This is a genomic window from Halanaerobium salsuginis, assembly GCF_900114545.1.
GTDB classification, from domain to species: Bacteria; Bacillota; Halanaerobiia; order Halanaerobiales; family Halanaerobiaceae; genus Halanaerobium; species Halanaerobium salsuginis.
This window is the reverse complement of the sequence record NZ_FOTI01000008.1, coordinates 1-57,671: the sequence shown is the minus strand read 5'-3', so window position 1 is coordinate 57,671 and position 57,671 is coordinate 1. Positions and strand designations below refer to the sequence as shown.

Sequence of the window (57,671 nt, the reverse complement as noted above, 5' to 3'; positions counted from 1 at the left end):
CTTCTACTCCAAGCTCTTTAGCTCTTTGAATGTATTCATCTTCTTTTCCACCCAACTTACCAACAAATAAAACTTTAAAATTTTGATGCTCCTCTATAATTTCAGGCAGAGCCTCAATTAAATATTGTTGAGCTTTTTGACGACAGAGTCTACCAATATTTACTAATATTAATTCATTATCTTTTATACTGTATTCTTTTCTTATATCTGATTTGATCTCGGGATTTAAAAAATTGTCTTTCTTAACACCTTTATATACTAACTTTTGTTTGCTCTCATCTAAAACACCTTCTGGAATATCTTTCAAATTCATATCTCTAGTAATTTTAGATATCGACATAAAATCCGTAATAAAGTATTTTAAAAACAATCTATTGTAGAACTTATTTTTTATAGGCTTAGCAATTGCTCTGCGATAAATAATCTTTTTTGTTCCTGCCAATTTACCTGAAATTGAACCATATTTAAAATGAGAAGATTGAGCTAAAAATATAGCATCAATATTATTTTTTTTTAGATAATTAACTAAAAAACAAATCCTAAATGGATTTAAAAATGTTCCATCTCCAATATGATCAATTCCGGTAACATTAAATCCTTTTTCAATAGATTTATTATAAAATTTAGAATCATTTTGAGCTAAAATAAATACACGATAATTTCGCTGCTGTAAAGCAGCAGAGGTTTTATAAAACCAGGCTTCTAGCCCCCCCCAACCGCTTCCTGTATTTATAAATAAAATATTTTTTATCATAATAACATCCACCTTAAATTATATTATATATAAAATATGTTTTTTAAAATTAAAGATAATTTATACTTAATAATATTTTTATCTATCTATATCCCGATAAATATCTAACATTTTTTGATAATTTTTCTCTTTACTATAATCTAACATTGTACATCTAGATTTTTTAGAGAATTCATTAAGAATTTTATTATCAATTAGAAATTTAATGTATTTTTTAATATCATGAGTATCATCTGCACTATCTAGAATATATCCATTTTTACCATGATTTATAACATCTGACGCTCCATTACTCTCTGAAGTAATAACCGGTAATCCAGAAGCCATAGCTTCTAGAGTCACATTAGCACAGGGATCATAAATAGAAGGAAAAACAAAAATATCTGCTGCTGCATAATAAGCTTCAACATTTTTTATAGGACCAACAAAAACTGTTCTATCTAGTACTGAAAATTCCGCAGCCAATTTTCTATATCTTTTGATATTACCTCTGCCAACAACCATTAATTTAATCTTTGGTATATCAGGTAATGCTTTAATTATATATTTTAAACCTTTTCTTTTAAAGCCAGTCCCTAAAAACAATATCATAAAATCATCATTAGCAATCTCATGTTTTTTTCTAATTTCTCTGCGATATTCCTCTCGATTACCCGGGTTGAATTTTCCAATATCTACTCCATTATGATTAACAATTATATCTGCTGGTGGAACATGATAATTAGCTATAATTTCATTTTTTACCATCTGTGAAACAGCAACTATTTTTTTATAATTACCCTTCTTAAAATCTTGGGCTTCATAATATCTAGTAAAATAATCTTGTAAAGAAAGTTTATATTCAATTTTCTTTTTTAATTTATAAAGTGGATTTTCTAAACTATTAAAATATTTATCCAGAAAAATTTGGTGACATCCTCCACCAATTCGAATTACATCACCAAAACCAACTCGAGAAAAAGTTTGAATAATATCAAAATCATATTTTTTTAATTCTTTTTTCACATTCTTAGAAAAAGTATATTTATCAATGCCAAGATGCTTACCCCAGGCAGAAACTTGATGAAAGTTGATCTTTTCATCTCTACATTCTGGATCAATACTTGCTGTAAAAACATGAACTTGATGATTGTTTTTAACTAAAAACTTGGATAAACCAACTAAATAACGTTCTGTACCTCCATGAGTAGTATATTTTTTATGTACAAGCGCTACTTTCATTTTTTATTCTCCTAACTAAATAATGTCAATCAATTTGAAACAGATTCAATAAAATCAATAAATTTTTTTCCTCGATTTTTAAAATATAAATTTTTAGCTATTTCCATAATATTATCAGAACAATTGTAAAATAGCTCCTTAGAATCCAATAATTTATTTATTTTTTTAGTTAAATCATCAATATTACCATCTTTATAAAATAAACCACATTTATCTGTTACTACTTCCTTAACCGTTGGTAAATCACTACCAACAACTGGAATACCATGAGAAAAATAATTGAATATTTTAGTGGGACAGGTAAGATATCTACCATGAAAAGTATCTCTGACTGGAACTACTCCTATTTTCACTTTTTTTAAATAATCATCAACTTTACCTCTATCAACCCAACCTGTAATTTCAACCCTATCTTCAATATTAAGATTACGAGCTAAGTTCTCAAATCTTGCTATTCGCTTATCTCTGCCACCAATAATTAATAGCTTTAAGCCTGGATATTCTATCTTTTTAAAAGCTTTAAAAAGATCTTCTACACCTTTATTTTCATAAAGTGATCCTACATAGCCAATATATTGATTTTCCCAAATATCATTAACCCTCTCTAAAGTTCTAATACCATAAGTTATAGTAGCATAATTACTTTCTGGAATATATTTCTGGTATAAATTTTTTATCTGACTTTGATGACATATAATACCATCAAAACTAGGCAAAAATAGCTTCTGATAAATATATTCTTTTTTACGATCATATTCTTGCTTCAAATCTGGATCAAGATAAAAACTATGTGCCTCAAAAAAAATATTTAAGCCATATAATTTTTTTAATAAGAACAAAAATGGCAAAAATTTTACAGTTCTAGTAATTATAGCATCAATTTTTTTATTCTTATTTAACTCTATTATTTTTTTTAAAGCTTGAAAATAAAATTTTGTTGTTTCACTAAAAAAAGTACTATTATCTAATAAATTAATATTAAAATTAGAAATTGGATCTAACGAAAAATAATCACTTAAAACTTCCTCTGGGTCTTTTTTAGTATTTTTAGCAAATATCATCTCTATGTTATTTTTTTTATCACTCTCTGCTATACCATAGCCAGTATAGGTAGAAAAACTTATGCCAGCTTTTTCACCCGGCCAGTCTCGTCCATAAACATATACAATATTCAAAGTGATCTTCTCCTTTAAATTATATTAGATCTCCTTTATCCCAATCAGATAATATCTTAAAAGTCTTATTTTTAATATCAGAAAGCAATATACCACTCTTATTATAACAAGCTAAAAATTCATTATAAAAAAGCTTTCGATCCTGATGAGACAATCTTGCTTTTCCTAGCCCAGCAAGTCCTGAATAACTATGGGCATTAAATTTAGCCAAATTGTTAGTTATGGCCTTTTTAGTTAAGTAGGGAAAATGTCTTATATTATCTACACCAACCAGACAAAGCTTAAATTCAGTAGTAAATTTTAATAAAACACCTGGCAAGTTAGGATCACCATTAATAAAATTATTATTATATAAATCAGCCCATAATTTTGCAACCTGCTTTATTACTTTACTTTTAGTCTTTAAATCATAATTTCCCTGGGCAATAAAGCTCTGCAGATCAGACCCCATAAAATCTTCTGTTATGAATAAACTATCTAGAGTGAAAAAATCATGTCGGTAAGTAACTGCTAAAGCTGGTTTAACAACAGTTATTTTTTTGTCTAATAATTTATTAGTCATTTTAAATGCTCGGCAAGCAGAAGACTTCCGGAAAATATTTTTGACTCTTTTTTTTAATTTGCGATATTTATACTGCTTTAAAAAATAACTCTTCCCATTAATTAAAGCTTTATAAACCTTGCGTTCAGGCTCTGCTTTGACTAATTCAAATCTTTTATCAGGAACTACATCATTTTTTAATAAGGAAATTGCCATTCGTAATAGTTCTTGATCAAAATGGTTATTATAACAATAATTTATTTTATTATTGTAGTAACTAATATTCATCTTAGTTAACTCCTAATTACTGGGGGATTTCTTCTTGCTTTTCACTTAGTTTAACTAAAACAACAGCTAAAGCAACTAAGAACCAGATTGTCCGCCCCACAACAGATTTAGAAAAGTTAGATTCAGTCATCCCTTGAATTAAAAAGGTTCCAATAAATGATGAAAAGGTTCCTAAAATAAATAGCTTAGAAAACTTATCTTCTACATATTTATATCCTGAATAAAGAAATCTTAAAACACTATAAAATAAGTACAATAAAGAACCTAGCCCAATCGCCCCTGTTTCAGCTAAAAAATTTAAAAATGTACTATGTGCATGAGAAAAAGGATGGTCTACATTGGACTGTTCATAGCCAGATTTATAAGCTTGCCTAAAATTATTAATTCCAACCCCATTAATTGGGTTATCTCTAAAAATCATTAAGGAACTTTTCCAGAGACCTAATCTTGTATAATTACTCTTATTGTTTTTTAAATCTGTAATACTCATTATTCTATCATGAATAGCTGCTGGGGCAAATAACATTACAACAAGTAAAACAATCAAAAAAATTGGTATCAGTTTCTTTTTATGTAACCAAAAAGTTATTACAGAACCTCCAACAAACCCCAACCAAGAACCTCGAGATTTATTTAAAGCTAATGTAACTAAAAGTAGTATTAAAGCAAAGCCAGATAAGAAATCACTTTTTAGCCCATTTTCATTAAAAAATAAAAATATCATAATAAAAATACAATATATTAAAAGTAAAGCACCAAAATCTAGTGCCATAAATGTTGAATCAACTCTAGATATTCCTAAGTAAAAATGTTGATAAAAAGTAGCATATATAGATGAAATAATTATTGAAACTATTCCCAGAGCAAACATCTTCTTTATAGTTTTAACAGTCTTTACATTATTAACAACTAAATAAAAAAGTATAATAACTATTAAAATATCTTCTAAGCCCGCTAGACTCATATCAAAATCAAGTGTGCCGATAAAAGACACTAAAATCCCCGAAAAAAGAATTAAAATAGCTTTATTAAAAGGAACTTTAACAAATGAAATCTTCTCTCCTTTAAATTTAACTAAAATTAACTTTATAATCCAGGCTAAAAAAGCTAATCCCATCCCAATACTAGAACCTGCAATTGAAATAGCTGAACTAAACATCATAAACATCAAACTACCAACTATAAAATTATCAATAAAATTAATTTTAACTGAAATAAAAATCTCCCCCTAATTATTATTCCAAAAGCTTTTTTACTTCTTCAATCATTATCTTAAAGGAAAATTTATTTTTAACTAATAATTTTTCCTGTTTACTAAAATACTCTTTTTTTTGACTAAAAATCATTTTTTCAATCTTATCTGCTATATCAACATAATTTTTATTCTCAGCTAAAAATCCAGTTTTATTGTCAATCATTACTTCTTTAACTGAATCAATATTAACAGCAACAATTGGTAGCCCAACTCCCATTGCTTCTAAAATAGTATTAGGACATCCTTCCCAGAGAGCAGTATGAACCAAAAAGTCACTCTGTTCTAAAATATTATAAATATCATCTCTAAAACCGGTTAAGATAAATTTATCATTTAAATCATAATTACTTATTTCTTGTTCTATTGATTCTAACAAAGGACCTGTACCAATAATTAAAACTTTAAAATTATTAGCTTTTTTAGCAAGTAAATCAACTGCTTTTATTAAATATGTATGGCCTTTTTGCTCTGTTAAACGACCCACATTAGCTATAATCGTTGTCTCAGCATTCAAATTAAATTCTTCACGAATATTACTTTGTCGGTTTTCAATTGCTAAATTAACTTTCTTAAAATTAATTCCATTATAAATTATAGTTATTTTATCTTCTTTTAACCATTGTTCAGTATATTTTAAAAGAGAATTCTTTACTGCTAAAGAATTAGCAATTATATCAGTTAAACAATTTTTGAATAAATATTTATTATAAAATCTATTCTTAATAGGAACTGCTAATCCCCGTCGATAAATAACCTTATCTAAATTGGCCAATTTACCAGTTATACCACCAAATTTTAAATCCTGAGACATATTTAAAAACATAATATCAATCTGCTTAGTCTGTAAAAATTTAACAAAACGATATGTTTTAACAAAATTAAGAACTGTAATTCCACTTTTAATGTTTACAGGTTGAACTTCAAGTCCAGCTGCAGCTGATCGCCGGGCCAGCTCAGTATCTCGACCAGTAGCAATATATACATTATATTCAGGATCTTCGGCTAGAGCTTTTGCTGTAGTAAAAGTCCATTTTTCACCACCACCCCAGACAGGGCAGCTATTTAAAAAAACAATATTTTTCATCATTTTTCATCCTTAAGATTATTTAATTCCCATAATTTAGCAGCTTTTAAAAATTGATAGTAAGCAGATAAAACAGACAGAATAAGGCCTTGACTCCCCAATAGAAAACCTTTTTTAAGAATAAATTTTTTAATAAATTCAAGTATAGGTCTGATGAGCAGATATAAAGGGCCAATTTTTTTATTCCGCGCAAACTTCTTAGCAGCATCTAAAGTGGTATACTGATTTATTTTAGCTAAATAACTTGCCAGATCAGAATAAGTATAATGAATAAAATCATTCTGTAAAGCCAAAATAGGTTCCTTAATAATAGGTGACTCATGAACAAGCCCTTGATAGTGATAGCTGCTCTTAAATAAACGAATAGAATAATCAGGATACCAACCACAATATTTAATCCATTTACCAAGAAAATAATTTTTACGAGGTATTTTATAAGCTGGAGCAGCTGGAGATTTAAGTGTTTTAGTTATTTCTAACTGTAAAGCTTCTGTCACTCTTTCATCTGCATCAACCACTAAAACCCAGTCAGTTTTCAGTTTTTTAAGACCAAAATTTCTCTGTTCAGCAAAATTATTAAATTCATGCTGATAAAACTGCACATTATTATAACTAAGGCAGATTTCTTTAGTCTGATCAGTACTAAAAGAATCTATTATAATTATGTTTTTAACCCAGTCAAGACTAGATAAACAGCCAGCAATATTTTTTTCCTCATTATAAGTTAAAACTAAAGCTGTCAAATCAGCCATTAGATCAGCCCCCTGGCTTTTAAACTATCAATTACTAACTCTGAAGTTAACTCTCGCAGACATTTAAAGTGGCCTAAAGGACATTCGTGTTCACCGCAAGGACGACAGTTAAGACCCGTATTTTTTATCACAATATTATCTGCTCTACCCCGGGGGGCATATTTTTTTTCATCAGATGGTCCAAACAAAGTTACAGTTGGTATTCCAACTGCTGCTGCTACATGAACTGGACCTGTATCACCACTAACTATCAACTCAGCCTGTTTTAAAACTGCTGTCAACTCCACTAGAGAAGTCTGTCCAGTTAGATTAAAAAGATATTCTGAATCAGGCAGCTGAGCTAAGATTTGAGCAACTCGCTCCTGATCTCCCGGGCCACCAATAAACAATACTGGCCAGGAATTTTCAATTAGCCAGGCAGCTAGCTCTGTAAAATGTTCTACTGGCCAGCGCTTAGTAGGCCAGCTACCACCTGTATTTAAAGCTATAAATTTTTGCTCCTGATTTAAACCTATCATCTTTAATTTAGCTATTCCAGACTGTAAATATTCTGCTGAAATTTCTAATTGAGGTATATCTGTAATTTGACTGCTAGAATAAACCTGCTCATCACTAAAATGATCAGCTAATTGTTCATTCTGAGTAAGTTTATTTAAAAAGTCAAGATAAGAATCAATCATATGACCATCAATAGTCTGATTAACCTCTTGCTCCAGAAAAATCCCTCTTCCCTGACCACCATAACCAATATTATAATTAGCTGCAATGACTTTTAACAATAATGCAGTCCGCCAGTTACCATGAATATTTAAGCCAAGCTGATAATTATTCATTTTTAATTTCTTAGCAAACTTATAAGAACGTCCTGTATTCCAAGTTTTATTATAACTATAAACATGATCAAGGTTGGGATTAATTCGCATCAATTCAGCGAAATTACTATTTGCCACCAGATCAATCCTGGCTGCCGGAAAAAGCTTCCTTAAACCTGATAAAAATGGATGAGCAAATAATAAGTCCCCTAGATACAAAAGATCAACTACTATTATCCTTTTTACTGCTTCCATATTAACCATTCCTCATTCAGAGTCTGAGCTTCAAATTCAAGTTTGCTTTCATAAAGAATTAAGCTAACTCAAAGTTGCTGCTAAAAAATTCAATTTATTCATTTAGTTTCTTTTTAGCTATTCTGAGCACCTGTTCTACACTAATTGACTTCATACACTGCATATTACGACTGCAGTGATGATCCCAACAACGAATACACTCTAGACTATTATCCTGAATAACAGTGTGCCCTTTACCATAAGGCCCGTGTGTCTCAGGGTCAGTAGGCCCCATTAAAGCGACCACTGGCAGACCAACTGCTGCTGCTAGATGAGTAGGTCCAGTATCTCCTCCAATATAAAGTTGGGCTTTTTCATATAGAGCTGCTAACTCAGGTAAATCAGTTTTGCCAGCTAGATTTGTATAAGCAGACTGATCAGCAGTAAATTTTTTTAAAGCTGTCCGATCAGACCTTGAACCGGTAAAAATGATATAATAACCTGCTGCAATTAACTGCTCTGCTAATCTAAAATAACGATCTAGATACCAATTTTTTGATTCCCAGGTCGTAAAAGGATTAATAATTACTATTTTTTTCTCACTGCTAATTTTTTCACTTTTAAATAATCTGTTTAGTCTACTTTTAATAACAGGAGTTATTTTCAAACCATAATTAACTTCATTTAGGTCAGCTCCCAGAGCAGCTGCCAGATGAAGATTTCTTTCTACCTGATGTAATTTTTTATCAGGTAGAGCAATTTTAGCCTGATAAAATAAAGTGCTCAATTCCCTTCCATCAGCTGGTCCAATTCGTAAAGATGACCTGGAAAGAAAACCACTTAATGCACTTTTAAAAAGCCCATGTAAGTCAAGGTTCAAATCATAATTATTAGATTTCAAATCAGAAAAAAAGCCAAAAAAAGATCTGGCAGTTTTAATAAAGCCCCGCTCTTTTAAATTTTCTCGCCAATATTTGCGCGGCAAGATAATTACCTGATCTAAATATGGATTTAAATTAACAAGTGGATAAGCTTTATCTTCAACCAACCAGTCGATCCTGGCATTAGGAAATTTACAGCGCAGAGCATAAGCTACTGGTAAAGCATGAACAACATCACCAATTGCACTTAACCTTGTCACTAAGATTCTTTCTGGGTTATCATTCAGCATTATCATCTACTCCCTGATCTAATAAGACCTCAATTAATTTTAGATGCCTGGCAACAGAACCGCGATTTTTTGCAATAACTTTTTTAGCTAGCTCTGCCGTTTGCTGACGATAATTATCATCAGCTAACAAATTAAAAGCTGTCTGATAAAAATCAGCCTGATTACTAACTTCAAAAGCAGCTTTTTCTGCTAATAAAAAGTCCCGTTCTTCTTTAAAATTATACATGCTGTTACCAAATAATACAACCCTGCCTAGAGCTGCTGCTTCAATTATATTATGACCGCCCCGTTTAATTAATGACCCACCAACAAAAACAAGTTCCGCATAATAATAAAGTCGGGCCAATTCACCCATAGTATCAATAATTATTACCTGATTTGACTGTCTCTGATCAGTAGGAATAGCTTTTTTCTTTAGTTTAGAGTAAAGTTCTGCTCGCAATCCATAATCTGAGCACAACTGCAGTAGTTCTTCTCTCCTCTCTACATAGCGAGGAGCTAATAATAATTTAAGCTGACTAAACTCAGCAGCTAATTTTTTATAAACAGCTAAAATTATTTCTTCTTCTCCCTGATGAGTACTGCCTGCTACAATTAATTGACTTGCTGCTTTTAAGCCAAGTCTTTTGAACTCAACGGCTATTTCAGCTGTGGTAGGCGAATTTAAACCAAGATCATATTTAAGATTACCATTAATACAAATATGAGATAGCGGTGCACCCAGTTCTGCAATACGACCAGCTGTTTCTTGATTTTGCATGCTAAACACATCAACTTTGGTCAGAGTTTTAGCTACTAAAGGAGCAAGCAATTTATAATTATCAAAAGAATCATCACTAATTCTACCACTAGCCAAAATCAACTTACAATCATTAGCTGCTAAATTTTTAATTAAATTAGGCCAGAGTTCAGTTTCAATCATTATAAATAGATCAGGTTGAAACAGTTTAACTGCTCTTCTTACAATAAAATCGAGATCAAAGGGCAGATAAATAATTAAATCAGCAGTTGAAATTTTTTTTTCTGCCAGACTTTTCCCACTAGCAGTTAATGTAGAAAAAATTATTTTAGCAGCTGGATATTGATCCCTAATTGCAGCTGTCAGCTGTTCTGCAGCAAGAGTTTCCCCCGCTGAAGCAGCCTGAATCCAGATTACTTGCTCGGCGGGAAATAGATCTTTTTGCTGCTCAGTATAAAAAGCAAATCGTTCTTTAATTCCTAAATTATCACCTGAGCTTAAATTTTTAAAATAATAATAGGGTAATAAAATAATCAACAGAAAAAGCAACAATAAATTATATATCAAATACATACTTTACTCCCTCAGATTTCTTGATTAAAATTCAATTTTTAATAAATAAATAGCTTAATTTAATTAAGATATTTTAACTATTTAAACATTTACAGCTGAATTAGTTAAAAGTTTTCCAGCGCCTATGCAGCCACATCCAATTAGCTGGCCGGTCTTTAATTTCAGCTTCAGAAATAGTTAATAAATCCTGCAGTTCTTGTTTTAAATCAGCCTCAGAAAGATTACTTAAACTGTGAGCAGGATAGAATTTAAATTGATGTTCCAGCCAGCCTAATCTTCTTAAAAAGGCAGGTACAATCGGACTACCTGTTTTATTCGCAAATTGAACTGCCCCACTATAAGTTGAAGCTGGTCTGGAAAAAAAATCTAGTTTCCAGCCGCTCTGACGAGCATCTTGATCACCTAAAATAACAACAATTTCATTTTTCTTTAAGGCTTTAAAAACTTGCCTTACTGCGAGTCCTTTTGGAATGATTTTGAGACTGCTATTCTGCCTAATTTGATTAATTTCCCGATCAAAAAAAGAATTATTTTGTTTTCTAGCTATTGCATTAACTTGATAACCCCGGGCAGTTAAAGCAGCTCCTAATAGTTCCCAATTCCCAAAATGAGCGGTATAAATAATAACCCCTTTGCCAGCTGCCAAAGCTTGATCAAGATATTCAGTATCTACAAAAGAAATCAGCTCAAGCAGCTGCTGCTGGCTCAATTTATCCTGCTGTAAAAATTCCATAAAATTATAGCTCAAATTCTGATAAACATCTTTTAATATTTGCTTAGCTGATTTTTCATCTAAATTAAGTGCTCTTTTTAAATTAGCTAAAGCTATTTTTTTGCGTTTTTTTGTCAATAAATAAGCAAGTTTAGCTATTAATTTAGCAAGAAGTTTTATCAAAAAATTAGGCAAGATATTAACTATATATTTAAAAAACTTATAAGCAAAAACACTTAAATAATCCTTAAATTTATTTTTTCCCATTTTTACCCTCTTTTAATAAGTCACTTCAATTAAATTTAATTAATCTTAAGCAATTGATTTATTTATGATCAAAATACTTTGGCACGCAATAAATCTTGAAAATTAAGCATCGCCACAGGCTCGCCAGCTGCTACAACTGGTAAATCATTAATTTCTTTAGCTTCCATTATCTGCAGAGCCTGCGCTGCCAGTTTATCAGCAGTGATAGTTGTCGGATTAACTGTCATATATTTCTTGACTGGCTGATCAATAAAATCAGCTGATTCTTCTAACAGTCTTCTAATATCACCATCTGTAATAATTCCAACTAATTTACCAGCCTGATCAACGACTGAAGTTGAACCCATTCTGCTTTTTGTCATTTCGAAAAGTGCTTCCCTGACTGTAGCAGTGGCAGAATTTACAACTGGATTTTGCTCTCTAATTTTGATTACATCTTTTACCTTAGTTAAAAGCTTTCTGCCCAGAGATCCCCCGGGATGATAAAGAGCAAAGTCTTCTGGGGTAAAACCATAATATGTCGAAAGTGCTATTGCTAGAGCATCGCCCAGAGCAATAGCAGCAGTAGTACTTGCCGTAGGTGCCAAATTATTAGGACATGCTTCAGCTGCTACAGAAGCTTCCAGAATTAAATCAGCCTGTTTAGCTAGTGTAGAATTATTGTCACCAGTTAAAGCAACTAAAGTAACTCCTATCCTACGTAAAGAAGGCAGTAAGTTAATTACTTCTTCGCTTTCTCCACTATTAGAAATTGCAATTACAACATCACCCTGCTTAATCATGCCAAGATCCCCATGTGAACCTTCTCCAGCATGAACAAAAAAAGCAGAAGTACCAGTACTAGAAAAAGTAGCAGCTAGTTTTTGACCAACTAGCCCTGTCTTACCAACCCCAGTAAAAATAACTCTTCCCGTACAATTAATAATTACTTCCATAACCTTTTTAAATTCTGAACCAATCTTTTGCTTTAACTGAGAAACTGCCTGTGCTTCAATTTCTAAAGTATTTCTCGCTTCAACTAAACATTTATTTAATTTATCATCGGCAGTACTGTTTTCTGTTAATTTAGTTTTTTCCATTTTTGTCACCCAATCATCTAAAATTTGTTCGTTAAGCAACTTTAAAATATCTAATTTATTTTCTGACAATCTTTTTGTGCTTGATCAATAATTAGAGCTTGCTTGAGTATTTTTTCCAGACCAGCAAGCGGCAGCATATTTGCCCCATCACTTTTAGCTAAAGCTGGTTCATCATGAACTTCCATAAACAAAGCATCAACTCCAACTGCTAGAGCTGCCCTCATTAGAGGTGGTACATATTCTTTTTCTCCACTAGAACTAGTCCCAGCAGCACCTGGCAGCTGAACAGAATGAGTTGCATCAAAAACAACTGGATAACCAGCTGCATGTAGACGCGGCAAAGAACGCATATCAACAACTAAGTTATTATAGCCAAAAGAGACTCCCCGTTCAGTTAAAAGTATTTTTTTATTACCAGTACTGGCAATTTTATTAGCCACCTGATCAATATCCCAGGGAGCTAAGAATTGTCCTTTCTTAACATTAACAATTTTACCAGTCTTACCAGCTGCCAGCAAAAGATCAGTTTGCCTGGATAGAAAAGCAGGAACCTGAATAATGTCAAGTACTTCTGCTGCTTGGGCTGCCTGTTCTGGCAGATGCACATCAGAAATAATCGGTAAATCTAATTCTGATTTAACCCGGGCCAGTATTTCTAAACCTCTTTCTAAGCCTGGTCCCCGATAAGAATCAATAGAAGATCGATTTGCTTTATCAAAAGAAGCCTTAAACACATATGGAATACCAAGCCGCTCAGTAATTGCTTTAATTTCAGCAGCAATCCGAATTACCCGCTCTTCTTCCTCAATCGCACAGGGACCTGCCAGTAAAACAAAAGGTTTAGATTGATCCCCGAAAACTATCTGCTCATTTAGTCTTACTTTTTTCATAATTAATCACCCTCATTTAAGCTGACTTTCCAATCAATTAATTAATTAAAAAATCGGTCAGTTTAATTATCTTTCATTTAAAGTCTCTTCTTTGCTAATTCTGCTTCAACTAGCTCTATATCAGCTAAACGGTCAACCCCAATTAAAGTTGCAGCTGTAGTAATAGCTTTAATCTTATAGCCATTTTCCAGAGCTCTTAATTGTTCTAGAGATTCTGCTTTTTCCAGTGGAGTTGCTGCTAGACTAGCAAAATCAAGCAAAAAATCACGCCGATAAACATAAAGTCCTATATGCTGATAATATAATTTATCTGAAACTTTAACAGCATTATCTGCTCTATAATATGGAATCGGAGAACGCGAAAAGTAAAGAGCATAATCGTTTTGATCAACTACCACTTTAACAAGATCGGGGTTTTGGGCCTCTAAAAAAGTAATTTCTCGTTTTAAAGTACTCATCATTAGCTCTTGCTCAACTGCAAAAGGCTGTAAAGCAGCCGCAATAGTTGCTGGCTTAATTAAAGGTTCATCACCCTGAATATTAACAATTAAGTCCATTTCCTGTAATCCAGCTGCTGCTTCAGCAATCCGGTCTGTTCCTGTTTGATGTGTACTTGCAGTCATAATTACCTGGCCACCTGCTGCTTTAACTGCTGCTTTAATGCGATCATCGTCTGTAGCAACAAAGACTTGATCAATTAGCTTACACTCTTGAGCTGCTTCCATTACCCTAACAATCATTGCTTTACCAGCAATTTTGGCAAGTGCTTTACCAGGAAAACGGCTAGAATCATAGCGGGCTGGAATTATAGCAGCGGTTTTTAAATTAGTCATTTTTACACCTCAAAATATAATGAATTTAGTTTTTATGCCTGGCTTTTCGAAGAGCTAATTTATTTTTAATAACTTCTATTAATTGAGCAGACTCATTGATCTCCATTGCAATCTGCAGATAATAAAAAGGAAGGTCACCAATCATTTCAGCAAAATCAAATAACTTAACCGCATCTTTCTCAGTTGTTAAAATCAAGTCCGCCTGTGAGGCAGAATATTGATCAAGTAAAGTTAATAAATCTTCCTGCTGATAATTATAATGATCAGCAAAAACTTTATAACTAACTAAACGTGCTCCTGTAATTTCAATACTTTTTTTAAAAGCGGTTGGACTGCCAATTCCTGAAAAAGCAAAAACTTTTTTACCTGCCAGGAAATCAATTGCTTTTTTTTCCTGACCAGCAACTGAAATACATCCTTTTAGCTCAGTTACTGCTGTAAAAACACCATCATTATCAGGACTGTATTCAAGTAATGAATCTTGAATAGCTTTCAATTGATTCCAATCAACATTATCACTGCGAGTAAGCAAAAATAAATCTGCTCTTTTTAAGGCAGTAGCTGGCTCTCTTAAGAATCCAGCCGGCAGTACCTTTGCCTGATCAAATGGTCGCAGTGCATCAATTAATACTATATCAAGATCACGTTCCAGCTGATAATGCTGAAATCCATCATCCAGTAAAATTAAATCAGCTCCTTTTTCTACTGCTAATTTAGCCCCTGCTGCTCGTTCAGCAGAACGAATAAAAATCAGCTCACTATTATTTCTAGCCAGCATAAATAATTCATCACCTGCTTGAGCTGCAGCAGCATAAAGACCTGCCTGATCACTAATTAAAAATGGCTCTACAACTTCTTTTTCAGCTCCATAGCCTCGACTAATAATTGCTATCTGGTAGTCTTTTCCCAATTCTTCAGCTAAAAAGGCAACAAAAGGTGTTTTGCCAGTACCACCAGTTGCCAGATTCCCAATACTAATTACTGGCACCTCTGCTTTTTTTCTCTGCAGAATATTATGCTGATATAGATAGTAGCGTAATTTTGCTAAACAGGAATAAAATAAAGAAAGCAAAAATAACAGCCACTTTAGTACAGCAGCTAGATAACCTGTCTTTTCTCCTCTAATAATTTTTTCAATATATTTCTGTAAATATAGCATTTTATTCCACCACTTATTTTAGACCAGATTTGTTTAAAATATACCTATAAATTAAAAATCAGCTCCAATCAACTAATTCACTGACTAATCAATTGAGCAGCCCGGTCATTAACTTCTTTCATTTTAGACTGGAGAAGTTCTTGCCTGGCTTCCATCTCCATAGCTTCTGGGCAAGAAAACGGAGCTCCAAAGACAAGAGCAGCCCTGCTAAAAGGAAGCGGCAGCATAAAATTATCCCAGCTGGAAAAATTCTTTTTCCAGCTGGCATCAGCACCAACAGGTACAATTAAAGCATCAGCTTTTTCCTGCAAAAAAATAATTCCTCCCTTAACCTGATAAATTGGACCAGTTGGTCCATCTGGAGTAATAGCTGCACTGGCACCATGCTTTAACTTTCTATAGAGAGAAAGCAGAGAACGTGACGCTCCCCGACTGCTTGAACCTCTTACTGTTCTCCAGCCCAATCGTTCCAGAACATCAGCAATATAACTGCCATCTTGACTGAGGCTAGCAAGCGCATAAATTTCTCTAGCCCGCAAAAAATAAGCTGGAAGCCACAACTTACCATGCCAGATTGAAAAAACAAGTGAATGACCAGCTTTTAGATCATCATTAACCTTCTCCCAGCCTTCTACTTGCAGACGTAAACTAATATTAGTCCAGCGCAGTAAATTATAGGCTAGCAGAGGCAGAACCTTATCTTGATTAAAAATATTTTTTATAGACAATAAAGCCTCCTCCTTCGCCAGCTTAGTTTTCGATAAATTGACCCTGATAAAGAGCAGCATATTTACCAGCCTGCTCCAATAATTCAGTATGAGTTCCAGATTCAACAATTTCGCCCTGTTCCATAACAATAATTTTATCTGCATTTCTAATTGTTGATAAGCGGTGAGCAATAATAAATGTAGTCCGATTCTGCATTAAATGATCAAGTGCTTCCTGAACTAGTGCTTCTGATTCAGCATCAAGTGAAGAAGTAGCTTCATCAAGAATTAAAATACGGGGATCTTTAAGGATGGCCCTGGCAATAGAAATTCTCTGCCGCTGTCCTCCCGAAAGTCCAACCCCACGTTCTCCAACTTCAGTTTCATAGCCAGCAGGAAAACTCATAATAAATTGATGAGCATTAGCTGCCCGGGCAGCTGCTTGAATTGCCTGATCATCTGCATTAAGATTTCCGTATGCAATATTATCTTTCAAAGTACCACTAAACAAAATAGTTTCCTGAGGAACAATTCCGATAAAATTACGTAAACTATCTAGCTTGACATCTCTTAGATCATGACCATCGACTCTCATTCTACCTGCAACTGGATCATAAAACCGGGGAATTAAGTCAACCATTGTTGTCTTACCAGCTCCACTATGGCCTACTAAAGCAACAACTTCACCCGGGGAAGCAGTTAAATTAATATTTTTTAAAACATTTTCATTCTTTTTATAAGCAAAGGTTACATTATCATAAACAACTTCACCAGCAACTGAATGTAATTCAATTTTATTTTCATCATCAAAACGCAGATCACTTTCTGTATCCATAATTTCAAAAACTCTTTCAGCAGAAGCAAATAACTGCTGCAGCCGTTTACTTAATTTAGTTAGCGAACGCAGTGGATCACTAATTGTTAACAGTAAAGTAAAAAAGGCAATTAATTCTGAAGGTGTCATTCTCCCCTGCATAACTTCATAGCCTCCATACCATAAAATTGCTGTAAAAGCTATTGCAGCAATAAACTCTACTAACGGAGTCAGAATTGCTCCATACTGAGTTTTTTTCATTTTGGCCCGAAAGTTAGCTTGATTACGGGAGCTAAAACGATCAAATTCATATTCTTCCCTACCAAAAGATTTAACAACTCTAACTGCTGATAAAGTTTCCTGTAATACGTCTGAAACATTAGCAATTTGAATCTGAACTCTCCGACTAACCCGTTTTAACTTTAAATTAAAAGAGCTCATTACATAAGCAATTAAAGGTAAAATTATTAACAAAAAAATTGTCAGGCGATAATTTAAATAAACTAAATAAATAATTCCGCCAATTAAAGTAAAAAACTTATCTACAGTACCTACTGATGCATTAATCATTGACTTTTCCAGCTGAGAAACATCATTTGTCACTCGAGATAAAATATCACCAGTTTTATTCTTACTATAAAAACTCAGCGATAAATTTTGCAAATGACTATAGAGCTGATCTCGCATATCTTTAATTGCCCGTTCCGAAACATAAGAAACAAGATAATTTTGACCATAATAAGCTATCCCTTTAAACAAATAAATAAAAATCATAAATACAGCAATTAAACTCAGCTGGATTATGCCTTCTTTTCCAACCGAAATATCTGAAATAATTGTTTCTAACAAATCCTGAAAAACTTTTACAAAAAAAACCGTTAAAAAGGCATGAACCAGCATGGAAAAAACGCCACCTGCTAGCCTGCCTTTATATGGTAGTATATATGAAAAAACTCTCTTTAAAATTTTGAATTGACTTTCATTATTTTCTTGTGCTGAGTCCATAATAATGTATCCCCATTCCTGAAATTTCATGGTCAACATCAAGCCCAGGAATGCCTAATTTTCCATAAAGTGCTACTGCAAGATGGGGTTCTTTACTGACAATCCCAATTTTAATTCCTGCTCCTGAAATACCAGAAAGCGGTTTATCAAAATCAAGCATGGCCCGTTCTACACAGCGAGTTAAAATTCGCTGATCCTGAACAGATTCAGTAATTACATCTCCTTTAATTGCTGCCCCCAGACAATTTCTCAACACTTTATCTTTTAATTTGGATCCCTTGCCACCAGCTCTAGTAATGACAGCCTTATAACCAACATTCTTATAAGCATCGATAATACTGCCGTCATACTCATCGTTAACCATCGATAATAATATTGCTACTTTCCCAATTGATTGTCCCCCGTCAATTTCTGTAAAATCATCAATTGTAAAATCTGATAAATTCATCAAATCACCTCTTAGTCTTATTCTTCTTGCTTATATCCTTTTAAAAAAGGCTTAAGTAAAAATTGCCTACCACTATTTGCTATTCAACAAAACTATTCTATTTCCTTTTTTAACTCAGGAAAAATAGCCAGTACAAACTCCTTATATCCTGCAACAATTCTCGGCGAAGGTCGATTAACAAGATCCGCTTTAACCTGATAAAGCCTTTTGCTTTTAAATGCAGAAATTTCTCTTAACAATTTATTTTCGCGTAATTTATTAAGATTATAACCACTGCCATTATGATCACTAATAATAAAAACCTCGGGATCAGCAGTTAATAAACTTTCCATATTAAATTGGGGCCAGCCAGAGCCAGCATTTCTGCCAATATTATAGCCGCCAGCCTCAAAAATCATATTATCAATAAAAGTATCTTTACCAGCCGTATAAATCGGATCAGGCCAAATTTGATAAAAAACCCGGGGCCGCGATTTTGTCTTTAATTTCGAAGCAACTAATTTTTTCAACTGCTGATGCTCAGCTGCTAGATTTTCAATCAATAACTCACCTTTTTTTTCAGCTGAACATAATTGAGCTATCTCAGAAATCATTGTCAAAGTAGCTGTTATGCTCTCTGGGTTAAAACCGACATTATTTATTCCCAGCTCTGTTAGACGATTAAGAAAGCTAAGCTTAGTTAACGATTCTGCCAGAACTAAGTCAGGTTCTAAAGCAACAATCTTTTCTATATCTGGTTCAGAAATTCTCCCCACAGAAGTCTTCTGCTTAACCTGTTCAGGAAAATCAGCTGCTGAACTAACAGCAACTATTTTATCTGACAGTCCAAGTGCATAAAGTGTTTCAGTAATTCCTGGCGCTAGTGAAACAATTCTTTCTACTGGTTTCTTTATAACTATTGTGCGTCCTAGATCATCTTGATAACTAAGAGGAAAATCAGCTGCCAGTATGGAATTAACTGCCAGCAAAATAATTATTAAGCTAAAAAACAAACTTTTTTTCAATTGTATTATTCTCCTCCTGCTGAAACTGATTTATTCTGCCAGGGATACTTTCCCTGAATCATCTGACCAAAATCACCAGCTATTTTAGTTATACGCCAGACACCATCAATTTTAGTTAATTTTAGTTGGTCAGTTAAATTATTTTTATATATACCATTTTTATCTCTAAAATCAAATTTATACTTAGCTAAAAATAAAGCTTGCTTTCCATTACTAGAAAGCTGAGTAATTGTTAAATCAGTCAGACTATACACACCTCGACCTGTTTGCTCAGTCTTAGTTGGGTCACTATAAGCCTGCTGCATTTTTTCTATAACATGGCTTTCAGAAATCAACCTATCCATTTGCCCTAAATCTACTTGAGCTGCTTCTTCAACCAGAGTAATATTTTTATCTGCAACAGCCTGGTAAAAATAATTAACTACTTCAGCTGGTGAATTAGCCTTTGTAATAGTTGGGGGTGGTCCTGAAGTTAAACTCCAGATAAAAGTTCCCCCAACAACCAGCAGAAAAAGAATAAATTTCCATTTTTGCCTAAGAAAAAGCTTAGCATTCTCCTGTCTTCTTTTTCGTTTAACAACTTTGCCAACTAGAATATCTTGATTTTCCAACCAGGGATCTAATTCTATCTTCTCATTAAAGCTCTGTAAAATTTCAGTCAACTTAGCCTGAACATCAGCTAAATCTGGCCGAGCTGAAGCTTTACGCCGCAGCAGTATCTGCATAAGATCAGTCAGAGCCTCCGGAAGTTTAGGATTAATTAATTTTAAGTCCAGAATATTTTCCTGTTGAATTTTATTTAAAACCCGAGCTGAATCTTGATCAGCAAAAATAGTCTGCCCACTCAAAAAATAATAAAAATCAGCTGCTAGGTTAAATAAGTAAGCTTCCTGTGTCCAATCGCTGCCCGAGATTATCTCAGGTGGCTTAAAATATTCATCACCCGGCAGATCATAAGTATAAGTACCATAATTTTGTTTTAACTTAAGAAAAGCTTCTGGAAGTAAGTAGAACCGCTGCTGGTCATCAAGCCAGAAATTAGCAGCATTTAACCCCACTGGAAATAATTTCTCTAACAGTTCTTTGTTTTTTAATAAAGGTAAAAGTTTCTCCAGTTCTAAGAGCAGATTATTTAGACTAAATTTGTTCTGTCTTAGAAAAACAGGCAGGGGAGTTAGATTCTTTTTCCCCTGTCTGAGTAAATAATATTCGCCATTTTCCTGAATTACTTTTTGATAGTTAACTATCTGAGCTGGCAGCTGAGCTGGTAATGTATCAATAATTTCTTTAAGTTCATTAACTAAATCAAGTCTGACCCTTGATTTAGGCTTAGTTTGCTCAAATAATTTTTCTTTAATTAATTCACCTTCTAAAAGAGAATAGTTAACATCTGGTCTGGCTTCCGATTCATTTTTTCTATTCTTGTCCATATTTGCTCCCCTAACATTTATAAAAAGTAGAATAAAATAATTATTTATCCTAAAATAAATTCACTACTCCTTATAATTATAATAAAGGATCATAATTAAAATTCAATTAGAAAACAACTACTATCGCAAATTAAAGTATTAAATCCTCTTTATGAGCAGCCGATTGTTCAAACTCATTTTTTTTAGACTCGTAACCATCACGACCAAAAATTCCATAAGTATAATTTTTACCAAGTTCAACTCCTGGCTGATTAAAGGCATTAATATTGAATAATTCGCCAGCAACAGCAGTCTGAAATTCAAAAAAGTAGAATAACTGTCCCAGAGTAAATTCATTTACAGCTGGTACTTTGACAGTTTGATTCATCCGGTTTCTTTTATTTAAAGCTAATTCAGTAGCTTCTTTTTCGGTATTAATTAATTCAGCAAAAGAATGCCCACCCAGATAACCAAGTCCAGCTAAGTCCTGATAGGCAGCAGGAATTTCAAGCTCTTGATTAAAACTCTCTACTTCCAGGAAAGTAATTATTTTATCATAAGGACCTTCCATATATAATTGCGCCTGTGAATGTTGATCTGTAGCTCCAAGTGCCTTAATTGGAGTTGGACCAACATTTACTTTTTCGCCTTCGCGATTAACTTCTTTACCCAGAGATTCTGCCCATAACTGTCGATACCAATCAGCTACATCTTTTAAGCGATCAGAATAAGGCATCATAACTGACATTACTTTTCCTTTTTCATAAGCCAGATAATGCAGAAGACCATTCACTAAAGCTGGATTTTGCCAGAAATCTGACTTACGACAAATTTTATCCATATAAGCTGCTCCAGCTAACAGAGCTTCAATATCAACTCCTGTCATAGCAGCTGACAATAAACCAACCGGAGTTAGTACAGAAAATCTTCCCCCAACATTATCTGGAATAAAGAATTTTTTCATTCCTTCTCGTTCAGCAATTTCAATTAAATAGCCTGAATCTTTACTAGTTGTAGCAATAAAATGTTCGCCAACATTTTCCTCACCAACGGCTTCTGCTACAATTTTACGGGCCAATAAGAACTGACTCATTGTCTCAGCTGTACTTCCTGATTTAGAAATAACATTAAATAATGTTTTGGCAGGATCAAGCTTATCTAGAAGAGCTTTAATTCCCTCTGGATCAACATTATCATTTACAAAAAGACGGGGATAACCATCTCTTACTTCAGTAAACATATTATAATAAGGGTCATTAATAGCAGTCTGTACAGCAATATTACCTAAGGCAGAACCCCCAATTCCTAAAACGACAAAATTATCAAACTTATCTTTCAATTCTGCAGCAGTTGCTTGCAGTTCTTTAACAACTTCTTTCTGCTGATAGGGAAGTTCCATAAAACCCATTTTGCCTTCCGCTTCAGCCTGTAATATATTTTTATGTGCTTGCAGTGCTTTATCTTTAGCTGCTTCTAATTCTTTCCTTGTCAGTCCATGTTCTTCACCAATCATTTCCGCAAAAACATTATTAATATCCAGTTTAATTCTTAAATCATCCTGTGACTGGATTTTCTTATTTGCAGACATAGTATTTCCTCCTTATGTTCTTATATTGCTACTTAGATTAATAATACTATCACAAGTATATATTTTTCAGCCTAATTTTGCAAGATTTTTTACATCTGATCTATGATATTGAGCAAATCTTTTAAACCTTTAAAATAAATACTTTATCTGCTATTATATATCGCTTTTTATAGATATAATTTTATAATTTGTAAATCACTTTACTTTTTTTGTTCAGTTTTAAACATATGATAATTATATTGATACCCCATCAGGGTATTTAGGAGGAGGATAATTTATGTATAAACTTTATTATATTGCTGGAGCAGCAATATTAATTTCTTTTTTAGCAGACCGTCAAAAAACTATTAATGGATTACTAATCGGTTGGAAAAAATTTTCTAAAATATTGGGAACTTATTTAAAATTATTAATCATTTTATCAATTATTTTATTAATATCTGATCAGTTTATCATTAACTATTTAGGAAACCAGGCTCCTTTTATCGGTCTTATCATGGGACTAATTATCGGTTCTATAACTATGATGCCGGGCTTTATTGCTTATCCTCTAGCGGGAATATTAGTAGCTCGTGGTGTTAATTATATGGTTGTTGCTGCTTTTATCACAACTTTAATGTTAGTTGGGGTGGCAACTTTTCCAGTTGAAAAAGAATATTTCGGAGTAAAAGCTACAATATGGCGTAATATTGCAGGTTTTATAATTTCAGCTTTAATTGCCCTGGTTACAGGAATTTTATATGGAGAGGTGTTAATTTAATGTCTAAAAAAATGCAAGATAAAACAAACTATTATTTATTCACTATTTTTGCCGCTTTTATATTTATTTCTTATCTAGTAAATTTTAATATCGGCAAAAAAATAGGAGCAAATTTTATGATTTTTTCTCGCGATATGATTGCAATTCTTCCACCAGCCTTTGTTTTAATCGGTTTATTTGATGTCTGGATTAGCAGGAAAAGCATTGAAAAAAATTTTGGTCACAGTTCAGGATTTAAAAAATATATTTATGCAATTTTATTAGCAGCAACTACTGTTGGAGGAACTTTTGTTGCTTTTCCAGTAGCAAATACTCTCTATCATAAAGGAGCAAACTACTCTGCTATTTTTGTTTATGTTAGCGCTTCTTCTTTAGTTATGATTCCTATGAGTGTCATGGAAGCTTCTATTTTGGGCGTTAAGTTTACTGCAATTAGAATTGGAGTTTCACTGCCTCTGGTAATAATTAGCTCAATTATTCTAGGTGATTTTTTTAGCAAAATTAATTATCAAATTCCAGAAATAGAATAATTTAATTAAAAAAATATATTAAAAAACAGCAGTTAAGAGATTTAAATTTCTTAACTGCTGTTTTATATTTGATCTATAATATTTTAAGAAATTAAAAAAGCCAATCTAGTATCCAACTTAAAATAGTTTATTCGAGATAACTATTCCAGAAAAAGGGCTGCCAACCAGCTTTAAAGTTTTTAACTTCACTACGAATAATGTGCAGACGACTATAATCAAGAATATTAAAATACGGTACTGAGTCCCACATTTCTGTCTCTAATTTTTCCATAATTTGATAACGTTTTTGGTAATTTACTTCCTGTAATAATTCTGCAAAAATCTGATCCATTTGATGTGATTCTTTACTATCCCAATTACTTATCCATTTATTAGTTCCAGTCCAACCCTGATGGATCTGAGGGTCAGGAACTACTTTAATAAAAGGAGAAAGATGAATATTCCATCCAGTTTTTTGGGATCTTTTTTCAACCACAGTTGGCCGATCAAAAAGCTGTAAGTCAACTTTAATTCCTATCTTTTCTAACTGATCTTTAATGGCAATTGCACCCTGCCGTTCCATCTCATTATCTTGACCACTTAAAATAACTAGCGGAGTCCCATCATAATTAGCTTTCTTTAATAATTCTTTTGCTTTTTCTGGATCATAGACTCCATAGATACCCTGACCAGCATTTTCAACATGCCAGGGATTTCCCTTTTCATGTAAAGCTGATTCCAGACGCCAAAACTTAGAATCACCAATCATTGCATACCCAAGTTCTTCAAAATCAAGAGCATAAACAATTGCCTGTCTGGCATATTTATTATTAAAAGGAGGAATACCATTATTAGTAATAAACATTGCCATTCGATCAGGATAAATAATTATATTTTTAATATCAGGATTAGCTTCAAAAAGCTGATATTGATCCCGGGGAACTTCTTCTGCAAACTGGAATTGGCCTGTCTGTACTCCAGAAACTCTTACTTGAGCATCTGGAATAAAATTAAAGACTATCTTATCATAATAGGCAGTTCTTTTACCTGCAAAAAAAGATGCTTCTAATGGACTGGGAGTATAATCATCAAACCTGGTTAGAACGAGCTTTTGATCAGGAATCCACTCAGCAAATTTGTAAGGGCCTGTTCCGACATGTTCTGTAATAACATCAGTTCCAAACTTATCTACTATTTCTTTAGAGCGTACTACAAATTTTTGATTTGAAACTGGTGAAGCCAATAAATTTAAAAATGGAGCATATGGTTCTTTAAATTTAAAGACCAAATTATAATTATCAATTTTCTCGACTTTGTCAAAATAAGGTTCAACCAGCTGCCCGGCATTATTAATTTTTAACCAGCGCTGAAAAGAAGCAATTACATCATCAGCATTCATAGTCTGCCCATTATGCATCATTACATTTTTTCTCAGTTTAACTTTATATTCAAGACCATTTTTTAGAACTTGGTAGCTTTCTGCTAAATGAGGCTGTAATTTTAAATTCTCATCAAACTCAAATAAGCCTTCATAAACATGATTCATCATTGTTGTAATCATTGAATCAGTTGAATTATCACTATCAAGATGAGCAACTGACATCTGAAAAGCAGCATTCATTGTACCACCATAATGCTCCTGATCTTGAGCAAATAAAGCTGTGCTAAAAGCAACTAAAAAAATAATCACCAGTAAACCAACATAGATACTTTTCTTTTTATTTAACATATTTTATCCTCCCTTTTTACTTTTTAAAACTATTTTTCAAATGTGGATCAAGTAAATCACGTAGACCATCACCTAAAAGATTTAAAGATAAAACGGATAAAATAATCATTATTCCAGGAGCAATTATCAGCCAGGGAGCAACCACCATATAATTTCTAGCTTCAGTAATCATAGCTCCCAGGCTAGGAGCAGGTGGCATAATACCTACACCAAGAAAACTAAGTGCAGCTTCATCTAGAATTGCCAGGGCAAAATTAAAAGTAGCCTGAACCATAATTGGAGAAGCAGAATTACGCAAAATATAAGCAGCTATAATCCGGCTATCTCTGGCACCAGCTGCCCGGGCAGATTCTACATAATCTAAGTCTTTAATTGCCACAACAGAACTCCTGACTATCCTTGCCATTTTAGGGAAATACGCAAAAGATAGAGCCAGAATTATATTTAATTTGCCAGCCCCCCAAATAGCAGCCAGGGAGATAGCAATTATGATCCCCGGAAAAGCCATTAAAGCATCTAGAATACGCATAATAAATTTATCGAGTCCAGGATAAAAACCAGCTAAAACACCAACAATTCCACCAGTAAGAACAGTCAGAAAAACTACTGCAAGGCCTACCTCCAGAGAAGCTCGCAAGCCATATAAAATCCGCGTAAAAACATCCCGTCCAAACTGGTCTGTACCCAGAAAATGAACTGCAGATGGCGCTTTGAGCCGATTACGAGCATCATTTCTGACCGGATTATAATTTGTTAATAACGGAGCTGCCAGGCTTAAAAAAAGTAATAAACTCAGGATTATAATTGAAGTTATAATATAAGGATGTTTATATCTACGATATTTTTTAAGCAATTTAGTTCTAGCCCCTTTAATTATAGCGTATTTTAGGATTTAAAAAAGCATAACTTAAGTCAACTAATAAATTTAATATTATATAAATTACTGCTACAAAAATTATACAAGCCTGGATAACCGGTATATCACGCCGCATAATAGCATTTATCGCTAAAAAGCCTGTGCCTGGAATAACAAAAATAGTCTCGACTATCCAGGTTCCTCCTAATAAAACTGCAAAATTATGACCAATCACAGTAATTACAGGCAGCATAGAATTTTTCAAAGCATGCTTAAAAACTATGATTTGACCAGGTAAGCCTTTACTTTTAGCTGTTCTAATATAATCCTGCTTTAAAGTATCAAGCATAGCGCTTCTGGTCATTCTTGCAATTAACCCCGCCTGCATAAAAGCCAGCGTTACCGCAGGAAGAATAATATATTTAAAACTAGCTAATCCAGCCTCAGCAAAGGATTCATAGCCACTAACAGGCAGCCAACGTAATTTAACCGAAAATAAAAACATTAGTATTAAAGCAAGCCAGAAACTAGGAATAGAAATTCCAAATAAAGAAGCTGTAATTGCCAGCTGGTCTAATAATTTACGATGTTTTACAGCTGCCAGAATTCCTAATAAAATACCAGCAGTAACTCCTAAAATTTCTCCTGTTACTGCTATTAAAAAAGTTGGTTTCATTCGCTGAATTAAAATCTGAGCTACTGGAGCATTTAAATAAAGAGAGTCTCCAAGATCACCTCTAATTATTTGCTGCAGCCAGCTAAAAAACCTTACTAAAAGCGGCTGATCAAAGCCAAGACTTTGATTTAAGCGATTAACTTCTTGTTCTGTTGCCATGTTACCTAAAATAACCCGGACTGGATCACCTGGCATTAAATTTGTAATAAAAAAAGCAATTACTGCTACTATCATAATGATTGGAACTAATAACAGTAACCGCTTAATTATATAATTACGCAATCTTTTCACTTCCCAATTATGATTAAATTTACATTTAATTTGTAGCAATAATTGCCTTTATTTAACAAACAAAGTTTTCTTTTTATATTATCACAACTAATTAAATTAATCAATTTAAGCTAATTTAATCAAATTGGAACTAGCCTGGTTAAGCAAGTTAGTTCGCAAAAGCTGCTGCTATTTTTGCTCCTACTTCTGCATTATTTCTAACTAGAGCAATATTAGTTTTTAAACTTTCCCCTGCGGTAATTTCTTTAATTTTATCGAGTAAAAAGGGTGTTATTTCTTTACCACTTACTCCAGCTTGATCTGCCTCTTTTAAAGCTAAATCTATTTTTTCATTAATTATATTAGCTTCAATCTGATCGGCTTCTGGAACTGGATTGGCAATTAAAACTCCTCCTTCAAGTCCAATTTCCCATTTTGAACGAATAATTTCGGCTGCTATTTGTGGATTATCTACCTTATAGTCACAATTAAAGCCACTATGACGGCTGTAGAAAGCAGGAAATTCGGCAGTTTGATAGCCTAAAACTGGCACACCAAAAGTCTCCAACTTTTCTAAAGTTAAACCAAGATCAAGAATTGATTTAGCACCAGCTGCAATAACTGCAACAGAGGTTTTCTTTAATTCTTCCAGATCAGCTGAAATGTCAAAAGTATTTTCTGCTCCCCGATGTACCCCGCCAATACCACCAGTAACAAATATTTTAATGCCAGCTAAATCAGCAGCAATCATTGTCCCTGCAACTGTTGTAGCACCATGCTTTTTAGCAGCAAGTACATATGGCAAATCCCGCCGGCTAACTTTGAGTACATCATCAGATTTGCCAAGAAATTCAACTTCTTTTCTAGTTAGTCCAACTTTTATTTTACCTGAAATAATACCAATTGTAGCAGGCACAGCACCATTTTCGCGAATTATTTCTTCTATTTCCAATGCTGTATCAATATTTTCTGGGTAAGGCATACCATGAGCAATAATTGTCGATTCTAGAGCAACCACCGGTTTGCCAGCTGCTATTGCCTCTTTAACATCGGACTTGATTTCTAGATATTTATTTAAATTTTTCATTAATAAACCCTCCTAAATAATGTAATCAATCTTTTTTAAATAATTTTTGCTGCCAGTTTAACTTAATTTATTTTATTGGCAGCCTAATTCTAAATTTGCTAGCTCTGGACTGCAGGTCTGCTTACTTTTAATAGTTATCGCAGCTGCTTTTATGCCTAATTTTATTGCTGATTCAACAGCCAAGCCTTCATTTAATCCAGCTGCAAAAGCAGCAGTTAATGCATCTCCTGCCCCAGTTGTCTCTCCAATATCTGTTTTCTTAACTACTTCAGCTGGAAAATGTTTGCTTACTGCTCTATCTTGCTCTCTATTAAAATAATATGCCCCCTGGTTACCAGCACTGACTATCATTGCAGGCAGATCATTTTGCTGCTGATAAATATTAAATATTCTTGTTACTCTTTCAGTTATAGTCAGAGGGTCAGGATAATCTGCTTCTGACAGAGTTTTAATGGCCAACAATACTTCAATTTCAACTAGATTAGCCCGCAAGTAATCTAATTGATCCAGCCTATTTTTTAATTTCAAACTTTTTTCAAGTGAAACTGTATCAGCAATTTTTATCATATTTTGAGCAAAAGTTAGTTCAAATAAAAAATCAATTGCTGTTTGATCTAAATTAGTATCAAAAATTAATAGAGCAGCATTTTCTATTATTTTTCTTTTTTTAGTTAAGTAACATTGATCTATTTCTTTTAAAATTCTCATATCATTAACAGCCCCAAGCAGTTCACCATTATCATCAAGATGTGCTAGATAAATTCCAGTTTTATTATCTGGAGCTGCAGTAATTTTCAATTGACTAAGATCAACACCAGCTGCTTCAGTCTCCATCTGAAGTTTACGCCCGAAATGATCATCACCAACAACTGATAAAAGCAAGACATCCTGATCTAAGAGAGCCAGATTTTCGGCAATATTACGGCCAACTCCGCCCAAACTTTCTTCTATCCAGCCTGGACTTGAAGTTCCACTAATATAATTTGGACTATAACCTTTAATATCAAGATTTGCTCCCCCAACCACAACTATCTTTTTCTCTGGCGCAGTAATATAGCCTTTACCAAGTAGGTAGCCTTTAGTGCTTAAATGATGGATATAAGTTCCCACAGCTGATTCTGAAATTTTTAGCTTAGCTGCAATTTCATCTCGTTTAATTAAAGCATCATTTTTAATCAGCTCTAAAACTTCTTTTTCCCGTTCAGTTAGATTATCTATTAGTGCCACCGCCTTTCTTTTAAATTTTTGTTTATTCATTTAAATTATTGTTTAAATAGATTCTAACAGATTTCTGCTGATTTGTAAATAGTTCTGGCAAAAAAAAGCCGCCCAGAGGGCGGCAATTAATTTTGCTATGTTAATTCTAAAATGAAATTCAACTCTAAAGTAAGTTAAATTTATGCTTCAACTTCAATTTCTTTGAAGCCTTCCCAATGTCCATGCAGATTACAGAAAGCATAAACACGGAGCTTACAGGATTCTTCTAATTTCACATTTAAAGTAGCTTCTGCTTTCATGTCAGGAGTAAAATCTACTCTAGCAAGATTTGCATAGTCAGCATACAGGTCAAAATACTGAATATAGTGATCTGTACCCATTGGATGAGTAATTTCTTTGCCAAAAGTAACTGTTACTTCAAAGTACTCACCTTTTTTTACTTTATCAGGTGCCTGAATATAAGGAACATGTTTCTTTTCTAAAGCTGTCTTATCTTCACCAGTGTGTTCCAGTTTCTTAAGATCATAATAACCCATTTTAAATTCCTCCTTTAAGATTTTAAAACTACTTATTAATTTATTAACAAATTTAACCGGCTAAAAATTAACCAGTTAAAAACTTATTAACTAACTTTTTTAAATTTATTTTAACATTATTAAAAAAGACTTTTGAGTTAAATAATTATTTTCTAAAAATATGAAATTTCTCTTTAGGCCGTCCACAAACCGGACATTTTTCAGGTGTATCATCAATTACTGTATGACCACAAACTTCACAGATACTAACAAATTCTATATCAATATCCTCACCTTGATCAACTTTTTCTTTAGCTTCACGGTACAATTTAGCATGAATTTGTTCTGCTTCCAATGAATAATGGAAAGACCGAACCGCATCTGATTCACCTTGTTCTTTAGCAACTAAACTATATGTAGGATACATTTGCTCAACTTCAAATTCTTCTCCTGCAATAGCGCCAACCAGATTTTCAGAAGTTGTTCCAAGACCAAATTCTCCTCCAGAAGCAACTAAAAAGTCACCATCAACATTTTCGTGGGCTGTAAAGTGATTACCAGCATGAACTTCTTCTGCATAAGCAATAGCTTCGAATAACAGAGCTACATTTTCAAAGCCTTCTTCTGCTGCTTTTTTACCCCAAACTTTATAACGCTGGTAAGCCATACTTTCGCCACCATAAGCAGAACGTAGATTTTGAGCTGTCATATCATTTTTAACCATTTTTTCTACCTCCAGTTATTAATAATTATTACTGTTAATAGTATAGCACCTTCTCATCAAAACTGTCAAGAATAGATCCTAATAAATCTAAAAAAGCAGAGTATCCTTACTTACATAGTATATATTTCTCGTTTAACTAAAGATATCCTGCTTTTTTTAAAAATAAAAGCTATTTCTAATTTAAATTTAATCTAATAACACTTACTATTTGCTTTTTCTAAGTCTCATTTTTTCATTTAAAATCTTTTTACGTAATCTAATTGCCTGAGGAGTAATTTCTACTAATTCATCATCATTAATAAATTCCAGAGCCATCTCTAAAGTGAATTTCTTAGCTGGAGCAAGATTAATTGCATCATCAGATCCAGAAGCCCGCACATTGGTCAATTTTTTATTTTTACAGGCATTAACAGTTAAATCATTATCGCGATTATGCAAACCGATAATCATTCCTTCGTAAACTTTTGTTCCTGGTTCAATAAACATCTGACCTCTATCTTCCAGATTAGATAGAGCATAACCCATAGCTGTTCCCTGCTGATTAGAAATTAAAACTCCATTCTGACGCTGAGGAACTTCACCTTTAAATGGCTCGTAACTGGCAAAAGATCTAATTAAAGTACCTTCACCACTTGTATCATTAATAAATTCGCTACGGAACCCAATTAATCCTCTGGTTGGCACCAAATATTCTAAATGGACATAGTCAGCATCGGGCAGCATAGCCTGCATAATACCTTTACGTTGATTCAATTTATTAATTATTGTTCCTGAATATTTTTCTGGCAACTCAATCATAACTTTTTCAATTGGCTCATATTTTTTCCCATCAATTTCTTTCATCAGCACTTCGGGTTTAGAAACAGAAACTTCATAACCCTCTCGCCGCATATTTTCTAATAAAATTGAAAGATGAAGCTCTCCTCTTCCTGAAACTTTAAAAGCCTCTGTATTTTCAGCTTTTTCAACTCGCAGGCCAACATTAACCTCTAATTCTCTTTCTAATCTTGCCTTAAGATGCCTGGTAGTTAAATACTGACCTTCTTGTCCAGCAAAAGGAGAATCATTAACCAGAAAATACATCGCCAGAGTTGGCTCAGCAATCTCGATCATCGGCATTGGATTAACCTTACCGGAATCACAAATTGTTTCTCCAATTGAGATATCAGGAATACCAGCTATTGAGACAATTTCTCCACTGTAGGCAGTTTCTACGGCATTTTGATTAAGTCCTTCATAAACAGAGAGCTTGCTTATTTTTGCTTTTTCAACTGTACCATCTCGTTTAGAAACTTCTACCTGCTGTCCATCTTTAACAGTTCCTTGATAAACACGACCAATTCCAATTCTACCTAAATAATCATCATAGGCCAGATCATAAACCTGCAGCTGAAGTGGTTTTTCATCCAGATCAGGATAACTGGGTACATTTTTAATAATAGTTTCAAAAAGAGGAGTTAAATCCTTACTTTTACCATCTAAATCATAAAAAGCTTTACCGTTAACTGCTACTCCATAAATAACAGGAAATTCCAGCTGTTCATCACTGGCATCAAGATCAATAAATAAATCTAAAATTTCATCCCGAACTTCTTCTGCCCGCTGATTATTTTTATCTATTTTATTGATAAATACAATTGGTTTAATTCCTTTTTCCAGTGACTTTTTAAGCACAAATCTAGTCTGGGGCATAGGACCTTCGGCGGCATCTACAATTAGAATAGCCGAATCAACTGCCTTTATTACTCGCTCAACTTCCGAAGAAAAATCAGCATGACCTGGTGTATCAACAATATTAATTTTAACACCATTATGCTCAATAGCACAGTTTTTAGAATAGATAGTAATCCCTCTTTCTCGCTCAAGATCATTACTATCCATTACACAATCAACAACTTCTTGATTTTCTCTAAAAACACCACTCTGATTCAAAAACGCATCTACCAGAGTTGACTTTCCAGCATCAACATGAGCTATAACAGCTAAATTAATTATTTCTTTCTTTTCCACTTTAAAAATCCTTTCTCTTATAAAGTCAACTTAACTTCCTTATTTTTAAATTTATTATTTAAATTTTAGTTATGGTCACAATCACAATTAATTATCTCAAATTATAATTTCTAAATTAATTAATAATTATAATTCTAATTGGGACACACTAAAACTAGCTATAATTTCTTAAATAATCAAAAAAGCCCTGACTACTTAAAAAGCAATCAGGGCTTTCAATTCTATTATAAAACTTATTTATTTGCTTTATAATTTAACGATATTAGCAGCTTGAGGGCCACGGTCGCCTTCTACGATTTCGAATTCCACTTCTTCGCCTTCTTCAAGGTTTTTGAATCCATCTTCTTGAATAGCTGAGAAATGTGCGAACACGTCGTCTCCATCTTCTCTTTCAATAAAGCCAAAACCTTTTTTGCCATCAAACCACTTAACTGTTCCTGTGTAAATCATTAAATAATTCCTCCTATTTTTCACAATGGAAATGTTACTTGTTTTTTGTTTTCCATCTCATATAGTGTAGCACTAATATTTACTTATGTCAACAGTTATTTTAAAATAACTTTAATTTTTTCCAAAAAAGTATTGAAAACTAATTTTTTCTACCTAATTTGAATATCAACAGCTAAAAATTAAACCCCCACTTATTTAGCAAAGTGAAGGTTTAATAGAACATATTTAATTAATAGTAATAATTTATTATTTAATATCTGTTATCACTTAAACACATCTTTATTTTCTCAGCAACAACTACTGCCATCTTATCTTTACCAGCCTGCAGATATTGCCGTGGATCATTAGCTTCTGGATTAGAAGTAAAATATTTTTTAACCCCAGCAGCAAAAGGTATTTTCAATTCTGTTGCAATATTAACTTTAGTAATTCCTAGTTTAATACTCTGCTGAACATCTGCTTTACTAATCCCTGAAGCTCCATGTAAAACAAGTGGAATAGAAACTCTCTTTCTAATTGCCTGCAGACGATCAAAATCTAATTTAGGTTCATAATCATACAAACCATGGGCAGTCCCAATTGCTACTGCCAGTGAATCAATTCCAGTTTGCTGAACAAAGTTAACTGCCTGATCAGGGTCAGTATATTTAGAATCAGCTTCAGCCACCTGGTGATCATCTTCTCGCCCAGCAAGTGCCCCAAGTTCCGCTTCAACAGTTACTGTTCGGGGCCAGGCATAAGCGACAATTTCTTTAACTCGACGTACATTTTCAGCAAAATCATACTCTGAAGCATCTATCATTACTGATTTTGTACCTAAATCAATTGATTCTTTAATCTGATTAAAATCTTTATGATGATCAAGATGCAGAGCAATTGGAATTTGATATTTAGCTGCTGCTGTTTCAGCAATACTTTGTATATAATCTCTCCCAGAAAATTTAAAGGTTCCTGGAGTTGCTGCCAGAATAACAGGTGACCTTAATTTTGCTGCTGTTTCAACAACTACCTTTAGTGTTTCGAGATTATGAATATTAAAAGCAGGGACAGCATAATGCCTTTTTTGAGCATCAAGCAGCATATTTTTTGTATTTATTAACATTGTATTCACCTCAGTTGAGATTCAATAAATTAATTTTTATTCAGCCAAATTTAAATTGTTAGCTATAATAGTAGCTTAATGATTAGTCAAAACATCAATTACTTCTGTTTTATTTTGAGCAGCCATTAATTTTTCCCTGAAATCAGCATGAACTAAATTACGAGAAAGCTGAGCCAGCAGCTTGAGATGCTGATCATGAGAATTTTCTGGTACAGTGATCAGAAAAAACAAATAACTTAGTTTTTCATCCATCGATTGATAATCAATTCCAGACTGAGAACGTCCAAAAATAACAGCTGGCTTTTTCACTGCTGAACTCTTGACATGGGGAATTGCTACTCCCTTGCCTACTCCAGTAGTACCTTTAGCTTCTCGCTCCAGAGCAGCAGTAATTATCTGCTGCTGATCAGTAATTACTCCTGCAGCTGCTGCAACTGCTGCTAATTCTTCTATAACAGCTTGTTTACTCTGACTTTTTAAATTAAGTTTGATTAATTCTTCATTAATAAATTCATTTATTTCCATCTTTATACACCTTTTCATTCTTTTTTATTTTAATTTCTATTTGGCAGTTAGCTTCCGATTGCTGTGCTTACGATAAAAACCATAGAGCAGAGCTCCAACTAAAGAACCTAATAAAATAGTTCCTACCCACAAAAATGGCTTATTAACCAACGGCAAGATTAAAAATCCACCATGAGGAGCTGGTACTTCAATTTGCAGCATATAAGTTAAAACTGCAGAAATAGAGGACCCAATCATTAAAATTGGAATAACAACTAGAGGATTTTGAGCAGCAAATGGTATTGCTCCCTCAGTTATATGGGTTGAGCCTAAAATATAGTTAACTAATCCGTTAGCTTTTTCTTCTTCAGTAAATTCTTTTCTAAAAATAGTGGTAGCCAGAGCTGTTAGAAGTGGTGGTGTAATACAGGCAGCAGAAACACCAGCCATAAACTCATAATTACCTTCTCCTAAAAGCATTGTACCTGTAATATAAGCCGCTTTATTGACAGGTCCTCCCATATCAAAAGCACTCATACAACCAATTACTATTCCTAAAATAATTGGATTAGCAGTCTGAATAGCCTCTAACTGGGCTTTTAAAGCCTGATTAGCAGCAGAAACCGGTGCTCCCAGAAGATACATTAAAGTTCCAGAAATAAAAATTCCAATCAGGGGTAATAAAAAGATTGATTTTAAACCTTCGAGCTGTTTAGGAAAATTAGCCATTAATTTTTTACAATAAGCCATTAAATAACCAGCAAAAAATCCGATTAGAATTCCACCTAAATAACCAGCCCCAGTATCTCGAGCTACAACTCCTCCTACAAAACCAGCAGCTAAACCAGCTTTATCAGCAATTGAAAAAGCAATATAACCTGCTAGAATTGGTACCATCAAACCAAAAGCTGTGCCACCTAATTGATTTAACATTGCTGCAATAGCATTATATTGGTCACTATTGGGATCAGCCGAATGAATTCCCCAGAGAAAAGAAACAGCTATTAAAATTCCGCCTCCAACTACAAAAGGTAGCATCTTGGAAACTCCATTCATCAAATGTTTATAAATCTGTCTTCCAATTGAAGCATTTGCTGCCTTTTCTGGTTGGGACTGTTTAACCCCCTGTCTTATTTCTGCTTCACCAGCTAAAATTTGTTCAATTAATTCCTCAGGACGATGAATACCATCTTGAACCGAGGTATCAATAACAGCTTTACCATTAAAACGATCAAGATTAACATCAACATCAGCAGCGACAATTACTCCCTCTGCTGCTTCAATTTCAGCTGCAGTTAATCTGTTTTCTACACCAGAAGCTCCATTAGTCTCTACCTTAATTTCAACCTCAAGTTTTTTGGCTGCTTCCTGTAAAGATTCCTGAGCCATATAAGTATGTGCAATACCAGTTGGACAACCAGTAACAGCTACAATTTTTTTCATTTATTTAACCTCCTTGATTTGCAAAACTTCTAAGTATTCTTCCACTTTTTTTAATTCGCCTCTACCAGCTGATTCAGCGACATTAGCCCCTGTAGCTGAAGCTTGTTTTAAAGCTAATTCTAAATTATCAGGCTGATAAATCCATTCTGATAAAAAAGCAGCTAGAGCAGAGTCTCCCGCACAGGCTGAACTGCAAAGTTCGATCTCCGGAGCATTACAATAATAAATTTTTTTCCTATTTGAAAAATAAAGCCCTTTTTCTCCCATTGTTAAAAGAATATTTCTAGCACCAAGCTTATGGATCTCTTGTAAAGAGGCTTTAATCTCTGCTTCAGTACTTGTAGCAAGAGAAAATATCTGGTTAACTTCATCATCATTAGGTTTAATTAAAAGTGGCTGATAGTTCAATAAGTCTTTTAGTTTGCTGGAACTAATATCGAGAATAACCTCAATTCTATTTTTTTGACATATTTCTAAAATTTCGTTATAATAACTTTCTTTAATTCCTTTTGGTAAACTGCCGCTTATAACAAGATATTGACAGTCATCGAGATTATTTAATAAATCAAGAAATTCCAGCTGTTTTTTTCGGCTAACAAAAGAGCCCTTATTAACAATCTTATACTCATCTTTTCCATCATTGAGGAAAATATTGATTCTGGTAGCTTCTTCTACTAAAACCGCTTTATTAGGAATATCTTTAGCAGCAAGTTCATCTAAAATGAATTTACCTGAAAAACCTCCAAAAAATCCTAACACTGTCGATTGAACATTAAAATGTTTTAAAATTAGTGAAACATTAACTCCTTTTCCGTTTTCAGAATAACTAGTAGATTTAGTCCTATTAACTACTCCTGGTCTAATTTTATTACTTTCTATATTCATATCAATAGCTGGATTAGTTGTTAATGTGTAAATCATTGCTTCCCCCCTCTCAGCTCATTTTCAGTATATAATAAGAGGCTGAAAATGTCTTTCCAGTTTCTGAAAAGATTTTCAGCCTCAATTAGTTAATAACTATATTCAAATGAGTTTTATTTATTTTCTTCAGCCTGAACTAAGTAATCAACAACAATTCGAGAAATAGTATATAGTGGAAGTCGGGAACTTACTTCAAAATTTTTAATTGAATGATGCTCATGTTTGTAACCCTGCAAAAAAACATTTGATAATTCTTTTAAAGGAGTATTTTCAGCACAACAGCAGCTAATTACCCGGGCATCAATTGAAACTGCATTTTCTGCTGCTATTAATAATGATTCTGTTTGACCATAAAGCGAAAAAATATAAATTAAATCCTGAGGATGAAGATTTTCACCAGTTAAGCTCTTAATAATATTGGGATCAGCAATCTGAAATGTATTAAAACCAAGGAGCTGCAGTTTAAGTGAAAATTCCCGGGCCACCAGCTCAGATAAGCCGCGTGCAATAACATAGATTTTACGTGAATTTCTAATAATATCTACTGCCTCTAAAATATTAGCTAAAGACAAATATTCAATTGTATTTGAAATTTCTAGCAAAGACTTCTCGCGAGCATCATTTAGAGGTTTTGATTTTTCTTTATTGTTTAATCTCTCTGAAATTAAATATCGCAGTTCTGAGAAACCAGCCAGCTGACATTTTTTTACTGCCCGTGAAACACTGGCTGGTGAAGTATAAGTTTCTTCGGCTAGATCTATAATAGACATTCCTGGTATCTTTTGATAATTTTCGTTGATATAATTAATGATCTGCTTTTCTGTATTGGTAAGTTCAGCCAGCAGTTCTTTATTTAACTTAATGATCATAGCAACCTCCTTTTAAACATTTTTAATAACTTACAGGCTTATTATAGCATAAAAAAAAACAGGTTTTAAAACCTGTTTTTCAGATAGCCACAGCTTAAATGGTCCGCACAATCGGGACTGCCAGGTCTGCACTCAACTAAAGAGTCTGGTAAACCAGCCGGCTGATTACTATGTGACTTCAGATTTTTTAAAATATTAATTAATTTATCAATTTCTTTTTTATCTCCATAAGCTTCAAGAACTGAGCTACCAGCAGCACTGCCAATTCCACCTGCTCCAATTGCATAACAGTTAACTTCTGCCAGGAGCTTAACTGCCTCAAGCTCTGTAATCAAATGACCAGGCAGTAAAATCAATCCAACTGCCATTCCCCAGGCTAAATCTATGTTTTCTCTATTAATTTGATCAGTCAGCTGCCTTAAATTACCTGGAATTAACTTTTCAAGACCAGCTGTAATTAAACAATTAACGTTTCTATTACGCCAATAAACAATTGATCTACCTGCTTTACCCCCACCAGAGCTACCAGCCATTAAAGCTGCCTGTCCTCTAGCATCAATAGCATTAGCTCCACAAATTACCAGGTCGTCTGGCCCAAGTGTTTGCGAAATAGTTAAAATTTCTGGATCAACACTAACTATATTTCCTTTTTCAACTAAAATACTATGCGGAAGATTACTTTTTTTAGCAGCAGCAGTAGTTCCCCGGGCTGTAATTCGGCCTGAAATTCGCAGCGGATAATCATAAAGCAGTTCAGTTAATCTAGAAACTGTTGTACCACCTTTAAAAAGTATCTTACCAGCTTTAACTGCCTGCTTAAACACACTATGTTTGCTAACTGCGATAACAATTAACTCTTTAGCCTGTTCAACAGTTAAGGTAAATTGAATTCTTTTTTTGACCATTTCAAGTTACTCCATTCAGTTTGAATTTACTAATGATTTTTTCATAAACAGGATACATATCTTTTTCTGTGGAATAATTTCTGATTTCAGATAGAGGTATCCATTTTACGCCTTTATTTTCATCAGGCTTAATTTGCAGCTTATCTTTTTCTGCCGCTTGCAATAAATAACTTAAATTTAGATGCAGATGACCAGCAACAAAATTGTTATTTTTACAATGGGCAAAAACAGGCAGCAGATCGAGAGCATAAATTTCTCGACTCAAAGCCCTAATATTTTTAACTCCTGTTTCTTCTATCAACTCTTGTCTAGCAACCTGAAATAAATTATCATTTCCATCAGCATGACCACCTGTCCAGGCCCAGGAGTCATAAATATTATGATAAACCATTAATGTCTTATCTTTATTTTCATTTAGAGTAAAAGCAGAAGCAGTTAGATGGGCAACTTCATTTTCTCTAGTTAGCAAATCCGGAAAAATTTCAAAACAATCTAAGATTACCCTTTGAGCTGCTGCCTCCTGTTCATTAAAAGGGTGATAATTTTTAATTTGTTTTACCAAATTCATAATTTAACCTCACCTTTACTTTAGACCCATTCTCATTTTAACCTGATTCAATGTCTGGACTGCTATAGTCTGAGCACGCTCACGACCTTCATTCAATACCTTTGTTAAATAATCTTCTGCCTCCATTAACTGCTGATATTTATTTTGGATAGGACGCAAAGTTTCTACCACAACCTCAACCAGGTCTTGCTTTAATTTACCATATCCCGAGCCAGCAAAATGATTTTCGATCTCTGTTCGACTTTCTCCAGTTAGAGCTTCATATAAAACCAGCATATTTTTTACACCAGGTGAAGCATATTCAAATCTAGTCTCCCGGTCAGAATCAGTTGTTGCTTTCATAATAGTATTTTTAATTTTAGCTGGCGAATCAAGTAACCCAATTGCATGTCGATCAGAAACTTCAGCTCTGCTTTTACTCATTTTATTAGTTGGCTCATCAAATCCCATTATTCTAGCACCACTACGCCTAATTAATTTTTCTGGCAATTTAAAAGTGGGCTGATAAAGATGATTAAAACGCTGCGCAATATCACGGGTAATTTCAATATGTTGAGTTTGATCTTCACCAACTGGCACTAAATCTGTCTGATAAAGCAAAATATCGGCTGCCATTAAAACAGGATAATCAAATAAACCAGTTCCAACTGATTCCACATTTTCTGATTTAGATTTATATTGAGTCATTCTTTCTAGCCAGCCAATTGGAGTTACGCAATTTAAAAGCCAGGTCAATTCAGCATGAGCTGGAACCTGAGATTGAACAAAAATTGTTGATTGTTCAGGATCAATCCCTGAGGCAAGATAAAGTGCTGCCGCCTCTCTCACTTTTTGCCGAAGATAATCTGCCGTAATATTTTCTGGAATTGTTAATGAATGTAGATCAACTATGCAAAAAATATTATCATATTTAGCCTGATTTTCAACCCAGAGGCTTAAAGCTCCAATATAATTACCAATGTGAATTTGTCCTGTCGGCTGAATACCAGAAAAAACACGTTTTTTAGCTGTTTTTGAATTCATAAATTTAAGTTCACTCCTACCTTTTTAAATTAATTTTATAATTAGTAAATTAGGAGGTCAAGTAGCTGGCTCACATTGTCAGCTAACTATAAAAATAATAACTGCTCTCCCAATTATTTTAAGATATTCTTAAAAGATTCTAGCTAAAATAGTTTAGATCAATTATACTACTAAAACAACAAAAGATGCAAAATAAGAAATTTATTCTGCATCTTAACTAATTATTAAATTTAATTTTTAAATCAAACTTAAACAGCTATAAAACTGGAGGGTTTTATTATTTAAATAAATTTTTTAATCAACTAAGTTGAAGCTCTGCCAGAAAACTTTCTCCACTTTCCGGTGCCTTAACAGTTAGATAATCAGCAATTGTTGCCGCTATGTCAGCTAGACTGGCCCGTGGATCAAATTTTTGAGCTTTAATTCCAGGTTGATAAACTAAAAGAGGAACTTCTTCTCTTGTATGATGACTATGACCAACAGTTGGATCATCTCCATGATCAGCTGTAATAATCAGTAAATCATCCTCTTTTAGTTGGGACAAAATATCTGGTATTTTGGAATCAACTAATTTTAAGACTCGACCATATTCAGCTGCATCTTGTTGATGTCCAGCTAAATCTGTTTCTTGAACATTAACTGCTATTAAACCACTTTCAACTTCTTCTAACCTGCTTAACATTAAAGATAGAACCTGTTCAGTTGCTACTGCTGGTAATTTTTCGCGAGCTTGTGGACAGTGAATAACATCCTGTACTTTACCAATCAATCTAACATCACAATCCTGTTCAGCCAGAATAGAACTTATTTGCTTACGATGATCAATTCCATAACCTAAATGAATTACCTGATAACCTTCACCATAGACTCCAGAAGCTGTTGAATTAACTCCTGTTATTTGAGAATTTGGGCTTTCAATACTATCTATAATTTGCTTAGTAGTTGTATTTTTACCAGCTAGAGCAATAATTCGACTAACCTTTACTGCAGCTCGAACTGTTTTACCAACTGCCAGCACAGTATCAAAATTAATCTCATCCAGAGAGGCACTAACATTATAAATCTGTCCATAATCAGCTTCGATATTATCTGCAACAACTATCTTTTCATTTACTAATAGATAAGGGTGATTCTGATCTGGAACTGTTACTTGATAACCTGCTTTTATCAAAGCAGCTGCGACCTCGTGATAAACTTCTTTAAAGGGCTGAATTTTAGGATGAGTTGGACTTGAACCCATAATTTCCTGATGTCCCATAAAGGTATCTGCTCCATCATAGGATAGTCTGGCTCGACTATAAGCAGCATTAATTTCAGCTGCTAGCGGCTTGCTTTCAGTTAAACTAGCCGCTGCTTTCAGACCCAATTTATTTAAATTGGGTAATTCTAAATCTGGATTACTTGTTAAAACATTAGCTAAAGTATTTGCTGTCCTATCCTGCAGACGTTGCTGTTCTGCAAGATCATCCATTGCTCCAATTCCTAATCCATCTAAGATTAATAAAATAGCTCTTTTGCTCATAGTAGTTCCTCCTTTTTAGATAGCAGCTGGCCCTGACTATTATAAATACCATGTAATTTTAATTTACCAGTCTGGATTCCACTTACAACTGCTACCTGAGCTCTAGTAACAAAAATTTGAGTTCGAAAAGCCAGTAAAGCTGTATCCCCAACTTTAAGCTTAGCTGAGCTATTATCTAGAGCTGCATAATAATCTATCATCTCAGCAGCCGGCTGACTGGCTGAATATAGTTTTGATTCTACCTGATAGTTATCTCCAGCAGCTAAAGCATATTTTAAATGAGAACGGCTATAAAATCCTCCTCCAAAAATATAGGCCTGCTGATCTAAAAGATGGGACACTTCCGAAAGATAGAGTAAAGCTGGCTTTTCTCCCTGATCAGCATAAGCATGATAGGGGGTTGTTCCGGTTAAGCCATGACCTGGTTCGCCATGAGTAGCACCAACTTCAGCTAACATACTAATAGTTTTCTGACAGGTCACACTTGGAGTATTTAGCTGTTTAATTTTAATTCCGTATTTTTGAGCTAAATCAGCTGCTGTTTTAACTACTAATTCTAAATTAGGTGTAGTTTTAATTACTTTAGTTTCGTAATCAAATAATAAACAGGGGAAAGCAGTTAAACCGGCTAAAGTTATTCCTTTTAATTTAATAATTTCTGTTACAAACTTATCCAGCTCAGTTAAGCTAATTCCTCCCATCTGCCCCTGATAATTAAAAGAATCTGGACTGTATATTCTTAACATAATTGGCTGCACTTTTCCCTGAGCCAGAGCAATTTCGGAAATTCTTTTTGCCTTAGCAAGACTATATACTGTCATAATTTCCGGTTGATAAAAAATTATCTCAGCCAGCATAGTATCTGGAACTTGAACTAAATGACCAACATTTCCCAATTTAATACCAGCCTGGGCCAGAGTTCTGGCTTCCCAGGGATCAACAGCAACTGCTTTTTCAATCCCTGCTGCAGATATTGCTTTAGCAACTAATGGATTACGTCCCAACTGCTTAGTCATAAAATAAAGTTTGAAATTATAGTGAGCTGCTTCTTTTGCCATTAAGGCTGCATTGGCCTTAATCTGGTCAAGGTCTAAAATATATGTATTTGCTTCCAGTATCTCTTTGCGGTGTAAATAGAAAGCTGTCTCAATTAATTCTGGATTTCGCTGCTGCATTTTCTCTAAAAACATAATTATCACTACCTTTATAAATTGGCTAAAGTTTTTTTAATAATTTTCAGTATTGTATCGGCTCCAGCCCGCATTGGATTAATTCTAACTAAATAATTTTCTGCGGCTGGATCCTGCTCTCGAAATGTTCCTGATATTCTGTAAAACATAGCTCCAATCTCATAACAAGATTCTGAACCAACTGGGTAAGGAACTCCTCCATATTGATTAACTTTAGCCAAAAATTCTTTAGCAATTGCCTGTTTAAATTTCATAATCACTACTTTGGATTGAGCATTAGCAATAAAAGAACTTTCTACTGCTGATATTTCTCCTTGATTTAAACGTTCATTTACCTCAGCTACACTTTTGGCCTGAACTGCAAGAATTACTGGAGCAGTTACCATTGCCCGTAAAGCAGCCATAGCTTCTGGTCCCTGCACCTGACTACCTCCAGAATAGTTTATTTTCTTAACAGCAGTTAGATATTTATTTTTCCCTAATAAAAGGCCTATTCCAGCAGGTCCCTGCAGTTTAAATAGAGAAAATGTACTTAGGTCAGCTCCTGCCTGAACCCCAATTTTTTTAACTTTTAGAGCAGCATAATTATCATCAGTAATTATTGGTATAGCTGGATATTTTGTTTTTAAAATTTTAATTACTTTATTAAAATCATAGTGATCATCAATTCGCTGCCGACTGTGTTGAACTAAAATAGCAGCAAAATCTTTATCAGGCAATAATTTTATATCAGCAGTACTCTGGAGTTGATTAAAATCAAATTTAATAATTGCTAAGCCCATACTATCTAGAGTTACTTTAGTTGTTGGATAAATTGGAGCAGCATGGACTAATACAGATTCATTTACTTTAAGATTAGCATTAAAAAAAGATCTTAAAGCACCTGTTCCTGCTCCCCTAACTAAAAGAGCCTGTTCTACATCAAAAAAATCAGCCAATACTTGTTCTACTTTATGAGTAAAACGAGGCTGCTTTAGATCAGGATCAAGCCCATAGTCACCTCCGTTTAGAAGTTCTGTTCCTTTAAATTCATTTTGAATTGTATCAACTAATTGATATTGTAATTGAACTGCTTCATTAATAGTTAATGACTGCAGTGGATAAGTTTTCATCTTTTAACCTCCAATCAAGAAAATAGCCGCGCTGGATTATCAGTAATTATGGCTTCAATTTCTACTTTACTCAAACCAGCTGCTTCAAGTTGTGGAATAAAACTATCAAATAAATACTGATACCCATGTCCACCATTTGCGGTGAGATGAGATAAGCGGGTTAGATCAGTCGAAAGCAAGATTTGCTGACTAAAACCTGCTTTGATTAATTCTTGTACAATTTTTACTCTAAACTGATCAGTCTGATATTTGAGCTTACCAATTGTATCAATCCCGATAAAAACACCTCGTTCAGCAATTTTTAAAATATAGTCAATATCTTCTGCTAAATCAAGATGACTAAAAGCTACCTTATTTAAGTCAGCTCCATTAGCAGTTAAAATTTCTAATTGTTCTAAGCCACAACTTCCCAGAGTAAGATGAGTAATTATTGGCACTCCTGTTTGCTGTTGTGCCTGTGCTGCTGCTTTAAATAATTTTTTTTCTGCTGGAGTAAATTCTTTACTGCTTCCTATTTCACCAATAACTCCTGCCTTAATATTTGTTCCTTCAATACCATTTTTAATTTCAGAAACCATTAGACTGGTAAGTTGATCAGCATTTTTTTGATAAAAAATTTCTGGTAAATAAGGCTCTTTATAAAAACCTGTACTGGCAATAATATTAAAGTCAAATTTAGCAGCCAGTTCTTGCATTCTTTTTAAATTTCTACCCATCCCAATATTACTCAATTCAATAATAGTTTTAACTCCAAATTCCTTGATTCTAGATAAATCTTTGAGTAATAAATCTCCAGTTAATTTAGCATCAGAATCTGACTTTTGCCGGGACAGGTCAATCGTCAAATGCTCATGATACATAGTAATTCCCATTTGAGAAGGAGTTATTTGTTTAGCCAAAGTATTGATCAAAATTATCAGCTCCTAAAAAATTTTCCTTTTCATTTCTCTGCTGGTTAATAAAATATCGTTTAAAAAGTTCAGGACGTTTAAATAAATTCTGCAGTTTAAGACCTAAGCTCAGTAATTTTAGGCCAGATTCTAAGCCAGGACGAGCAATTAAAATTAAAGCTGTTGCCAGCTTGTTAGTTGGCAAAGCCAATGCAGTTGCATTAACTAGGTTAGCTGCCCGCATCAAGTATTTACCACTGCGCTGCTGGCTGCTTTTTCCAATCTGCCAGCTGCCATGAACTGAATCTCCATAACCATAATAATCTACCGGCCCTTCTGCTGTAATAATAATTTCAGCTCCTGCTGCAAAAGCAGCTTCAATAATTCTAATTGCAGTTTTTCTATCTGCTGCACCAGTTAAGTCAATTCTATTTAGTTTAAATTTTGCTAGATTAGGTTCAGCTAAAGCAACTAACTCTGCCATATCCTGGCCATCAGGTAAAGTACAGCTTCCCGGCTGCGGAAGAGCAATAGTTAAATTACTGTTTAACTCTGGCAGTTCCGGAAAAGAAAGTAACTTTTTTACAGCAGCTAGACAAATTTGATATTCAGCAGCAATAAATCCAATTCCAGGTACAAATTTAAGCTCATCAGTAGATATTTTCTGCTGTTGACCTTTTAATCCTAAACCTTTCGCCATAATTGCAAATAAAGCTGTGGAAGCAGCAGGAGCTAAAACCGAGCCGCCTCCATCTGTGCCTATTGCTAAGTCATTTATTCCCGCCAGAATATTTATACAGCCACCACTACTAGAACCTGTCATTACACGTAAAGTTAGTGGATTTATCAAATCAGGGTCAACTGCGCGTCCACCACAGGCCATCTTATCAATTGTGTGTAAAAAGAATTTATTATCCTGACTTAACTTTTTTACTAAATCAATTGGAATTTGGGCAGTATTTTTGACTCCAAATAAATAATGCTCTTTATCTGTATTATAAAGATTTATTAATTTTGGTTTTAAATTCCGATTATGATAGACCACTGCAGCAGAATTTGTCTGGAGAGCATTATTAAATTTAGTTAATAATTTTTCTGACAGATCTTTCATCTCTTACTCAAATCCTTTCGGATAAATTTTCAACTATACTAAAGAAAAGATAGCAAAAATATTAGCAATTATACCAACCAAAATTGCGGCGGTAGGACCAACTGCCATCCTGACTATAGGCTGATCAGCAATTTCATTTAAAATATAGAGACCAGCAACAAAGAAGAAGCCAAAGCCAGGTAAGATAGCATTAGCTGCATTCATACCACCAACTAAAAGAGCAATTTCTAGCACCTTACTCATAGCAGTCCTGATATTATCACCTGCTTTTTTAATACCGGGAAACTTGTCAAGCAGACCAGCCATATTATCCAGAAAAAGAATTTCTAAAGAAATAATAATCGCACCAGCTAAAGCTGCCAGAAGGGGATTCTTTAAAAATAAAGCTGCAGCAAAAATAAAAGTCATACCGACTGGACTATACACACCTGTTGCAATTGCAGTAGTAGCAATTAGAGGTATAAAACCAATTCCTCTTGCCAGAGCTGCTAAAGCCGCTGCATTTAAATCTCCCTCTTTAACTAAGTTTAGAGAAATTGGATCACCAGCCAGAATTTGATAGGCAGTCGCAGCTGAAACAAGTGCTCCCATTATTGCCAGCAGAGGTAAATTCTTTTTAATCCTGGCAACTCTTTCGCTAAAAACAGAAACTAGATCACTAACTCCACTACTCTTTCCTTTTTCTCCAGCAGCAAAGATTAGTAAGATTACCATTCCAGTAATAAGTGCCATTCCTTCTGGATTAATTGCAACCTGGATTTCTCCTAGCTGCAGAGGACTAAATCTAACTGCCAGCTGACGAACAATACCTGCTGCAAGCAGATTAAAAACACCTCGTTTAGCACCAAATTGATAAGCTGTTGCCAGAGCAGGGAAGGCAGCAAAAGCTACTACAATTGGATTACCAACCTTACCTAAATCATCAAGAAAGTTAACTGGTAATTTAGCAAAAACATCTACAATAAAACCAAGACCATACATTAAACCTAGACCATAGAGAGCTCCAACTACACCAGCAGTAAGGACTCCTTTTTTTCCTTTTGGTGCCCAGGTCCCTATGACATCAGTTCCTAATAAAATACTATGTATCAAAAGAATATTAGCTGAAAGACTAAATGGAATTCCAAATCCAATTACCAGACCAAAGCTCATTGCAAAAGAAGTTGCCGCTAAGTCTCTTTTGCTCATCCTACCTTCAACATTTTCTGGAATAATTGGCCGCAGGCCATCATTAAACACTGCTATCCCCTTATTAGTCAAAATAGCTGCCAGTCCACCCATTAAGGCCATTAAAATTGTCTGCATTTTTTCCACCCCTTGTTTAATTAATTGAGCAAGCTTTCTTATCTAAGTAATATTTTTAGCTCAAGTAAAACCTAATTCAAAATATTTTTGATTAATAATGTAACAGCTTTATCAATGTGATCAGCTGTAAAACCAAAAGCAACCTTACCAGCTTCTAATTCTTCAATTATTTTTTCTTCTTTAGGTCCACGACCAGGCATCGAAATTGTTGCACATTTAGCACTAGTTAAAATAGCCATTGCCATACCTAAAGCACCACCGCCACCAGTGTGGCAAGCTCCAAAATAATAATCAGCTGCTCCTGTTTTAATAGCTGTTGCTGCTTGAATATCATCCATAACTTCGACTTCAACTTCAGAATCAGTAATTTCTACTACTTTATCAGCAATTTTTTGACGATCAACCTGACCTCCAATTACTATCTTCATCTTATTACCCCCTCTGCTGTTTAATTAAATTACAAAAATGAAGTACCAGATAGTTTTTCTCTCCCTCTGGTATTTCAATTCCTGTTTCCACTTCAATTTTCTCAATAAAATCTAAACAATCTGTATAAAATTCTTCTGCTTTCAATTCAGTTAAAACTGCTTCATTTAAGTCTTCAACTGCTTCGCCACGCTTAATTCTCATTAAAGCCATTGGCAAATGGGTGACCAGCATAGCTGCATTATCATTATTTAATTCTACCTGATAACTAGCTTCAAAATCAGTTAATAAACTTTCTAACTTATTTTTTAATTCTTCTGTCAACAAATCTCCTGCTACTAAAATTTCAAGTCTTTCTTTCAACTTTGCATCCATCTTATTCCTCCTAATATTCTGGAATCAACTGTCTTTTTAATACCGCCTGCTGCAGTTTGACTACCTCAGCTGGATCAATTGTTTTATTGAGAATTCTCCTAATTAGCCTGCTGTTTTTGTTAACCAGAATAACTGCAGTGCTAATTTCTTTATTCATTGTTAAAGAGCTTTCATTCTGCAGATCAGAAAAATTAATATTTTCTAGTTCACTAATTTCATCATAATTCCAGACTGCAGCATCAATTGTCTTATTTCTAATATGCTCCATTATTTTCATATAAGTTAATTCTACAAACTCTACATCTTTATCCTGACATTCAAGCTCCGTTAAAATTTTATGGTCAGCTGACGATGGATCAAGCCCAATCTTCATACCAGACTCAATTTGCTGACTGGCTGGATCAGAAAAAACTATTACATGTTTAGAAAGATAACTGCCAGGACCAAAACCCATTAAAATTTCTAAATCAAGCTCATTCTGCAGCTCTGCTTGATAATAATTAGCAGCAAATTTGGATAGAATTACAAAATCATATTTATCTTCCTGCAGTACATTTATTCTTTTTTCTGAACCCCTTGTATAGGCAATACTATACTGAAAATCTGCCTGTTTAAATTCCCGGTTCAAACCGGTAGCCAGGCCTTCATAACGTAATGAATAAGGTAAAGGCAATAATCCCATTATCATACCTAAATCAGCAATTTCCCAGAGCAGCTGATAATCTAGATTTATTATATAACTGCCTAGATGACCTTTTGATTCCAACTCTAAAGCATGATGTTCAGTTAAAAAAGAGATAGCTGCCTGAACAGTTCCACGCCCAGTACTAAAATTTTCTGCATAAGCACTAATTGTATTAATTCTATCTCCTTTATTTTTTAAAAGAAATTCCCGGGCCAACATTGAAGTTGTATAGCCAATTTTAGACATCATTTTTGTTTTTATTTCAGAAACCATTCTTTTCCCTCCTCAATATACAGGATTCTGTACAATAAGTTAAAATAAAACACAATACAATGTACTGTATTTTGTATATTAGTTTAACATAAAATTTTTTATTTTACAACTATTTATTTTGATTTATGCCTGGATACATATTTAAAGCCAGTTGTTCTTTTTAAATAACAAATATTCAATTATAATAATTAAAACCATTAAAAAAGAAAATACCCAGAAAGCATACTCATTTTCAGTTCCAGGCATCCCTCCAATATTAATTCCAAATAAACCAGTTAAAAAACCAAGTGGTAGAAAAACACTTCCAACAATTGATAAAATATACATTGTGCGGTTCATTTGATCATTAATTTTATTGCTTAACTCTTCCTGAACCAGAACAGCTCTTTCTCGAATCGAATCAAGTTCCTCCACCTGCCGAATAGTTAAATTAGAAAACTCATAAATATATTCTCTATCATCTTCATTAAGCCAATCAATTTTTTCTCGATACAGTCGCGTCATCACTTCCCTTTGTGGTACTATATAGCGTCTAATAATTACAACTTCCCGACGTTTTTCAGCTAATAGCGATCTAATCTGACTTAGTTCAGCTGTCAAAACAGATTCTTCCATAGTATCAATTTGAGCTTCTAAATCATAGACATAATCACTAATTCGATCTAATACGCCATCAATAACCTGCAGCAAAAAGTCATTAATTGTAGCTGGCCCTTCATTCTTTCTATAAAGATCATCAATATCATTAATTGTAAAGACTCGTTCACTCCTGGTAGTAATTACCAGGCCAGGCTCGATCCACATATGTAATGAAACCATATCCTCTTCATCTGAGTCAGGATTTAAATTTAAACCTCTGAGGTTAATTAAAATACCTGCTTCATCTTTTAAAACCCGGGGTCTAGTTTCTTCTGTAATTAATTCTTTAATAACTATCTCTGACAACCCACTATTGTTACGCAGCCATTCCCGGGCCTCTGCTGTCTGAACATTAAGATGATACCAGACAAAATGATCAGCACTAACTTTTGCATCTGCTGGAGATAATTTATTGAGCGGAACAGCTTCTGATTGATTAACAGCATAACCAGTAATTAAAGCCTGTTCTATTGTCATAATATCTCCCCCTTTTTTTATAATTAATGAGCTGTTTAAAGTAATCTAAAAAATCTATAAAACACAAGCTTAGTTTAATTATTAAATACAAAATAAAAATATCCTGCCTAGCAAGTTAAAGATTTAATAAAAAAACCAGCTAAGTTAACTTAACTGGTTTAAAAAAGCTATTCAAGCTATCTATTCAAACTATTAAAAATTAAATTATTTAATCTACTTTTTTAATTTTGCTAGATAAGCCTGGGCTTTCTCATCAACTGATTGAATAGCTTTAATCACTAGCTCAGGATTTACTTTAAAAGGTAGATTATGAATTGATTCTGCTGGTAAACAACTCTTAACTGCTACTTTCTCTAAAGCTGACTGTTCAATATCTGACAGGCCTAGCTGGTCCAGAGTAATCGGCTGATCTAACTGATTAAGTAGTTCCAGGAGCTCAAAAAATTCTGATTCTGCTCCTTCTAATTCTAACTGAACAAGAGTGCCAAAAGCTACTTTTTCACCATGTAAAAGCTGATGTGTTTCTGGCAAAACAGTTAAACCATTGTGGATAGCATGAGCAGCTGCAATTCGACAATTATCACTACCAATTCCACCTACCATGCCTCCTAGAGCAATAATACTATCAACAATTTTCTCAACTGCTTTACTTGCTTTCTGTTTTTCCAGATCTTTAGCAGCCTGAACTGCATACTCAAATATAATATACTTACATTCAGCAGCAATCTTTAATGCCGCCCGGGTGGGAACATTTTTTTCTTTATTTGCTGCTGAAGCACGGGCTTCATAAAATTTAACTACTGTATCAGCAATACCTGCTTTAAAATAGTTAGGCATTGACTTAGCTATAATTTCAGTATCAACTAGTACCAGAGCTGGACTGAACTGAAAAATAATATATTCTTCAAAAGCACCTGTTTGATCATAAAAAACAGATAATGGTGTCCAGGGAGCACAATTAGAGGCAAGGGTGGGAATTGTAACTAGTTTACGATCAGCATAAGCTGCGGCTGCTTTAGCTGTATCGATCGCTTTTCCACCTCCAACTCCAATAATTAGATCATAGCCAGCGTTAATAAGTAGATCAGCTATTCGGTGGGCTTCCTCTTTAGTTACTTCACCTGCAAAAACCTCTTCTGCAAACTCAAGTCCAGCTTTGTTTAAACTAGGCGCTAATTTGGGCCGGGCAACAGCTAGAGTAGTCTCGTCACCAACTAATAATACCTTTTTACCCAGAGGAGCAATCTGCTCACCAGCTTTTAATAAAATATCTTTTTCTTGTAAATATCTATTCGGCGATCCCATTACTAAATGCATTTATTCCACTACTCCTTTTCTAATTTTTAAGTTTAAACTGCTATTTTTTATTTCTTAGACTGAGCTTTTCCTGTAGTTTAGCTAATCTAGCCAGCGCAGCAGCTAGAGTTGCTTCTTTTTTGGCAAAGTGAAAACGAATTAAATGATTAATATCTGCTTTAAAAAAGCTTGACCCAGGTACTGCTGCTACACCAATTTCTTTAATTAACCATTCACAGAAATCTAAGTCATTAGCAAAACCAAAGTCGCTAATATCTACCATTACATAATATGCTCCCTGTGGAACAGTATATTTTAAACCAAGTTTATCCAGACCAGCTAGAAAAAAATCACGTTTTTTTAAATATAATTGCTGTAGTTGTTGATAATAATCATCTTTAAAGTTAAGAGCAGTTACTGCAGCCTCCTGCAGGGGAGCGGCAGCTCCAACTGTCAGAAAATCATGTACCTGCCGGGCAGCTGCAATTATATTAGCAGGAGCAATCAGATAGCCAAGCCGCCAGCCAGTAATTGAGTAAGTTTTTGAAAGCGAACTACAGGAAATCGTTCGCTCGAACATACCAGGTAGTGCAGCAAAATAGTTATGCTGATAAGGCGGATAAACAAGATGCTCATAAACTTCATCTGTAATTACAAAAATATCATATTGGGCAGCAAGCTCTGCAATTACTTGCAGCTCTGCTCGACTAAAAACCTTGCCAGTTGGATTAGAAGGATTGCAGAGTATTAATGCTTTTGCACCCTGTTTTAAAGCTGCTTCTAGTTCAGCTGGATCAAAATTAAATTCTGGTGGCTGTAATTGGACGTAAATTGCCTCTGCTCCCGAAAGAATTGCATCAGCTGTATAATTTTCATAAAAAGGTGAAAAAACAACAACTTTATCGCCTGGATTACAGACAGTCAGCATTGCTACCATCATTGCTTCTGTACTACCACATGTAACAACTATTTCCTGTTCCGGATCAATTTTAATTCCCATAAACTTGCTCTGCTTAGCTGCCAGAGCCTCTCTAAAATTAGGTGCTCCCCAGGTTACAGCATACTGATGAATACTTCCACCAGCTACTTCCTGTAGAGCATTTTTCAACTCTACAGGAGGATCAAAATCAGGAAATCCCTGTGATAAATTAATTGCATCATGTTGATTGGCTATTCTAGTCATTCTTCTAATAACCGAATCAGTAAAATTATTTATTTTTTTATTTAATGCTGGCATAAATTACACTCCTCTAATTATTTCTTTACTCTCGTATATGTTATTATTTCAAATTAAATTATTCTAAAAAGCTGGAATAACAGCTCCGTTAAATTCAGTCTTAATAAATTCGCGAACTTTTTCAGAATGATAAGCATTAATAAATTTATTAATCAACTGATTAGCCTGATCTTCTCGCTTAACCGCTACAATGCAGACATAAGGAGAATCGGCATCTTCAATATAAATCGAATCCTGCTGTGGATTCATTCCTAATTCTAAAGCATAATTACTATTAACTGCAGCAGCTGCTACATCTGGAATAACTCGAGCAGTTTGAGCTGCATCTACTTCATAAAAGTTAAAATTATGCGGATTAGATTCAATATCAACTACAGAAGCTGCTATACCAGCTGAATCAGCCAATTTTATTAGGCCTGCCTTTTCAAAGAGAAGCAGTGCTCTTCCCCCATTGGTTGGATCATTAGGAATTGCTATTGTAGAACCATCTGGTAATTCTGTTAATGATTTATATTTATCAGAGTAAATTGCAATTGGAATAATAATTGTTTTAGCTACTGAAACAAGATCTAAATTACGATCTGCTTTAAAACGCTCAAAATATGGAATATGCTGAAAAGTGTTAGCATCAAGGCTGCCATCTGCTAAAGCTAGATTAGGAGTTACATAATCACTAAACTCAATAATTTTTAACTCAACACCATCTCTTTTTAAAACTGGCTTGACAGCTTCTAGAATCTGAGCAAATGGGCCGGCGGTTGCACCTACAGTTAAGACTGGATCTGCTGCCTGAACAGGATTCAAAGAAAGTAAGAGATAAAAAGCGACTGCTAAAAATACTCCACTACTTAATAAAAATGCTTTAATTTTTGTTTTCATAATTTAAATTCTCCTCTACTTATAGTTTATTTATTATCTTTTTAATTAATACTTAAAAAAATTATTTAATTTAAACTTGATTTTAAATAATACCACATAATTTCAATGATCAACTTTATATATTGTTTAGCCTCAGCAAAAATAATTCAGTCTATTTCTCACCTCCATTTAATTTAAGAAATTCTACTATAATCAACTAAAAATCAATTAGTAGAAAAATAAAAGACCACTTTTGAAATTAAATTACAAAAGTGGCAATAAAAAAATAAACCCTCCTGAGAGGGTTTAATAATCCTCTCATCTTTCATTTCTTTGAAATGCAGGATTTGGCACCTTACCTTAATGGTAGGTTGCCGGGCTTCACAGGGCCAGTCCCTCCGCCACTCTTGATGAATTTTTATTAAATTTTTAGTTTGATTTTCAATAACTTTAGTAGTTTACTATTATTTATCTATAAAGAATAACATCATTTTAAAAGCTTGTCAACTGATTTTTAAATTTAGTCTATTATTTTTTGAAATAAATTAAAAATCAAGAGCAGCCTTAATAATCAAATTTCCATATTTAATAAACAAGATTAACTATTCCGACTGAAAAAATCGGAAATAGAGTAATTAATAATAATACTACAACTAATGCTATATAAAAAGGAATAGATTCTTTAATAAAATCTTCTATCTCACATTTTGTTATTCCACAAGTTACAAACATCAAAGTCCCTAATGGAGGACTTAAAGCTCCAATAGATAAGTTTACTATAAATATCATCGCAAAATGAATATCATTAATACCATAAGCAGAAGCAATTGGTTTTAGAAGTGGAACTAAAACAATCATTGCTGCATTACCTTCAATAAACATACCTACAATTATTAAAAATATATTTACTATAAATAAAAATATATACTTATTTGAAATACTACTTACAATCAGTTGAGTTATTTCTTGTGGTATTCTTTCTCTTGTTAAAATCCAGGCAAAAGCTGAAGCAGCGCCAACTATAACCATAATCGAAGCTGTACTTGTTATTGTTTCTTTGATTCCAGTTATTATATCTTTAAATTTCATTTCTTTATATAGAAAGCCTAAAAACAAAGCATAAACAATTGCAACCGCTCCCCCCTCAGTTGGAGTAAATATACCAAATCTTACTCCACCAATTATTATAACTGGTAATAGTAAAGGCAAAAAAGCTATTTTTATTGATTGAAGTAATTCTTTTCCGCTAACCATACTATCTCTAACTGGTTTATAACCCTTTTTTTTAGATAAATAAGATATTAAAATCATTAAAACAATTGTTAGCAAAAGTCCCGCTCCAATACCAGCGACAAATAATTTGCCAATAGAAACATTTGCAATCGAGCCGTATAAAATCATTGCTATTCCTGGTGGTATCAAAGGTGTTATCATAGCAGAAGTAGCAGTTACTACTGAAGAAAATTCTTTCGAAAGTCCCTTCTTTTCCATTTCAGGCACTAACATTTGAGCTTGCATTGCAGCATCAGCAAGGTTAGAGCCTGAAAGACCACCCATCAAAGCTGACAATAAAACATTAACTTGAGCTAATCCTCCACTCATATGACCAGTTAGACTTTGGGCAAAATTCATAATTCTTTTAGATACTCCAGAATAATTCATAAAAATACCCGCACTCACAAAGAAAGGAATAGCCAGCAAAGGAATACTTTGGACTCCAGATAAAATTCTCTGAGCAGCAATTATCGAAGGAACATGCGGAGATATAACAAAATATGTCATTGTTCCAGCAAGTAAAGAAACAAAAACAGGAACTTTAGAAATTAAAAATATTATTAATATTATTGCCGAAAAAGTTACTGCACTTAATTCCATAATTAAACCTTCCTTTCTTTTTTACGTTACGTCAAATCTAATAGTTTTTTTAAAAATATTAATAGTTATCATAATTGTCAGTTTAGGAATCTGCACTAAATGCAGGAATCCCTCCCCCTGAGCTCGTAAATAGTAATTGAGAAGTCACAACCTACTACACCCAGAAAGGAAGGGATCCTAAGTTATGATTTCTCGAAATTTACCTAATTTCCTGCTTAAACCTCTTATGAATTTTGTTCTTTTGGTCTATCTCTTTTTCTCCAAGCTCTTTCACGTTGACTTTGAACCCAAAGAAAAACTTGATGACAGCTATACTAAGTTTAACAGCTTTGATGACCCACTTCCTGTTATTGAACAGCTTAATTATCAGGAAATTTTGGCTGAAGCTAAAGAAAATGGTCAGCCCATAAAGCCTGTTAACCGCCGTAAACCTCTGACTGTAGAAGTCGAAAAATGCTCCGAATGTGGCGCTCCTAAAAAATATCTCTACAGCTTCGGTCATGACCCAGATGGTTACCAGAAGCTTCAGTGCAAAGTTTGTGATCATCAGTGGGCTCCTGAAAAACCTGAACTAAGATCCAGTAACAGGCCTACCTATCGCTGCCCTTTTTGCGGCTATGCTTTATCTAAAGAGAAAGAGCGTAAGCATTTTACCAAGTATAAATGCCGCAATGATGACTGCTCTAAATGGAAAAATGAACACAAAAGATATCGCTATAGAGCCTATGATTTTGATGTCGAAAACCTTGAAGTTTCAAGACCTGATAAAGAACCTGTTAACCTGGATCATTCCCAGTATGGGAACTTCATAATCTCCAAAGCTATGGATTTTTATGTGGGTCTTGGTCTTTCTCTAAGACAGACTAAAAGAGCCCTGAAACTTGCATATAATGTTTCACCTTCAGCTCAGACTATCCAAAACTGGACTGTCTCTTTAGCTCACAGACTTGGTCCTAACATTAAGGACCTTGATCTACCTTTATCTGGCATTGTTGCTGTTGATGAAACATATATCAAAATCAAAGGCAGCTGGCATTATCTTTTTACTGCCATTGATGGTAAAAACGGCTGTATCATTGCTCAGCATCTCTCAAAACATCGAGATGCCAAAGGTGCAATCACCATTCTCAAAAGAATTATTGACCAATACCAGGGTCGGGATTTTGTCCTGGTTTCTGATATGGCACCAATCTATAGAACTGCTGTGCATGCTGCAAAGGCCTTTTTAAAGACCGATGTAGATCACAGACAAGTTAAAGGACTTTTTACTGATGACGATAATTCAGATGAGGTTTACAGACCCTATAAAAACATCATTGAGCGTTTCTTTGGCACCTATAAAGCTCATTACAAACGTCATAAAAGCTTTAGTTCCTTTGATGGTGCTCTTGCTCATTTAACTTTATATCAGCTATATTTTAACTATATAAAACCTCATAGCTCTTTTGATAACAAGGCTCCTCTTGTTGTTGAAGATTCAAGAGGCCAGCCCATTAACTCCTGGGCTCAACTTATCAGGTGGATCAACAAAACTGATAAGTAACTAAATATCTTTACTGAATAACTTTTCAAAAAATCTTGCTCAACTCTTTTAGAGTTTTATATTTATTTAATTACATTTTTTTACATCATTTACATCTTCAAGCTTTTGACATTCTTAAGATTTTTATTATAATTAAAATTAGTGATACTCTATTACTATTTACTTACATTTTATGGTAACTATCATATTTTATTTGACGTTATC

Annotated in this window: 55 protein-coding genes and 1 riboswitch (1 of these 56 running past the window's edge); of the genes, 3 read left to right on the top strand and 52 right to left on the bottom strand. The window is 33.8% G+C overall.

Annotation, left to right across the window (positions count from 1 at the left end; translation table 11 throughout):
• From BMZ74_RS04405 to BMZ74_RS04305, 21 genes are all read right to left on the bottom strand, one after another.
• A protein-coding gene (locus BMZ74_RS04405; RefSeq protein ID WP_245750810.1) for a glycosyltransferase family 4 protein crosses the window boundary here: on the bottom strand, nucleotides 1-754 show its 5' portion. Its footprint begins 374 nt before the window's first position; 754 of the gene's 1,128 nt are visible here — the first part of the coding sequence; its start codon is at nucleotides 752-754; its stop codon lies beyond the left edge, outside the window.
• 78 nt (nucleotides 755-832) lie between these two features.
• A complete protein-coding gene (locus BMZ74_RS04400) occupies nucleotides 833-1,975 on the bottom strand; it encodes a glycosyltransferase family 4 protein (protein WP_089860330.1) in 1,143 nt (380 codons plus the stop codon).
• A gap of 29 nt (nucleotides 1,976-2,004) precedes the next feature.
• Nucleotides 2,005-3,150, bottom strand: a complete 1,146-nt coding sequence (locus tag BMZ74_RS04395; RefSeq protein ID WP_089860327.1) for a glycosyltransferase — start codon at nucleotides 3,148-3,150, stop codon at nucleotides 2,005-2,007.
• Nucleotides 3,151-3,169: 19 nt separating this feature from the next.
• The gene (locus BMZ74_RS04390) at nucleotides 3,170-3,979 is read right to left on the bottom strand and encodes a lipopolysaccharide kinase InaA family protein (protein WP_089860324.1); all 810 of its coding nucleotides are present in this window, start codon (nucleotides 3,977-3,979) and stop codon (nucleotides 3,170-3,172) included.
• A 16-nt stretch (nucleotides 3,980-3,995) separates the two neighbouring features.
• Nucleotides 3,996-5,147, bottom strand: a complete 1,152-nt coding sequence (locus BMZ74_RS04385) for an O-antigen ligase family protein (RefSeq protein ID WP_089860321.1) — start codon at nucleotides 5,145-5,147, stop codon at nucleotides 3,996-3,998.
• Between the two features lie 67 nt (nucleotides 5,148-5,214).
• Complete coding sequence (locus BMZ74_RS04380) at nucleotides 5,215-6,318, bottom strand: glycosyltransferase (protein WP_089860318.1); 1,104 nt, start codon at nucleotides 6,316-6,318, stop codon at nucleotides 5,215-5,217.
• A complete protein-coding gene (locus tag BMZ74_RS04375) occupies nucleotides 6,318-7,070 on the bottom strand; it encodes a glycosyltransferase family 2 protein (protein WP_089860315.1) in 753 nt (250 codons plus the stop codon). The genes BMZ74_RS04380 and BMZ74_RS04375 overlap by 1 nt, the downstream gene beginning before the upstream one ends.
• Entirely contained in the window at nucleotides 7,070-8,137 is a 1,068-nt protein-coding gene (gene waaF / locus BMZ74_RS04370) for a lipopolysaccharide heptosyltransferase II (protein ID WP_089860311.1), read from the bottom strand. Before waaF ends, BMZ74_RS04375 begins: the two co-directional genes overlap by 1 nt.
• Before the next feature lie 94 nt (nucleotides 8,138-8,231).
• The gene (locus BMZ74_RS04365) at nucleotides 8,232-9,287 is read right to left on the bottom strand and encodes a glycosyltransferase family 9 protein (protein ID WP_089860308.1); all 1,056 of its coding nucleotides are present in this window, start codon (nucleotides 9,285-9,287) and stop codon (nucleotides 8,232-8,234) included.
• On the bottom strand, nucleotides 9,277-10,599 hold the full coding sequence (locus BMZ74_RS04360; RefSeq protein WP_089860303.1) for a 3-deoxy-D-manno-octulosonic acid transferase: 1,323 nt from the start codon (nucleotides 10,597-10,599) through the stop codon (nucleotides 9,277-9,279). The genes BMZ74_RS04365 and BMZ74_RS04360 overlap by 11 nt, the downstream gene beginning before the upstream one ends.
• 100 nt (nucleotides 10,600-10,699) lie before the next feature.
• Nucleotides 10,700-11,578, bottom strand: a complete 879-nt coding sequence (locus BMZ74_RS04355; protein WP_089860300.1) for a lysophospholipid acyltransferase family protein — start codon at nucleotides 11,576-11,578, stop codon at nucleotides 10,700-10,702.
• A 68-nt stretch (nucleotides 11,579-11,646) separates the two neighbouring features.
• On the bottom strand, nucleotides 11,647-12,657 hold the full coding sequence (locus BMZ74_RS04350; protein ID WP_089860384.1) for a KpsF/GutQ family sugar-phosphate isomerase: 1,011 nt from the start codon (nucleotides 12,655-12,657) through the stop codon (nucleotides 11,647-11,649).
• A 50-nt stretch (nucleotides 12,658-12,707) separates the two neighbouring features.
• Nucleotides 12,708-13,547, bottom strand: coding sequence for a 3-deoxy-8-phosphooctulonate synthase (kdsA, locus tag BMZ74_RS04345; RefSeq protein ID WP_089860297.1), 840 nt, complete (start codon nucleotides 13,545-13,547; stop codon nucleotides 12,708-12,710).
• Between the two features lie 77 nt (nucleotides 13,548-13,624).
• Complete coding sequence (kdsB, locus tag BMZ74_RS04340; protein WP_089860294.1) at nucleotides 13,625-14,380, bottom strand: 3-deoxy-manno-octulosonate cytidylyltransferase; 756 nt, start codon at nucleotides 14,378-14,380, stop codon at nucleotides 13,625-13,627.
• 25 nt (nucleotides 14,381-14,405) lie between these two features.
• On the bottom strand, nucleotides 14,406-15,539 hold the full coding sequence (gene lpxK / locus BMZ74_RS04335; protein WP_089860291.1) for a tetraacyldisaccharide 4'-kinase: 1,134 nt from the start codon (nucleotides 15,537-15,539) through the stop codon (nucleotides 14,406-14,408).
• Between the two features lie 77 nt (nucleotides 15,540-15,616).
• Nucleotides 15,617-16,267 carry a lysophospholipid acyltransferase family protein gene (locus tag BMZ74_RS04330; protein ID WP_245750809.1) on the bottom strand — a complete coding sequence of 217 codons (651 nt, stop codon included), beginning with the start codon at nucleotides 16,265-16,267 and terminating at the stop codon, nucleotides 15,617-15,619.
• Nucleotides 16,268-16,289: 22 nt separating this feature from the next.
• Complete coding sequence (locus BMZ74_RS04325) at nucleotides 16,290-18,065, bottom strand: ABC transporter ATP-binding protein (protein ID WP_089860285.1); 1,776 nt, start codon at nucleotides 18,063-18,065, stop codon at nucleotides 16,290-16,292.
• A complete protein-coding gene (locus tag BMZ74_RS04320) occupies nucleotides 18,043-18,513 on the bottom strand; it encodes a HutP family protein (protein WP_089860282.1) in 471 nt (156 codons plus the stop codon). The genes BMZ74_RS04325 and BMZ74_RS04320 overlap by 23 nt, the downstream gene beginning before the upstream one ends.
• Before the next feature lie 92 nt (nucleotides 18,514-18,605).
• Nucleotides 18,606-19,517: an ABC transporter substrate-binding protein gene (locus BMZ74_RS04315; RefSeq protein WP_089860279.1), complete on the bottom strand. Its 912-nt coding sequence runs from the start codon at nucleotides 19,515-19,517 to the stop codon at nucleotides 18,606-18,608.
• A gap of 5 nt (nucleotides 19,518-19,522) precedes the next feature.
• Nucleotides 19,523-20,947: a hypothetical protein gene (locus tag BMZ74_RS04310; RefSeq protein WP_089860276.1), complete on the bottom strand. Its 1,425-nt coding sequence runs from the start codon at nucleotides 20,945-20,947 to the stop codon at nucleotides 19,523-19,525.
• Nucleotides 20,948-21,077: 130 nt separating this feature from the next.
• Nucleotides 21,078-22,514 (bottom strand): glucose-6-phosphate isomerase, encoded by a 1,437-nt coding sequence (locus BMZ74_RS04305; RefSeq protein ID WP_089860272.1) that lies wholly within the window; start codon nucleotides 22,512-22,514, stop codon nucleotides 21,078-21,080.
• Nucleotides 22,515-22,791: 277 nt separating this feature from the next.
• Here BMZ74_RS04305 and BMZ74_RS04300 point away from each other — a divergent pair, with 277 nt between their 5' ends.
• Together BMZ74_RS04300 and BMZ74_RS04295 are read left to right on the top strand one after the other, a co-directional pair.
• Nucleotides 22,792-23,274, top strand: a complete 483-nt coding sequence (locus BMZ74_RS04300) for a hypothetical protein (RefSeq protein WP_089860269.1) — start codon at nucleotides 22,792-22,794, stop codon at nucleotides 23,272-23,274.
• Nucleotides 23,274-23,804, top strand: coding sequence for a permease (locus BMZ74_RS04295; RefSeq protein WP_089860266.1), 531 nt, complete (start codon nucleotides 23,274-23,276; stop codon nucleotides 23,802-23,804). The genes BMZ74_RS04300 and BMZ74_RS04295 overlap by 1 nt, the downstream gene beginning before the upstream one ends.
• A 127-nt stretch (nucleotides 23,805-23,931) precedes the next feature.
• Here BMZ74_RS04295 and BMZ74_RS04290 read toward each other — a convergent pair whose 3' ends face one another.
• The 31 genes from BMZ74_RS04290 to BMZ74_RS04140 form a co-directional block, all read right to left on the bottom strand.
• Nucleotides 23,932-25,512: an ABC transporter substrate-binding protein gene (locus tag BMZ74_RS04290; RefSeq protein ID WP_245750808.1), complete on the bottom strand. Its 1,581-nt coding sequence runs from the start codon at nucleotides 25,510-25,512 to the stop codon at nucleotides 23,932-23,934.
• A 16-nt stretch (nucleotides 25,513-25,528) separates the two neighbouring features.
• Nucleotides 25,529-26,365, bottom strand: a complete 837-nt coding sequence (locus BMZ74_RS04285; RefSeq protein ID WP_089860263.1) for an ABC transporter permease — start codon at nucleotides 26,363-26,365, stop codon at nucleotides 25,529-25,531.
• Between the two features lie 16 nt (nucleotides 26,366-26,381).
• Entirely contained in the window at nucleotides 26,382-27,335 is a 954-nt protein-coding gene (locus BMZ74_RS04280) for an ABC transporter permease (RefSeq protein WP_245750813.1), read from the bottom strand.
• Between the two features lie 148 nt (nucleotides 27,336-27,483).
• The gene (locus tag BMZ74_RS04275) at nucleotides 27,484-28,401 is read right to left on the bottom strand and encodes a pseudouridine-5'-phosphate glycosidase (RefSeq protein WP_089860256.1); all 918 of its coding nucleotides are present in this window, start codon (nucleotides 28,399-28,401) and stop codon (nucleotides 27,484-27,486) included.
• Between the two features lie 72 nt (nucleotides 28,402-28,473).
• Nucleotides 28,474-29,658, bottom strand: a complete 1,185-nt coding sequence (locus tag BMZ74_RS04270; protein WP_089860252.1) for a PfkB family carbohydrate kinase — start codon at nucleotides 29,656-29,658, stop codon at nucleotides 28,474-28,476.
• 140 nt (nucleotides 29,659-29,798) lie between these two features.
• Nucleotides 29,799-30,155 carry a class II SORL domain-containing protein gene (locus tag BMZ74_RS04265; protein WP_089860248.1) on the bottom strand — a complete coding sequence of 119 codons (357 nt, stop codon included), beginning with the start codon at nucleotides 30,153-30,155 and terminating at the stop codon, nucleotides 29,799-29,801.
• Between the two features lie 145 nt (nucleotides 30,156-30,300).
• On the bottom strand, nucleotides 30,301-30,858 hold the full coding sequence (locus tag BMZ74_RS04260) for a rubrerythrin family protein (RefSeq protein WP_089860245.1): 558 nt from the start codon (nucleotides 30,856-30,858) through the stop codon (nucleotides 30,301-30,303).
• Nucleotides 30,859-31,062: 204 nt separating this feature from the next.
• A complete protein-coding gene (gene typA / locus BMZ74_RS04255) occupies nucleotides 31,063-32,868 on the bottom strand; it encodes a translational GTPase TypA (protein WP_089860241.1) in 1,806 nt (601 codons plus the stop codon).
• Nucleotides 32,869-33,114: 246 nt separating this feature from the next.
• Nucleotides 33,115-33,318, bottom strand: a complete 204-nt coding sequence (locus BMZ74_RS04250; protein ID WP_089860238.1) for a cold shock domain-containing protein — start codon at nucleotides 33,316-33,318, stop codon at nucleotides 33,115-33,117.
• Between the two features lie 250 nt (nucleotides 33,319-33,568).
• Nucleotides 33,569-34,420, bottom strand: coding sequence for a tagatose-bisphosphate aldolase subunit GatY (locus tag BMZ74_RS04245; RefSeq protein ID WP_089860233.1), 852 nt, complete (start codon nucleotides 34,418-34,420; stop codon nucleotides 33,569-33,571).
• 75 nt (nucleotides 34,421-34,495) lie between these two features.
• Nucleotides 34,496-34,945, bottom strand: a complete 450-nt coding sequence (locus tag BMZ74_RS04240; RefSeq protein WP_089860229.1) for a PTS sugar transporter subunit IIA — start codon at nucleotides 34,943-34,945, stop codon at nucleotides 34,496-34,498.
• Between the two features lie 36 nt (nucleotides 34,946-34,981).
• Nucleotides 34,982-36,367: a PTS fructose transporter subunit IIC gene (locus BMZ74_RS04235; RefSeq protein WP_089860225.1), complete on the bottom strand. Its 1,386-nt coding sequence runs from the start codon at nucleotides 36,365-36,367 to the stop codon at nucleotides 34,982-34,984.
• Entirely contained in the window at nucleotides 36,368-37,288 is a 921-nt protein-coding gene (gene pfkB / locus BMZ74_RS04230) for a 1-phosphofructokinase (protein WP_089860222.1), read from the bottom strand. It abuts the gene before it with no gap.
• Nucleotides 37,289-37,401: 113 nt separating this feature from the next.
• Nucleotides 37,402-38,157, bottom strand: coding sequence for a MurR/RpiR family transcriptional regulator (locus tag BMZ74_RS04225; RefSeq protein ID WP_089860218.1), 756 nt, complete (start codon nucleotides 38,155-38,157; stop codon nucleotides 37,402-37,404).
• 65 nt (nucleotides 38,158-38,222) lie between these two features.
• On the bottom strand, nucleotides 38,223-39,062 hold the full coding sequence (locus BMZ74_RS04220) for a hypothetical protein (RefSeq protein WP_089860215.1): 840 nt from the start codon (nucleotides 39,060-39,062) through the stop codon (nucleotides 38,223-38,225).
• 1 nt (nucleotide 39,063) lies between these two features.
• Complete coding sequence (locus BMZ74_RS04215; protein ID WP_089860212.1) at nucleotides 39,064-39,630, bottom strand: NUDIX hydrolase; 567 nt, start codon at nucleotides 39,628-39,630, stop codon at nucleotides 39,064-39,066.
• A 15-nt stretch (nucleotides 39,631-39,645) separates the two neighbouring features.
• Nucleotides 39,646-40,653, bottom strand: a complete 1,008-nt coding sequence (trpS, locus tag BMZ74_RS04210) for a tryptophan--tRNA ligase (RefSeq protein ID WP_089860209.1) — start codon at nucleotides 40,651-40,653, stop codon at nucleotides 39,646-39,648.
• A gap of 298 nt (nucleotides 40,654-40,951) precedes the next feature.
• A complete protein-coding gene (locus tag BMZ74_RS04205; RefSeq protein ID WP_089860206.1) occupies nucleotides 40,952-42,175 on the bottom strand; it encodes a phosphopentomutase in 1,224 nt (407 codons plus the stop codon).
• Nucleotides 42,172-43,365: an alanine racemase gene (locus BMZ74_RS04200; RefSeq protein WP_089860202.1), complete on the bottom strand. Its 1,194-nt coding sequence runs from the start codon at nucleotides 43,363-43,365 to the stop codon at nucleotides 42,172-42,174. The genes BMZ74_RS04205 and BMZ74_RS04200 overlap by 4 nt, the downstream gene beginning before the upstream one ends.
• Before the next feature lie 14 nt (nucleotides 43,366-43,379).
• Nucleotides 43,380-44,477, bottom strand: coding sequence for an aminotransferase class V-fold PLP-dependent enzyme (locus BMZ74_RS04195; RefSeq protein WP_089860198.1), 1,098 nt, complete (start codon nucleotides 44,475-44,477; stop codon nucleotides 43,380-43,382).
• A gap of 14 nt (nucleotides 44,478-44,491) precedes the next feature.
• Nucleotides 44,492-45,376: a phosphotriesterase family protein gene (locus BMZ74_RS04190; protein ID WP_218142045.1), complete on the bottom strand. Its 885-nt coding sequence runs from the start codon at nucleotides 45,374-45,376 to the stop codon at nucleotides 44,492-44,494.
• Nucleotides 45,369-46,478 (bottom strand): amidase family protein, encoded by a 1,110-nt coding sequence (locus tag BMZ74_RS04185; protein WP_089860195.1) that lies wholly within the window; start codon nucleotides 46,476-46,478, stop codon nucleotides 45,369-45,371. The genes BMZ74_RS04190 and BMZ74_RS04185 overlap by 8 nt, the downstream gene beginning before the upstream one ends.
• A 33-nt stretch (nucleotides 46,479-46,511) precedes the next feature.
• A complete protein-coding gene (locus BMZ74_RS04180) occupies nucleotides 46,512-47,783 on the bottom strand; it encodes a YhfT family protein (protein WP_089860192.1) in 1,272 nt (423 codons plus the stop codon).
• A 71-nt stretch (nucleotides 47,784-47,854) separates the two neighbouring features.
• Nucleotides 47,855-48,211 carry a DUF2620 family protein gene (locus BMZ74_RS04175; RefSeq protein WP_089860189.1) on the bottom strand — a complete coding sequence of 119 codons (357 nt, stop codon included), beginning with the start codon at nucleotides 48,209-48,211 and terminating at the stop codon, nucleotides 47,855-47,857.
• Nucleotides 48,212-48,215: 4 nt separating this feature from the next.
• The gene (locus BMZ74_RS04170) at nucleotides 48,216-48,584 is read right to left on the bottom strand and encodes a PRD domain-containing protein (protein WP_089860186.1); all 369 of its coding nucleotides are present in this window, start codon (nucleotides 48,582-48,584) and stop codon (nucleotides 48,216-48,218) included.
• Nucleotides 48,585-48,594: 10 nt separating this feature from the next.
• Nucleotides 48,595-49,542, bottom strand: coding sequence for a GntR family transcriptional regulator YhfZ (gene yhfZ / locus BMZ74_RS04165; RefSeq protein WP_089860183.1), 948 nt, complete (start codon nucleotides 49,540-49,542; stop codon nucleotides 48,595-48,597).
• A gap of 141 nt (nucleotides 49,543-49,683) precedes the next feature.
• Nucleotides 49,684-50,658, bottom strand: a complete 975-nt coding sequence (locus BMZ74_RS04160) for a zinc transporter ZntB (protein ID WP_089860180.1) — start codon at nucleotides 50,656-50,658, stop codon at nucleotides 49,684-49,686.
• Between the two features lie 213 nt (nucleotides 50,659-50,871).
• Nucleotides 50,872-51,975, bottom strand: coding sequence for an iron-containing alcohol dehydrogenase family protein (locus BMZ74_RS04155; protein WP_089860177.1), 1,104 nt, complete (start codon nucleotides 51,973-51,975; stop codon nucleotides 50,872-50,874).
• Between the two features lie 40 nt (nucleotides 51,976-52,015).
• Nucleotides 52,016-53,191: a pyridoxal phosphate-dependent aminotransferase gene (locus BMZ74_RS04150; RefSeq protein WP_089860174.1), complete on the bottom strand. Its 1,176-nt coding sequence runs from the start codon at nucleotides 53,189-53,191 to the stop codon at nucleotides 52,016-52,018.
• 63 nt (nucleotides 53,192-53,254) lie between these two features.
• Nucleotides 53,255-54,070 (bottom strand): MetQ/NlpA family ABC transporter substrate-binding protein, encoded by an 816-nt coding sequence (locus BMZ74_RS04145; RefSeq protein ID WP_089860172.1) that lies wholly within the window; start codon nucleotides 54,068-54,070, stop codon nucleotides 53,255-53,257.
• Between the two features lie 294 nt (nucleotides 54,071-54,364).
• Nucleotides 54,365-54,466: riboswitch (SAM riboswitch) on the bottom strand.
• Between the two features lie 168 nt (nucleotides 54,467-54,634).
• A complete protein-coding gene (locus tag BMZ74_RS04140; protein ID WP_089860169.1) occupies nucleotides 54,635-55,924 on the bottom strand; it encodes a TRAP transporter large permease in 1,290 nt (429 codons plus the stop codon).
• Between the two features lie 184 nt (nucleotides 55,925-56,108).
• On the opposite strand from BMZ74_RS04140, the gene BMZ74_RS04135 reads away from it, so the two are divergent.
• Complete coding sequence (locus tag BMZ74_RS04135) at nucleotides 56,109-57,467, top strand: DDE-type integrase/transposase/recombinase (RefSeq protein ID WP_089860166.1); 1,359 nt, start codon at nucleotides 56,109-56,111, stop codon at nucleotides 57,465-57,467.
• The last annotated feature ends 204 nt before the right edge of the window (nucleotides 57,468-57,671 follow it).

Excerpts from the sequence above, each read along its gene's own strand:
- kdsB (WP_089860294.1), bottom strand. The coding sequence starts at position 14,380 with ATGACTAATTTAAAAACCGCTGCTATAATTCCAGCCCGCTATGATTCT.
- BMZ74_RS04365 (WP_089860308.1), bottom strand. The coding sequence starts at position 9,287 with ATGCTGAATGATAACCCAGAAAGAATCTTAGTGACAAGGTTAAGTGCA.
- BMZ74_RS04150 (WP_089860174.1), bottom strand. The coding sequence starts at position 53,191 with ATGCCAGCATTAAATAAAAAAATAAATAATTTTACTGATTCGGTTATT.
- BMZ74_RS04145 (WP_089860172.1), bottom strand. The coding sequence starts at position 54,070 with ATGAAAACAAAAATTAAAGCATTTTTATTAAGTAGTGGAGTATTTTTA.
- BMZ74_RS04260 (WP_089860245.1), bottom strand. The coding sequence starts at position 30,858 with ATGGTTAAAAATGATATGACAGCTCAAAATCTACGTTCTGCTTATGGT.
- BMZ74_RS04225 (WP_089860218.1), bottom strand. The coding sequence starts at position 38,157 with ATGATCATTAAGTTAAATAAAGAACTGCTGGCTGAACTTACCAATACA.
- BMZ74_RS04355 (WP_089860300.1), bottom strand. The coding sequence starts at position 11,578 with ATGGGAAAAAATAAATTTAAGGATTATTTAAGTGTTTTTGCTTATAAG.
- pfkB (WP_089860222.1), bottom strand. The coding sequence starts at position 37,288 with ATGATTTACACATTAACAACTAATCCAGCTATTGATATGAATATAGAA.
- waaF (WP_089860311.1), bottom strand. The coding sequence starts at position 8,137 with ATGGAAGCAGTAAAAAGGATAATAGTAGTTGATCTTTTGTATCTAGGG.
- BMZ74_RS04310 (WP_089860276.1), bottom strand. The coding sequence starts at position 20,947 with ATGGACAAGAATAGAAAAAATGAATCGGAAGCCAGACCAGATGTTAAC.
- BMZ74_RS04275 (WP_089860256.1), bottom strand. The coding sequence starts at position 28,401 with ATGAAAAATTTAAATAAATATCTAGAAATCAAGTCCGATGTTAAAGAG.
- BMZ74_RS04250 (WP_089860238.1), bottom strand. The coding sequence starts at position 33,318 with ATGATTTACACAGGAACAGTTAAGTGGTTTGATGGCAAAAAAGGTTTT.
- BMZ74_RS04400 (WP_089860330.1), bottom strand. The coding sequence starts at position 1,975 with ATGAAAGTAGCGCTTGTACATAAAAAATATACTACTCATGGAGGTACA.
- BMZ74_RS04205 (WP_089860206.1), bottom strand. The coding sequence starts at position 42,175 with ATGAGCAAAAGAGCTATTTTATTAATCTTAGATGGATTAGGAATTGGA.
- lpxK (WP_089860291.1), bottom strand. The coding sequence starts at position 15,539 with ATGCTATATTTACAGAAATATATTGAAAAAATTATTAGAGGAGAAAAG.
- kdsA (WP_089860297.1), bottom strand. The coding sequence starts at position 13,547 with ATGAAAAAAGTAAGACTAAATGAGCAGATAGTTTTCGGGGATCAATCT.
- trpS (WP_089860209.1), bottom strand. The coding sequence starts at position 40,653 with ATGAATTCAAAAACAGCTAAAAAACGTGTTTTTTCTGGTATTCAGCCG.
- BMZ74_RS04175 (WP_089860189.1), bottom strand. The coding sequence starts at position 48,211 with ATGAAGATAGTAATTGGAGGTCAGGTTGATCGTCAAAAAATTGCTGAT.
- BMZ74_RS04390 (WP_089860324.1), bottom strand. The coding sequence starts at position 3,979 with ATGAATATTAGTTACTACAATAATAAAATAAATTATTGTTATAATAAC.
- BMZ74_RS04135 (WP_089860166.1), top strand. The coding sequence starts at position 56,109 with ATGATTTCTCGAAATTTACCTAATTTCCTGCTTAAACCTCTTATGAAT.
- BMZ74_RS04385 (WP_089860321.1), bottom strand. The coding sequence starts at position 5,147 with ATGTTTATGATGTTTAGTTCAGCTATTTCAATTGCAGGTTCTAGTATT.
- BMZ74_RS04235 (WP_089860225.1), bottom strand. The coding sequence starts at position 36,367 with ATGAAAAAAATTGTAGCTGTTACTGGTTGTCCAACTGGTATTGCACAT.
- BMZ74_RS04200 (WP_089860202.1), bottom strand. The coding sequence starts at position 43,365 with ATGTTTTTAGAGAAAATGCAGCAGCGAAATCCAGAATTAATTGAGACA.
- BMZ74_RS04240 (WP_089860229.1), bottom strand. The coding sequence starts at position 34,945 with ATGGAAATAAATGAATTTATTAATGAAGAATTAATCAAACTTAATTTA.
- BMZ74_RS04160 (WP_089860180.1), bottom strand. The coding sequence starts at position 50,658 with ATGACAATAGAACAGGCTTTAATTACTGGTTATGCTGTTAATCAATCA.
- BMZ74_RS04180 (WP_089860192.1), bottom strand. The coding sequence starts at position 47,783 with ATGCAGACAATTTTAATGGCCTTAATGGGTGGACTGGCAGCTATTTTG.
- BMZ74_RS04290 (WP_245750808.1), bottom strand. The coding sequence starts at position 25,512 with ATGTTAAATAAAAAGAAAAGTATCTATGTTGGTTTACTGGTGATTATT.
- BMZ74_RS04305 (WP_089860272.1), bottom strand. The coding sequence starts at position 22,514 with ATGTCTGCAAATAAGAAAATCCAGTCACAGGATGATTTAAGAATTAAA.
- BMZ74_RS04155 (WP_089860177.1), bottom strand. The coding sequence starts at position 51,975 with ATGCATTTAGTAATGGGATCGCCGAATAGATATTTACAAGAAAAAGAT.
- BMZ74_RS04220 (WP_089860215.1), bottom strand. The coding sequence starts at position 39,062 with ATGGTCAAAAAAAGAATTCAATTTACCTTAACTGTTGAACAGGCTAAA.
- BMZ74_RS04295 (WP_089860266.1), top strand. The coding sequence starts at position 23,274 with ATGTCTAAAAAAATGCAAGATAAAACAAACTATTATTTATTCACTATT.
- BMZ74_RS04380 (WP_089860318.1), bottom strand. The coding sequence starts at position 6,318 with ATGAAAAATATTGTTTTTTTAAATAGCTGCCCTGTCTGGGGTGGTGGT.
- BMZ74_RS04170 (WP_089860186.1), bottom strand. The coding sequence starts at position 48,584 with ATGGATGCAAAGTTGAAAGAAAGACTTGAAATTTTAGTAGCAGGAGAT.
- BMZ74_RS04350 (WP_089860384.1), bottom strand. The coding sequence starts at position 12,657 with ATGGAAAAAACTAAATTAACAGAAAACAGTACTGCCGATGATAAATTA.
- BMZ74_RS04215 (WP_089860212.1), bottom strand. The coding sequence starts at position 39,630 with ATGAATTTGGTAAAACAAATTAAAAATTATCACCCTTTTAATGAACAG.
- BMZ74_RS04320 (WP_089860282.1), bottom strand. The coding sequence starts at position 18,513 with ATGAATTTATCAGATTTTACAATTGATGATTTTACAGAAATTGACGGG.
- BMZ74_RS04375 (WP_089860315.1), bottom strand. The coding sequence starts at position 7,070 with ATGGCTGATTTGACAGCTTTAGTTTTAACTTATAATGAGGAAAAAAAT.
- BMZ74_RS04360 (WP_089860303.1), bottom strand. The coding sequence starts at position 10,599 with ATGTATTTGATATATAATTTATTGTTGCTTTTTCTGTTGATTATTTTA.
- BMZ74_RS04195 (WP_089860198.1), bottom strand. The coding sequence starts at position 44,477 with ATGAAAACTTATCCACTGCAGTCATTAACTATTAATGAAGCAGTTCAA.
- BMZ74_RS04140 (WP_089860169.1), bottom strand. The coding sequence starts at position 55,924 with ATGGAATTAAGTGCAGTAACTTTTTCGGCAATAATATTAATAATATTT.
- BMZ74_RS04270 (WP_089860252.1), bottom strand. The coding sequence starts at position 29,658 with ATGAATAAACAAAAATTTAAAAGAAAGGCGGTGGCACTAATAGATAAT.
- BMZ74_RS04300 (WP_089860269.1), top strand. The coding sequence starts at position 22,792 with ATGTATAAACTTTATTATATTGCTGGAGCAGCAATATTAATTTCTTTT.
- yhfZ (WP_089860183.1), bottom strand. The coding sequence starts at position 49,542 with ATGGTTTCTGAAATAAAAACAAAAATGATGTCTAAAATTGGCTATACA.
- BMZ74_RS04185 (WP_089860195.1), bottom strand. The coding sequence starts at position 46,478 with ATGAAAGATCTGTCAGAAAAATTATTAACTAAATTTAATAATGCTCTC.
- BMZ74_RS04325 (WP_089860285.1), bottom strand. The coding sequence starts at position 18,065 with ATGGACTCAGCACAAGAAAATAATGAAAGTCAATTCAAAATTTTAAAG.
- BMZ74_RS04245 (WP_089860233.1), bottom strand. The coding sequence starts at position 34,420 with ATGTTAATAAATACAAAAAATATGCTGCTTGATGCTCAAAAAAGGCAT.
- BMZ74_RS04265 (WP_089860248.1), bottom strand. The coding sequence starts at position 30,155 with ATGGGTTATTATGATCTTAAGAAACTGGAACACACTGGTGAAGATAAG.